Annotated in this window: 51 protein-coding genes (1 of these 51 running past the window's edge); 30 read left to right on the forward strand and 21 right to left on the reverse strand. The window is 58.5% G+C overall.

Annotation, left to right across the window (positions count from 1 at the left end; all coding sequences use genetic code 11):
* Positions 1-493: 493 nt before the first annotated feature.
* Positions 494-1,222 carry a DUF1489 family protein gene (locus tag ACE3PP_RS10815; protein ID WP_374381808.1) on the reverse strand — a complete coding sequence of 243 codons (729 nt, stop codon included), beginning with the start codon at positions 1,220-1,222 and terminating at the stop codon, positions 494-496.
* Positions 1,223-1,279: 57 nt separating this feature from the next.
* On the opposite strand from ACE3PP_RS10815, the gene ACE3PP_RS10820 reads away from it, so the two are divergent.
* Positions 1,280-2,941, forward strand: coding sequence for a DEAD/DEAH box helicase (locus ACE3PP_RS10820; protein ID WP_374381811.1), 1,662 nt, complete (start codon positions 1,280-1,282; stop codon positions 2,939-2,941).
* 3 nt (positions 2,942-2,944) lie between these two features.
* Here ACE3PP_RS10820 and ACE3PP_RS10825 read toward each other — a convergent pair whose 3' ends face one another.
* The 8 genes from ACE3PP_RS10825 to sucC form a co-directional block, all read right to left on the reverse strand.
* A complete protein-coding gene (locus ACE3PP_RS10825; protein ID WP_374381814.1) occupies positions 2,945-4,579 on the reverse strand; it encodes a Na/Pi cotransporter family protein in 1,635 nt (544 codons plus the stop codon).
* Positions 4,580-4,678: 99 nt separating this feature from the next.
* A complete protein-coding gene (locus ACE3PP_RS10830; RefSeq protein WP_374381817.1) occupies positions 4,679-6,388 on the reverse strand; it encodes a putative 2-aminoethylphosphonate ABC transporter permease subunit in 1,710 nt (569 codons plus the stop codon).
* A complete protein-coding gene (locus ACE3PP_RS10835; RefSeq protein WP_374381820.1) occupies positions 6,381-7,475 on the reverse strand; it encodes a putative 2-aminoethylphosphonate ABC transporter ATP-binding protein in 1,095 nt (364 codons plus the stop codon). The genes ACE3PP_RS10830 and ACE3PP_RS10835 overlap by 8 nt, the downstream gene beginning before the upstream one ends.
* Before the next feature lie 92 nt (positions 7,476-7,567).
* Complete coding sequence (locus ACE3PP_RS10840) at positions 7,568-8,629, reverse strand: putative 2-aminoethylphosphonate ABC transporter substrate-binding protein (protein ID WP_374381823.1); 1,062 nt, start codon at positions 8,627-8,629, stop codon at positions 7,568-7,570.
* Between the two features lie 154 nt (positions 8,630-8,783).
* A complete protein-coding gene (locus ACE3PP_RS10845; RefSeq protein WP_374381826.1) occupies positions 8,784-10,289 on the reverse strand; it encodes a leucyl aminopeptidase in 1,506 nt (501 codons plus the stop codon).
* Between the two features lie 98 nt (positions 10,290-10,387).
* The gene (locus ACE3PP_RS10850; protein WP_374381829.1) at positions 10,388-13,483 is read right to left on the reverse strand and encodes a phosphoenolpyruvate carboxylase; all 3,096 of its coding nucleotides are present in this window, start codon (positions 13,481-13,483) and stop codon (positions 10,388-10,390) included.
* A 99-nt stretch (positions 13,484-13,582) separates the two neighbouring features.
* Positions 13,583-14,461: a succinate--CoA ligase subunit alpha gene (sucD, locus tag ACE3PP_RS10855; RefSeq protein WP_374381832.1), complete on the reverse strand. Its 879-nt coding sequence runs from the start codon at positions 14,459-14,461 to the stop codon at positions 13,583-13,585.
* A gap of 3 nt (positions 14,462-14,464) precedes the next feature.
* Positions 14,465-15,652 carry an ADP-forming succinate--CoA ligase subunit beta gene (gene sucC / locus ACE3PP_RS10860; protein WP_374381835.1) on the reverse strand — a complete coding sequence of 396 codons (1,188 nt, stop codon included), beginning with the start codon at positions 15,650-15,652 and terminating at the stop codon, positions 14,465-14,467.
* Between sucC and ACE3PP_RS10865 the strand changes: the two genes are divergently transcribed.
* Positions 15,641-16,156, forward strand: a complete 516-nt coding sequence (locus tag ACE3PP_RS10865; protein WP_374381838.1) for a hypothetical protein — start codon at positions 15,641-15,643, stop codon at positions 16,154-16,156. The genes sucC and ACE3PP_RS10865 overlap by 12 nt on opposite strands.
* A complete protein-coding gene (locus ACE3PP_RS10870) occupies positions 16,146-16,583 on the forward strand; it encodes a CHAP domain-containing protein (protein ID WP_374381841.1) in 438 nt (145 codons plus the stop codon). The genes ACE3PP_RS10865 and ACE3PP_RS10870 overlap by 11 nt, the downstream gene beginning before the upstream one ends.
* Here ACE3PP_RS10870 and ACE3PP_RS10875 read toward each other — a convergent pair.
* Positions 16,554-17,549 carry an NAD-dependent epimerase/dehydratase family protein gene (locus ACE3PP_RS10875; RefSeq protein WP_374381844.1) on the reverse strand — a complete coding sequence of 332 codons (996 nt, stop codon included), beginning with the start codon at positions 17,547-17,549 and terminating at the stop codon, positions 16,554-16,556. The two genes, ACE3PP_RS10870 and ACE3PP_RS10875, sit on opposite strands and share 30 nt — an antisense overlap.
* Between ACE3PP_RS10875 and ACE3PP_RS10880 the strand changes: the two genes are divergently transcribed.
* The 4 genes from ACE3PP_RS10880 to ACE3PP_RS10895 all read left to right on the forward strand — a co-directional run bounded on the left by ACE3PP_RS10880 (position 17,538) and on the right by ACE3PP_RS10895 (position 22,968).
* Complete coding sequence (locus ACE3PP_RS10880; protein ID WP_374381847.1) at positions 17,538-18,230, forward strand: ABC transporter substrate-binding protein; 693 nt, start codon at positions 17,538-17,540, stop codon at positions 18,228-18,230. The genes ACE3PP_RS10875 and ACE3PP_RS10880 overlap by 12 nt on opposite strands.
* Positions 18,231-18,318: 88 nt before the next feature.
* Positions 18,319-18,696, forward strand: a complete 378-nt coding sequence (locus ACE3PP_RS10885; protein ID WP_374381849.1) for a copper resistance protein CopC — start codon at positions 18,319-18,321, stop codon at positions 18,694-18,696.
* Between the two features lie 38 nt (positions 18,697-18,734).
* Entirely contained in the window at positions 18,735-20,387 is a 1,653-nt protein-coding gene (locus ACE3PP_RS10890; protein WP_374381852.1) for a copper resistance D family protein, read from the forward strand.
* Positions 20,388-20,403: 16 nt separating this feature from the next.
* Complete coding sequence (locus tag ACE3PP_RS10895) at positions 20,404-22,968, forward strand: MMPL family transporter (RefSeq protein ID WP_374381854.1); 2,565 nt, start codon at positions 20,404-20,406, stop codon at positions 22,966-22,968.
* Between the two features lie 54 nt (positions 22,969-23,022).
* On the opposite strand, the gene ACE3PP_RS10900 is transcribed toward ACE3PP_RS10895, so the two are convergent.
* Together ACE3PP_RS10900 and dxs are read right to left on the reverse strand one after the other, a co-directional pair.
* The gene (locus tag ACE3PP_RS10900) at positions 23,023-23,652 is read right to left on the reverse strand and encodes an ABC transporter substrate-binding protein (RefSeq protein ID WP_374381857.1); all 630 of its coding nucleotides are present in this window, start codon (positions 23,650-23,652) and stop codon (positions 23,023-23,025) included.
* Positions 23,649-25,562, reverse strand: a complete 1,914-nt coding sequence (gene dxs / locus ACE3PP_RS10905) for a 1-deoxy-D-xylulose-5-phosphate synthase (RefSeq protein ID WP_374381860.1) — start codon at positions 25,560-25,562, stop codon at positions 23,649-23,651. Before dxs ends, ACE3PP_RS10900 begins: the two co-directional genes overlap by 4 nt.
* Before the next feature lie 399 nt (positions 25,563-25,961).
* Here dxs and ispH point away from each other — a divergent pair, with 399 nt between their 5' ends.
* Positions 25,962-26,903 carry a 4-hydroxy-3-methylbut-2-enyl diphosphate reductase gene (ispH, locus tag ACE3PP_RS10910; protein WP_374381863.1) on the forward strand — a complete coding sequence of 314 codons (942 nt, stop codon included), beginning with the start codon at positions 25,962-25,964 and terminating at the stop codon, positions 26,901-26,903.
* 23 nt (positions 26,904-26,926) lie between these two features.
* A complete protein-coding gene (hpnH, locus tag ACE3PP_RS10915; protein ID WP_374381866.1) occupies positions 26,927-28,081 on the forward strand; it encodes an adenosyl-hopene transferase HpnH in 1,155 nt (384 codons plus the stop codon).
* Here hpnH and ACE3PP_RS10920 read toward each other — a convergent pair.
* Both ACE3PP_RS10920 and shc read right to left on the reverse strand, forming a co-directional pair.
* Positions 28,052-28,690 (reverse strand): nucleoside phosphorylase, encoded by a 639-nt coding sequence (locus ACE3PP_RS10920; protein WP_374381869.1) that lies wholly within the window; start codon positions 28,688-28,690, stop codon positions 28,052-28,054. The two genes, hpnH and ACE3PP_RS10920, sit on opposite strands and share 30 nt — an antisense overlap.
* The gene (shc, locus tag ACE3PP_RS10925) at positions 28,690-30,645 is read right to left on the reverse strand and encodes a squalene--hopene cyclase (protein ID WP_374381872.1); all 1,956 of its coding nucleotides are present in this window, start codon (positions 30,643-30,645) and stop codon (positions 28,690-28,692) included. The genes ACE3PP_RS10920 and shc overlap by 1 nt, the downstream gene beginning before the upstream one ends.
* Positions 30,646-30,822: 177 nt before the next feature.
* On the opposite strand from shc, the gene ACE3PP_RS10930 reads away from it, so the two are divergent.
* Complete coding sequence (locus ACE3PP_RS10930; RefSeq protein ID WP_374381874.1) at positions 30,823-32,937, forward strand: ATP-binding protein; 2,115 nt, start codon at positions 30,823-30,825, stop codon at positions 32,935-32,937.
* Positions 32,938-33,000: 63 nt separating this feature from the next.
* On the opposite strand, the gene ACE3PP_RS10935 is transcribed toward ACE3PP_RS10930, so the two are convergent.
* Positions 33,001-34,203, reverse strand: a complete 1,203-nt coding sequence (locus ACE3PP_RS10935) for a class I SAM-dependent methyltransferase (RefSeq protein WP_374381877.1) — start codon at positions 34,201-34,203, stop codon at positions 33,001-33,003.
* 211 nt (positions 34,204-34,414) lie between these two features.
* Between ACE3PP_RS10935 and ACE3PP_RS10940 the strand changes: the two genes are divergently transcribed.
* The 4 genes from ACE3PP_RS10940 (at position 34,415) to ACE3PP_RS10955 (ending at position 39,218) form a co-directional block, all read left to right on the forward strand.
* Positions 34,415-34,948 carry an isochorismatase family protein gene (locus ACE3PP_RS10940; RefSeq protein WP_374381879.1) on the forward strand — a complete coding sequence of 178 codons (534 nt, stop codon included), beginning with the start codon at positions 34,415-34,417 and terminating at the stop codon, positions 34,946-34,948.
* Between the two features lie 136 nt (positions 34,949-35,084).
* Positions 35,085-37,526, forward strand: a complete 2,442-nt coding sequence (locus ACE3PP_RS10945; RefSeq protein WP_374381882.1) for a mechanosensitive ion channel family protein — start codon at positions 35,085-35,087, stop codon at positions 37,524-37,526.
* Between the two features lie 142 nt (positions 37,527-37,668).
* Positions 37,669-38,022: a hypothetical protein gene (locus ACE3PP_RS10950; protein ID WP_374381885.1), complete on the forward strand. Its 354-nt coding sequence runs from the start codon at positions 37,669-37,671 to the stop codon at positions 38,020-38,022.
* 26 nt (positions 38,023-38,048) lie between these two features.
* A complete protein-coding gene (locus ACE3PP_RS10955) occupies positions 38,049-39,218 on the forward strand; it encodes an NAD(P)/FAD-dependent oxidoreductase (protein ID WP_374381887.1) in 1,170 nt (389 codons plus the stop codon).
* 232 nt (positions 39,219-39,450) lie between these two features.
* On the opposite strand, the gene ACE3PP_RS10960 is transcribed toward ACE3PP_RS10955, so the two are convergent.
* From ACE3PP_RS10960 to ACE3PP_RS10975, 4 genes are all read right to left on the reverse strand, one after another.
* A complete protein-coding gene (locus tag ACE3PP_RS10960) occupies positions 39,451-39,882 on the reverse strand; it encodes a hypothetical protein (RefSeq protein ID WP_374381890.1) in 432 nt (143 codons plus the stop codon).
* On the reverse strand, positions 39,870-40,127 hold the full coding sequence (locus ACE3PP_RS10965; protein WP_374381893.1) for a hypothetical protein: 258 nt from the start codon (positions 40,125-40,127) through the stop codon (positions 39,870-39,872). The genes ACE3PP_RS10960 and ACE3PP_RS10965 overlap by 13 nt, the downstream gene beginning before the upstream one ends.
* A 586-nt stretch (positions 40,128-40,713) precedes the next feature.
* Positions 40,714-40,974 carry a hypothetical protein gene (locus ACE3PP_RS10970; RefSeq protein ID WP_374381895.1) on the reverse strand — a complete coding sequence of 87 codons (261 nt, stop codon included), beginning with the start codon at positions 40,972-40,974 and terminating at the stop codon, positions 40,714-40,716.
* Entirely contained in the window at positions 40,967-41,317 is a 351-nt protein-coding gene (locus tag ACE3PP_RS10975; RefSeq protein WP_374381898.1) for a hypothetical protein, read from the reverse strand. Before ACE3PP_RS10975 ends, ACE3PP_RS10970 begins: the two co-directional genes overlap by 8 nt.
* A gap of 1,581 nt (positions 41,318-42,898) precedes the next feature.
* Here ACE3PP_RS10975 and ACE3PP_RS10980 point away from each other — a divergent pair.
* From ACE3PP_RS10980 to ACE3PP_RS10995, 4 genes are all read left to right on the forward strand, one after another.
* Entirely contained in the window at positions 42,899-43,369 is a 471-nt protein-coding gene (locus ACE3PP_RS10980; protein WP_374381901.1) for a GIY-YIG nuclease family protein, read from the forward strand.
* 695 nt (positions 43,370-44,064) lie between these two features.
* Entirely contained in the window at positions 44,065-44,433 is a 369-nt protein-coding gene (locus tag ACE3PP_RS10985; protein ID WP_374381904.1) for a hypothetical protein, read from the forward strand.
* Positions 44,430-44,705: a hypothetical protein gene (locus tag ACE3PP_RS10990; protein ID WP_374381907.1), complete on the forward strand. Its 276-nt coding sequence runs from the start codon at positions 44,430-44,432 to the stop codon at positions 44,703-44,705. The genes ACE3PP_RS10985 and ACE3PP_RS10990 overlap by 4 nt, the downstream gene beginning before the upstream one ends.
* Positions 44,706-44,713: 8 nt before the next feature.
* Positions 44,714-45,136, forward strand: coding sequence for a hypothetical protein (locus tag ACE3PP_RS10995; RefSeq protein WP_374381910.1), 423 nt, complete (start codon positions 44,714-44,716; stop codon positions 45,134-45,136).
* A 413-nt stretch (positions 45,137-45,549) separates the two neighbouring features.
* Here the strand turns inward: ACE3PP_RS10995 and ACE3PP_RS11000 are convergent, their stop codons facing one another.
* Positions 45,550-46,233, reverse strand: a complete 684-nt coding sequence (locus ACE3PP_RS11000) for an AbiV family abortive infection protein (protein WP_374381914.1) — start codon at positions 46,231-46,233, stop codon at positions 45,550-45,552.
* Positions 46,234-46,711: 478 nt separating this feature from the next.
* Positions 46,712-46,942 carry a hypothetical protein gene (locus tag ACE3PP_RS11005; RefSeq protein ID WP_374381917.1) on the reverse strand — a complete coding sequence of 77 codons (231 nt, stop codon included), beginning with the start codon at positions 46,940-46,942 and terminating at the stop codon, positions 46,712-46,714.
* A 252-nt stretch (positions 46,943-47,194) separates the two neighbouring features.
* On the opposite strand from ACE3PP_RS11005, the gene ACE3PP_RS11010 reads away from it, so the two are divergent.
* From ACE3PP_RS11010 to ACE3PP_RS11065, 12 genes are all read left to right on the forward strand, one after another.
* Positions 47,195-48,238 (forward strand): hypothetical protein, encoded by a 1,044-nt coding sequence (locus tag ACE3PP_RS11010; RefSeq protein ID WP_374381920.1) that lies wholly within the window; start codon positions 47,195-47,197, stop codon positions 48,236-48,238.
* 5 nt (positions 48,239-48,243) lie between these two features.
* Complete coding sequence (locus tag ACE3PP_RS11015; RefSeq protein WP_374381923.1) at positions 48,244-48,471, forward strand: hypothetical protein; 228 nt, start codon at positions 48,244-48,246, stop codon at positions 48,469-48,471.
* Positions 48,468-50,063, forward strand: a complete 1,596-nt coding sequence (locus ACE3PP_RS11020; RefSeq protein ID WP_374381925.1) for a portal protein — start codon at positions 48,468-48,470, stop codon at positions 50,061-50,063. Before ACE3PP_RS11015 ends, ACE3PP_RS11020 begins: the two co-directional genes overlap by 4 nt.
* A 39-nt stretch (positions 50,064-50,102) precedes the next feature.
* Positions 50,103-50,345 carry a hypothetical protein gene (locus tag ACE3PP_RS11025; RefSeq protein ID WP_374381928.1) on the forward strand — a complete coding sequence of 81 codons (243 nt, stop codon included), beginning with the start codon at positions 50,103-50,105 and terminating at the stop codon, positions 50,343-50,345.
* 116 nt (positions 50,346-50,461) lie between these two features.
* Positions 50,462-51,238 carry a hypothetical protein gene (locus ACE3PP_RS11030; RefSeq protein ID WP_374381931.1) on the forward strand — a complete coding sequence of 259 codons (777 nt, stop codon included), beginning with the start codon at positions 50,462-50,464 and terminating at the stop codon, positions 51,236-51,238.
* 217 nt (positions 51,239-51,455) lie between these two features.
* The gene (locus tag ACE3PP_RS11035; protein WP_374381934.1) at positions 51,456-52,271 is read left to right on the forward strand and encodes a phage capsid protein; all 816 of its coding nucleotides are present in this window, start codon (positions 51,456-51,458) and stop codon (positions 52,269-52,271) included.
* Positions 52,272-52,318: 47 nt separating this feature from the next.
* On the forward strand, positions 52,319-52,729 hold the full coding sequence (locus tag ACE3PP_RS11040; RefSeq protein WP_374381937.1) for a hypothetical protein: 411 nt from the start codon (positions 52,319-52,321) through the stop codon (positions 52,727-52,729).
* Positions 52,730-52,847: 118 nt separating this feature from the next.
* Complete coding sequence (locus tag ACE3PP_RS11045) at positions 52,848-53,432, forward strand: hypothetical protein (protein WP_374381940.1); 585 nt, start codon at positions 52,848-52,850, stop codon at positions 53,430-53,432.
* The gene (locus ACE3PP_RS11050; protein WP_374381943.1) at positions 53,432-55,819 is read left to right on the forward strand and encodes a hypothetical protein; all 2,388 of its coding nucleotides are present in this window, start codon (positions 53,432-53,434) and stop codon (positions 55,817-55,819) included. Before ACE3PP_RS11045 ends, ACE3PP_RS11050 begins: the two co-directional genes overlap by 1 nt.
* A complete protein-coding gene (locus ACE3PP_RS11055) occupies positions 55,806-56,255 on the forward strand; it encodes a hypothetical protein (protein ID WP_374381945.1) in 450 nt (149 codons plus the stop codon). The genes ACE3PP_RS11050 and ACE3PP_RS11055 overlap by 14 nt, the downstream gene beginning before the upstream one ends.
* Before the next feature lie 6 nt (positions 56,256-56,261).
* Positions 56,262-56,684, forward strand: coding sequence for a hypothetical protein (locus ACE3PP_RS11060; RefSeq protein ID WP_374381948.1), 423 nt, complete (start codon positions 56,262-56,264; stop codon positions 56,682-56,684).
* On the forward strand, positions 56,684-57,671 hold the 5' end (the start) of the coding sequence (locus tag ACE3PP_RS11065) for a hypothetical protein (RefSeq protein WP_374381951.1). The gene runs 1,679 nt beyond the window's last position; the window shows 988 of its 2,667 coding nt (coding positions 1-988); its start codon is at positions 56,684-56,686; its stop codon lies off the right edge, out of view. Before ACE3PP_RS11060 ends, ACE3PP_RS11065 begins: the two co-directional genes overlap by 1 nt.

Below are 57,671 nucleotides of genomic sequence, written 5' to 3' on the forward strand. Positions count from 1 at the left end.
CAACGTTAACCAATTGATCCGTCACAAAACACGTTTCGTCTTACTGCATAGTGAAACCCCAACCACAGACCCAGCAGATCGCTCTGCCAAACCCTAGATCGAAGCTTCGAGAAACACGGAACAGTCTTGCAACTTCATCGCTGCAATCAGGCCCATAGACCCGCCGTCCGCGTATCCCTTCTTCTATTCCACAATGTCAAATAGCTTGGCCCCGCAGTCACACACGGAAACCCACCAGCCAGACTCGGCCGGTGAAGCCGTGCAATATAGCGATGCCGGAGTGGCGTTACAAGTCATCTGAGGCTGTCGCCTCACTTGCTCCGCCAGGATCTCGCCGGGGCTTTTCAGCCGCCGGTTCGAACCGGTAACCGACGAACCAGTCGGCCCCGTTCGGTGGGCGGCTTATAGGCGAGTCGGATCGGGACTTGCAAGCACAAAAATTTCGCGACCCTCAAAAAACTTCAAAACGCCCGCAAAACCGCCGTTTCTGCACTCAGAGCAGCCCCAAAGACCGCAGCTCCTCCCGCAAGGCCTCCGGCAGGTCCTCCTCCGCCACCGCCTGGCTGAGGGCCGAACGCTGATCCGCCAAATCCGGCGGCGCATCGTCAGCCTCTAGATAGCGCCATCCCTGAAAGGCCCGGCGAGGCCGGCTTTCCGTCACGATAACCGTCGGATCGTAGACAATGGCGCAATAGGGCTTGCCGCTCTCATCCTCGACCTCGTCCAGCCGCAAGATTCGGTGCCGCGCGCAGATTCGCCCCCGGATCACCCAATAAAGCGATCCCCCATCCAGAACCTCCTCGGCCCGCCGCGGGTAGGACCTTGTCCAATGCTGATCTTCAAGCGGCTTCTTGCTCGCACGGCGCTTCCGCTGGAGTTCCTCCCGGTAGCGCACCAGCTCGGCGATGCTATCCACCCCGACACAAAGTTTGACCAAATGAACCGTCATTGAGAATCGCGAATCCGAAGCGAACAGAGACCAAAGCCGGCGCCAGGCAAGGCGCAGACCAAACAACATCATTCCGTTGCCGCTCTCGTCAATGCCGCCACCGGCAGCACCCCGACGGCACACGGTATGGTTGAGGACGTTTGACCATAGGTGCGCCACGCCATCCCGAAACACTCGAATTTGAAGGCATTTCCTGGCCGATACTGCCTGCCTGAGATTGACAAAGGCCAGCTTCTCCCTAATAGTCCCGGCCACAAATGCGGCGGTCGCCACGGGAGCCGAGGGCGGCCGTTTTGCTTGTATGATCGGCCCCCTTATTTTCGAGACAAAATGGGTTTTCCCGAACTGGGGCTCAGCCCCGAGCTTCTCCGCGCCGTTTCCGAAGCCGGCTATAGCGAGCCGACGCCGATCCAGGCTCAGGCCATTCCGACCGTGCTGATGGGGCGTGACGTCCTTGGCTGCGCCCAGACGGGTACGGGCAAGACAGCGTCGTTTACGCTGCCGATGATCGACATTCTGGCAAACGGCCGCGCCAAGGCGCGCATGCCGCGATCGCTTATCGTCGAACCGACGCGTGAGCTCGCGGCGCAGGTCGCCCAGAATTTCGAGAAGTACGGCAAGTATCATAATCTGAAGCACGCGCTGATTATCGGCGGCGAAGGCTTTGCCGAACAGGAAGCCAAGCTGATGAGTGGCGTCGACGTGCTCATCGCGACGCCGGGCCGCCTCCTCGATCTCTTCGAGCGCGGCAAGATCCTGTTGATCGACGTGAAGATCCTGGTGATCGACGAAGCTGACCGCATGCTCGACATGGGCTTCATTCCCGATGTCGAGCGCATCGTCAGCCTGCTGCCAAAGATCCGCCAGACGCTGTTCTTCTCGGCCACCATGGCGCCGGAAGTGAAGCGCCTCGCCGATGCGTTCCTGATGAATCCGAAGGAAGTGACCGTATCCGCACCGGCCAGCACGGCAACAACGGTGACGCAAGGATTGATCGTCGTCGACGAGATGGACAAGCGCGAAGCGCTGCGCCGTCTCATTCGTGCGGAAGATGTCGGCAATGCGCTGATCTTCTGCAACCGCAAAGTCGATGTCGACATTCTCTACAAATCGCTGACCAAGCATGGCTTCAAAGCCGTGCGCCTGCATGGCGACATGCCGCAATCGGCGCGTAGCGATACGCTGGAAATGTTCAAGCGCGGCGAAGCTTCGCTCATGGTGTGCAGCGATGTGGCTGCGCGCGGTATCGATATCGCGGGCTTGAGCCACGTCTTCAATTTCGACACGCCGATCCACGCCGAAGATTACGTGCACCGCATCGGCCGCACGGGTCGCGCCGGCCGCGAAGGTCGCGCTTTCACCTTTGCGACGCCCTATGACGGCAAGCATGTCGCGGCGATCGTGAAGCTGATCGGCAAGGAGATTCCGGCCATCACCATTGAGGGTATCGATTCCCTGCCCTTTGAAGAAGGTGACGGTCGTCGTGGCCGCAGCCGCGGCGCCACCCGCGGTCGTGGACGCGACAAGGAGCGCCCGCGCGCGCGCCGCGCTGAACATGCAGACAGCCAAGTGTTGGTACCCGCCGCGGAAGCGCCCTCGCCCACTCCCATTGAATCATCATCCGTGCAGGTCGGCGATGGTCGGTCCCGCCGGCGTCGCCGCAGTGGCCGCAAGGACGAGCCGCAGAAGCCGGCCTCGGCTGAGAGCATCATTGATGCGGCGATTCCGCATCCCAGCGAGCAATTGCATCGCCATGATCTGCTGGAAGCCAGCACGGCACTGCCGGTTGCTCTTGAGGTCACACAGCCGGACGCGCCGAAGCAAATCCTTCCAGTTCAGCCGCATGAAAATAGGCATCAGCGCCGCGCGCACGCCAAGCCGCACCATGAAGAGGAAGCGATGATCGCCGGTCACGGGTTTGGCGATCACCTGCCCGCCTTCTTGCGTCGGCCCGTGCGACTGCCCTCGGGCGAGCGCCGCAACGGCAAGTAGCGTTTAGCGCAGGCGCGTCGGGCTAAGTTCGCCGGCCGCCTCGAGAATGGGTTGCGCCACGATCGCCAAGTGCGAATTGATTCGCTTGAGATCACGCAGGATGTCGAGGTGCAAGGAGCTCGTCTGGATGCTCTCCACACGACCAGAGCTCAGCCGCGAGAGATGATTCTCGGCAGCGACCTTTTCCATTTCGCGGAAGCGCTGCTTTTCCTCAAACAACTGACGCGCCAGTTTGATGTCGCTGGACATGAAGACATTCATCGCCAGTTCCAGATTGTGTGTCAGCCGTTCGTGCAGTTCATCCAGCTCGCGGTTCCCTTCCGGTGAGAATTTCAACTGGTACTTCACCTTTTTGGCGGCAAGCTCCATGAGGTTCTTGTCGACGATGTCCCCGATATGCTCGAGATTGGTAATGAAGGTGATGAGATCGACCACCCGCTTCTGATCATTGGGATCCATCAGCTCGCGACTGACACCAGCCAAATACAGCTTGATTGCTTCGTTCAAGCGATCGATCTGTGTATCGAGATCGCTCACTTGCTTAATGAGTCGACGATCATCTGATCGGAAAGCAGCCAGTGACTGGCGCAGCATCTGGCCGACAAGATCGCCCATGCGCAGTGCCTCGCGCCCGGCATTGGCGAGCGCAATGGTCGGCTGATCGACGGGACCTTGCGAGAGATATCGCGGCTTGCCGGGATCGTCAGTTGCCACCTGGTCCGGCAGCAAGCGCGCCGTTAGCCTAGCCACTGGCCCCGTCAGCCAGATGAAGACAGCGGCCAGCGCAAAGTTGAAGGCGACATGGAAATTGAGTGCCTGACGAGCGGGCGCTGCCTCAATGTCCGCGAGATAGGGCTGCACAACGCCTATTAACGGAACCAGGATGGCTACGCCAATCACCCGGAAGATGAGATTTCCGACCGGCACGCGACGCGCTTCAGGCGGCTCGCTCGCCGTCGCAAGAATTGGCATCACGGCACTGCCGAGATTGGCGCCAAGAATGAGCGCGAAGCCGAGATCGATCGGCACCATGGACTTCGCCATAAAACTGACGATGAGGAGCACGACGGCGAGGCTGGAAGTGGAGAGTATTGTCAACCCTGCCCCGACCAGAACACCGAAAACCGGAGCGTCGCTCATGAGACGCAGAATCTGGGGCAGCAGCGGCGCATCCCGGACTGGCTCAGCTGCCTCCGTGATCAAGTGCAGGCCCAGCAAGGCGATGCCCAGCCCGACGATCGCCCGCCCCAGGTCCTTGACCTTCGAATCTTCAAACTTGTTGAACATGACCCAGCCGATGAGAATCAGCAGCGGCGAGATCCAACCCACTTTGAACGAATAAGCCTGCGCCACCAGGCTTGTGCCCAGATCGGCTCCCAACATGACGGCCAGGGCTCCGCCGGTCGTGACCAAGCCGCGAGAAGCAAAGGAGGAAGAAAGCAATGCGGTGGCAGAGGACGATTGCAGCAGGCAGGTGATGCCGAGCCCGGACAGGAAGGCCGTGAACCGATTATTTGTCGCCTTGCTGAGGCTCTGGCGTAGCTGGGCGCCATAAGCGCGCAGAACGCCCGTACGGACCATGCGCAAACCCCACAACAGCAGGGCAGCCGCACCAAACAGGTTCAGAAGGAAAACCATGCCAATCGCCTCGACTCGGACCATACGCCAATTCGCTGTCACGAAACTGTAACATATGCTCCCCCGGCTAGGCGATGGCGCCTGAGACCGACCGGAAAGTCAGCGCCTGCGCCAAGCCTGCGTGCGGCGCTCCAGCCCGCGGCTGATAAGGCTCTGCGCCCCCTTCATCACGGCGGAGGTGGCGACAATTGTGATGCCCATGGCACAGGCCGTCGCCGTGTTGCCGGCATCGTCCGTGTTGATGGCATTGATCGACATGAGCTTGGTGTCCGCCGAGTACAGAAAGATGACGGCAGATACTGTCGTCATCGCATTGACGAAATAGTAGACGGCAATATCGAGAATGGCCGGGAGGCAGATTGGAACGGTCACACGCCAGAAGGTGCGATAGAGGGGCACCTTCAGCGATGCCGCCACTGATTCGAACTCATTGTCGACCTGCTTCAACGCGGTCACTGCCGTCAAATGGCTGACCGTATAGAAATGGCAAATCGTATTGACCGCCAGGATCGCCAGTGTCCCGTAGATAAAGTTCAGCGGGTTTTCGGGAGAGTTGAAGAAGAAGATGTAGGCCAGGCCGAGGACAATGCCCGGCACCGCAAGTGGAATCATCGCCAGAAAGTGAATGACCATTCGGAGACGTCCGGCCCCCCGTGTCTTCTCGACCAAATAGGCACCGCAAAAGACGATGATCGTGCCGACGACCGCAACAATGGTCGCCAACTTCAAGCTGTTCAGATAGGGGCCCCACCCGTCGGTCCCGATGCGGCCAAAATCATACCATTTCAGCGTGAGACTGAGATTGTACGGCCACAGCTTTACCAACGAGCCGAACAATGCCATGCCGAGTACCAGCAGTAGAAATCCGGCCATTAAGACCGTCGCCACCAAAAAGAGGCGATCGATCCACAGCCGCTCCTTCGGTTGCAGGGGAACCGCCCGCGCTGACAGCAGAGCAACCTGACGACGCTGGACGATGCGATCAGCTAGAAAAGACAACACGGCCGGGGCCAGCAAGATCAGGCCAACGACGGCCCCCATCTGAAAATTGAACTGGCCGATTACCTGCCGATAGACGTCTGTTGCCAGCACATTGTAGGAGCCGCCAATGACCTTCGGCACGCCGAAATCGGTAAAGATCAACGTGAAGACCACAAGGGCGGCACTTACTAGGCCGTAACGGCAGCCGGGCAGCGTGACGGTCAAAAAGATCCTCCACGGCTTGGCACGCAAGGATTCCGCGGCTTCATACAGCCTTGCGTCCGCGACCGACAAAGCGGTCACGAGAATGATCAAGGCATGAGGAAAGGCAAAAAAGACTTCTCCGATGATGATGCCGATCGGACCATAGATCTCGTGACCTAACAGCAGCGACTTGAAGATGCCTTGATTGCCGAACAGATAGACCAGTGCAAGACCAGGCAAAAGCGACGGCGCCAGTAATGGCACCAGACCGATGACACGGAAAAAACTGCGACCAGGCATTCTGGTGCGGGTCAGCGCGTAGGCAAAAAGGAACGCCAAGACCAAGGTTATGAAAGTACCGAGAATGGCAACATAAGCCGTGTTGCCAAGCGACTGCAGCATGGCGGGATCGTCAAAATAGCGCGCGAAATTGGCTACCCCGACGAAGGCGCCATCCTTGTCCTGAACACTTTTGGAAAGGAGTACATAAAGCGGCAAGACAAGGGTTACGCAAAGATACGCGGCAAGCGCCGTCAGGCTCAGCCGCACCAACCAATCCTCGTGCGTTGCTTTGGCGCGAACCTGGCTGGCGACCAACGTGTCAGTTGCGACCATATCAGTCATGAGCCTGTACCGAGCGATTGTTCGCAAAAATGCGCAGCCTGTCGGGTGGCAGGGCCACCATCAGTTCTTGCCCGGGCACCAATCCCAGATCGCGCATCGCGTTGATCGAGAAATCGGCACGCAAAGTGCGGCCGCAAGAAAGATTGAGTTCTGCTCGACAGAACGATCCTAGAAATTCCAGATGGTTGATCCGTGTTCGCACAATATTGTTTTGCTCGTTGCCAAGATTTCGGACCTGAACATCCTCTGGCCGAATGCAAAGCGTCATTTCGCCTCTCGCTTCAACACCCGTCAGACCGTCGATCGCAAGTTCAATATCCCCCAATCGCACGCCAGCAGCCGAGACCCCATCCGTCATAAGGAAGTTCATCTGCCCGACAAAATCGGCGACGAAGGCCGCCTCAGGGTGTCGATAGACATCCGTCGGTGTGCCTATTTGCTCAATGCGACCTTCGTTCATGACCACGATCCGGTCGGCAATCGCCAGCGCCTCTTCCTGGTCGTGTGTCACCATGATGGTGGTAACGCCCAGGCGGCGCTGCAGTTGCTTCAGTTCACTGCGCAGATGCTGGCGCACGCGCGCATCCAGTGCGGACAGCGGCTCGTCGAGCAACAGCAGACCCGGCGACATCGCCAGCGCGCGAGCAAGGGCGACACGTTGCTGTTGTCCGCCGGACAGTTGCGCTGGATATTTTGCCTCCTGACCAGAGAGCCCTACCAATTGCAGCAACTCGCTTACCCGCAGCTTGATCTCGGCGCGCGACCGGCTACCAACCAGACCGTACCCGACATTGTCAGCCACACTGAGATTGGGGAACAAAGCATAAGATTGGAAAACGATGCCAAAATCGCGTTGCGATGGTGGCAGAGATGAAATGTCCTTCCCGTCCTGCACCACTCGACCACTGGTCTGGATATCGAGACCAGCGATCGCGCGCAGCAAGGTGGTCTTGCCGCAACCGGATGGCCCCAGGAAGCAGATGAACTCGCCGGAATAGATGTCGAGCGACACATCGCGCAGGGCCTGGAATTCGCCGAACGTCTTGTTGACGTGCTCGATGCGCAGATATGGCTTTTGCCCGGTCATGCCCGACTCCTGACCTTTGTGGATAAAATGCGAGACGATCCCGCCGCTTCCGCGACGGGATCGCCAGCACGCTCAGTTGACGTCAGTCGCGCTTACTTCGGTGCGTCCTTGGAACCGAAGCTGCGCTGCCATTCGTCCAGAATGGCCTGACGACGATCCGCCATTTCATAGAAATTGTTCGGCGAGATCATCAGCTTTTCTTCGTCGGCCGGATAGTTCGCCGGCAGGGTCGGCGTCACATCCTTGCGCGCGAGAACCTGATAGCTCTCGTTGTAAAGCTTGTTCGCATCCGCACTGGCGGCGAAGTCGGCAAGCTTCTGAGCCGCAGCGAGGTTTTTCGTGCCTTTCATGATGGCCGTCGCTTCCATGTCCCAGCCGATGCCGTCCTTGGGCAGGATCACTTCAACCGGCGCGCCGTCATTGATGAGCTTTACACCCGGATAGGCAAACGAGATGCCGATCGGATACTCGCCAGCCCCCACGGCCTTGCAAGGCTTCGAGCCGGAATGAAGGTAGGTCTTGATGTTCTCATGAAGCTTGGTCATGTAGTCCCAGCCGCCTTTGTCGCCAAAGAGCTGCAGCCAAGCCGAGACCGTGAGAAAGCCGGTGCCCGACGAACCCGGGTTCGGCATGACGATCTGGTCCTTATAGACCGGATTGAGGAGGTCCTTCCACGAGGCCGGCTTCGGCAGGCCGAGCTTTTCCGCTTCAACCTTGTTGTAGCAGATGGCCGACGCCCAGGCGTCCATGCCGACCCAGGTCGGCCAGCCGCTGCGCTTGTCCTTGAAATCGTCCTTAATCTGATCGAAACCCTTCGGGCTGTAGCGCTCGAGCATGCCTTCCTTGTCGAGCACCATCAGGCCGGTCGCGGCGAGCCCCCAGACCACATCGGCCTGGCGGTTTTCTTTCTCGGCCAAAAGGCGCGCGGTGATGACGCCGGTGGAGTCACGCTGCCATTCGATCGTGATGCCCGGATTGGCCTTCTCGAACGCGTCCTTATAGACGGGCAGTTGCTCTTCCTCGAGCGCGGTATAGACCTTCAGCACGACGTCATCGGCCAAAGTCGGTGCCGGGGCGCCGAACAGAGCGGCGGCCGTACCCACGACAGCTGCGCCCAAAAGCGCCAGTTGCCGGCGCGAGATCCAATTTTTCATTCCCCAATCTCCTGGTGTGCGACCGCCGAACGCGGCGCAGGGAAATTGGCGGGGATCTGCGCAAATATGATGATGGATTTGTTACAAGTATAGGTCATAGGGTGCTTTCCCTATGACCTATATAGATAATTTCAATGAACGCGGAAGCCGGCCGTTAGATGGCGTCCTCTGCTTTCGCGACGAATTGCTCCAGCAATTGAACGGCATAACCGGTTCCACCCGCCGGACACGTGGCCCGGTCTTTCGCGGCGAACTCCCGCCCAGCAATGTCGAGATGGGCCCAGGGCCGATCCTCGACAAACTGCTTCAGCAATGCCGCGGCATGCGGCGCGTCGCCGGATTCCGCATCGTCGGCATGATGCTTGATATCGGCGATGCGGGATTCGAGGTGCTCGTCATAGCCCTTGTCGAGCGGCATGCGCCACAGGCGCTCACCGACCGCAACACCCGCTGCCGTCAACTGGTTCGCAAGATCGTCATTGTTGGCAAAGATACCGGCAAAGACCGTCCCCAGCGCCTGCTGGATGGAATAGGTAAGCGTCGCCAGATCGACGATCGACTTCGGCTTGAAGCGCGACGCCGTATAATAGAGGGCGTCGATCAGCACCAGGCGCCCTTCGGCATCGGTGTCGATCATTTCGATGGTCCGGCCGGCAAGGGTCTTCACGATGTCGCCGGGCTTGAACGACGTGCCGGACGGCATGTTCTCGACCAGACCAACGACGCCGACGACATTCACCTTGGCCTTACGTTCCGCTAGCGCCCGGATGAGCCCCACCACGGCGGCACCGCCCGCCATATCGCCCTTCATGTCATACATCGCGCCTGAGCGCTTGATGCACAAGCCGCCGGAATCGAAGCAAACACCCTTGCCCACGAAAGCAAGCGGACCCTCATTCTTCTTCGCCGGCGCGCCCATATATTGCAGCACCAAAAGGCGCGGCGGATTGGCCGAGCCGCGGCCGACCGACAGCAGGGCATTGAGCCCCAGCTTGGCCATCACCTTCTCATCCAGCGCCTCGACCTTCACACCCAGTTTGGCAAGGGCTTTCGCGCGGCTGACGAAGCTTTCGGGATAGAGTTCATTGGGCGGCTCGTTGGTCAGATCGCGCGCCAGATTGACGCCGTTGGCAATCGCCTGCAGGCGGCCCGACACTTTCTGCGCGGCGGCCGGCTTCGTCACCACCAGCGACAGACGGGCGAGTGCCGGCGCCTTGTCCGGCTTCGGCTTGGTCAAGAACCGATCAAAGCGATAGTTGCGGAGACTGGCCCCCAGGGCAATTTCGCCCGCCACCTCCTCCTCGTCGATCTTGCCGCCCTTCACGCCGTCGACAAGCACTGTGGCACCGGCTTCGAACTCGGCCAGCAGGTGCCCGGCCAGGGCGCCGCCGGATTCACGCAGGCTCAAACTGTCGATCTCCTTCGGCAACCCCAGCCCCAAAAGGATGACTCGCCGCGCCTTCGTCCCACCCGGGACGAGGATATCGGCGATCTCCCCCTTCTTCCCCTTGAAGCGGGGCAAGGAAAGGCTTCGCTGCAGCGCACCAGACAAGCTGCGGTCCAGGGCTTCCCCCCGCGCCCCCAGCTTGCCATCCTGCGGAACCAGTACGACCAGCACAGCCGCATCGGAAGCTGGCTTGGCGACGAATTCGATCTTCATGAGTAATCCTCGGAAATCTGGAAAATTGCCGGGGCGAGCATAGCCAAACTCGCCCCATTACGACAATCCACCAGAAAGCTTCCCGAGGGCCTGGGAATTTAGCCGAGGGCGCCAACCGTATGGATGATGCCCGAACTCAGACGCCGCACCATCGTATAGAGGCTCGCGATCGGACCGAAGATGGCCTGATGCTCGCGCTCATAGGTCTGGTGCCAATCGCCGACATAGGTCGCCGCTTCGCCGAAATCGCCCTCGAATTTGACCTGCTCGACCTTCGGAAAGATCAGGTTGAGCTTGCGCATCGCGTCGTCGATCTCAAGGTGAAAGATCTTCGAGACGAGTTGCTGGCGCGTGATGTTGTGCTGGTCCGAGAAATCCGGAATATGCGCGGTCAAGGTGAAGATACGCATGATGAGCGCAATTCTCAGACCGTGCATCAACCGCAGATTCATGCGCGCTTCGTCGCTGATCTTCGCTTGCGGCAAGCCTACGAGCGCCAGCCCCTCGCGCAGGTCCAGCATGTCCCGCTGGAACACCCGATAGATCTTGGCAAGCTTCTCATAGACACGGTCACCTTCCAGGTGCTCGGCGACATGGCGCAACTCGACTGCTGCCACCGGATCCTTGGCCTGATAGGCCCGCGACAGCCACTGACCGGGATCGAACAGATCGACATAGCATTTCAGCGCTTCAAGATCGGTGAACGATAGCGCCCAATCGACCATACCCATCAGGCGCCGGCAGCGTGGCGAGGATTGGTAGAGCCGCTGGAACCGTTCCGGATCGCGGGCAATCGCCTGCCCTACCCCGCCCACGGTGTTCGCCAGCATGCCGAGCTGCTGAAGAATGCCGTTGTGCGGAATGGCGCGCATCTCCTTGGGATGCGTGAGATTGACGCGCTGTGCCAATCCCTCATGCTCGCGCTTCACCGGGCGGGAACCGCTGGTGAAAAGCAGATTGCCGCCGAACGTGTCGAGCAAGGCCGCGTAGGCCGAATCGTTCATCACCTCCTCATTGAAGCGGCGGATGGTGATGAAGAACTCCTTCACATAATCCTCGTCCTGGCGATAGGCCGGATCGGATTCGACGTCGTCGGTCGGAATAGGCAGCATGTATTCCAGAATGCGCGTGACCGAAGCGAGAGCGACATCCGGCGTGATGAAATAGAGATAGCCGTCGCCGCCCTGAAAGCTCGCTTCTTCTTTGACCCGAATACCGGCCTGCGCGAAATTCTGCCGGCTCACCGGAGAGGCGATATATTCGAGACGCGCGCGAAAATCCTCCGGATGGCCGCCACGACCGATGGATTCACCGTGGGTATCGAAAATCACCAACTCGATATCGTCAAAGCCCCTCTGGCGCAGCAACTCGGCAAGCTTGAGGCGCAACCATTCGACCGAGATGGCGGCCACCGTCTGACCAAGATGCCGGCCGGCATCCGAAAAGCCGGTCTGAATGCAAAGTCTTCCGCGCTGCCGGATATAGGCTGCATAGGTTGGATTCTGCAGGCATTCGTCGATGACGCGGATGCCCCGCTCGAAAGCCTTCGTCGTCTCGAACAAGGGCGAGATATCGACTTTGCCGTCCACACCGAACAACTTCGCGAAGTAAAGCGCGGATAGAAGTGTCAGCGGCGTTTCCGTCTCGGCGATGAGGAAGCGAACCGGCACTGTCGCATCGATATACTTCAGCATCTTCGCGACGATCATGAAAAGCCGCTTGGCCGAGGTACGCTCGGCCAGGATCGAGGCAAAATTGATCTGGACCGGTTTCACGCTTTGCAGCAGCTTGCCGATCTTCGCGATATACGAACGCTTGTGCGCGGGGTCGTCGGGTGCCGCTTCCATGTCGATCAGTTTGCGGACCGCATTGTGGATCTGCACCGCATTGAGCCGGACATGAGTATGAGCCAATCCCAGGCCATGATTGGCAAGTTCGGCCCTGAGGACAATCAGCTTGCGCCGCTGTGCGGGCGTTTTCGATAGACCGAGCGCCCGGTCGATCAACTCAAGCAGCTGAACGGAATCGACCAAGCGCAGGTCCCTGCCGTCATGCATCCGCTTGGCGATACGGCGGACCTCCTCTGCCCAGGCAAGCGGCGCCTCCCCTTCCTTTTTGCCCCCCTGGAACACCGCGATCTCGTCCTCGGCTTCCTTGATGGCAAGGGCAAGGCGGCTCTCCAGCAGTTCAAGCAGATGAACGAGATCGACGTTGGCACGCTTCTGGTCGATGCCGGCGCGCAATTCCGCCACTTCCTCGACATAGCGCTGCAACTGCAGGACCTGGATCTTGAGGCGCGTGAAAAGCGTATCGCTCCATTTGATATCTGAGCGGCCATCCAGGTCGTAGCCGACCCAGCTCGCGACCGTCACCAGGCGCGGCGACAATTGCTCCCATTCCTGCGGATAGAATTCGGCAGCGACATCAAGGGCGATCTCATAAGTGCGGCGCAGGGCGCCGTGGATGTTGCCGATCGCCGCCACCGACATCTCATATTCATAGGCGAGGTCCAGCTTCTCCGGCGGGCGATGCTCGACAGCCTTGATGTCGGACTCAATCTTGCGGCGTCGCACCGCGCCCAACTTCTCGCCGCTTGCTGTCCGGCCGACCCCGAGTTCCGCCAGCAGGCGAACCATTTCGTGGGACTGACTGAAGGTCGGATGGCCGGTGATGACAATGCCGAACAATTCCCGCTCGACGGCGGCCCGAAAGGCCTGGAACGAAATTCGCGCTCCTTTCCCCTTGCCGCCACTGGGTCGGCGGGAGCCCGCTGCTAATGCCTGGAAAGCGTCGCGTAGCCGCTGTTCGTTGCGCTTGGGATCGCTTTCGCCCAGATAGGCGTTCAGTCGTGCCGCGCGGTGCTCAAATGCACCGGCCGTCAGTTCCTGGATGAGTGTTTCGATCGCACCAAGGCTCAACTTGCCCTTGTCGAGACGTTTCCCCACCTCGAGCGCCAACAGCTTGACCGAATTGCCGAAGGGGTTGCGCTCTCGCAGGCCGGCAAGATCGCCGAAAACCGCCCTCAGCTCCCGTTCCGTCTTGGCCGCGTCGAACCCGCGTTCCACCGCAAACAAACGCTCAAGCGGCTTCAACCCTGGCTCCAGGTCGCCACGGGCCGGTTTCTGAGCCGACGGTTTAGTGCGCAACGCCGCTACTTCCCCACCACGCGACTTTGCCCGCTGACCCGTGCTCATCAACCCCTCCGATTAGGCCAAAATAGCTGCGCCGAACGAGGTAGCTTAACCCCACCCGACGCAGCGCAAAAGAAATTTTGTGCGGCGCAAAAATGGCGGTTATGCCGCACTAAGCGCCTCCAATGCCGTCCGCCCCAGCTCCGCCGGGGTCGGCGTGATATGTATGCCGGCCGAGCGCAACACGTCGATCTTCTCAGCGGCACTTTCACCACCGCCAGAGACGATGGCCCCGGCATGACCCATACGCCGACCGGCCGGGGCTGCCTTGCCGGCGATGAACCCGACCACCGGCTTCTTGCGCTTTTCCCGTCGCAGGAACTCGGCCGCGTCGATTTCCGGCGTGCCGCCGATTTCGCCGATCATGATGATCGCCTCGGTCGCATCGTCGGCCAGGAACAGTTCCAGGATATCCACGAAACTGGACCCGTTGACGGGGTCGCCCCCAATGCCCACGACCGTGGTCTGCCCCAACCCAACCGCTGTCGTCTGGGTGGCCGCTTCATAGGAGAGGGTGCCGGAGCGGGAAACGATCCCCACCTTGCCCGGCTTGTGCACATAGCCCGGCATGATGCCGATCTTGCACTGCTCCGGCGTGATGACGCCCGGACAGTTCGGTCCGATGACGCGCGATCTGGTGCCTTTCAACTCCTTGCGCACCCGCGCCATGTCATGGACTGGAATGCCATCGGTGATAGCGACGATCGTCTCAATACCGGCGTCGATCGCTTCCATGATCGAATCCATCGCATAGATCGGCGGCACGTAGATGGCGGTCGCGTTGGCGCCTGTCTTTTCGCGCGCTTCATGCACCGTGTTGAAGACCGGCAGGCCGAGATGCGAGCTGCCGCCCTTGCCCGGCGTCACGCCGCCCACCATGTTGGTCCCGTAAGCGATCGCTTGCTCGGAATGGAAGGTGCCCTGGGTCCCGGTAAATCCCTGGCAAATGACCTTGGTGTTCTTGTCGATGAGGATAGCCATGTCTCAAGCCCTCTTGATCAGCGCGACATTGCCGCGGGTTGCGTCGACAATCTTCTGGGCGGCGTCCGACAAAGTCGTGGCCGTGATGATGGGCAGGCCCGATTGTTCGAGAATTTGTCGGCCAAGCTCGACATTCGTTCCCTCCAGTCGCACCACCAACGGTCGATCGAGTCCCACTTCCTTGGCGGCACCGACGATGCCTTCGGCGATGGAATTGCAGCGCATCATGCCGCCAAAGACGTTGACCAGGATTCCGCGCACGCCTGGATCGTTGAAAATAAGCTTGAAGGCGCGCGCCACGCGTTCCTTCGTCGCCGCACCGGCAATATCCATGAAGTTCGCCGGCTGCCCGCCGAAATGCTGGATGATATCCATCGTCGCCATGGCGAGGCCCGCACCGTTCACCATGCAGCCGATGTCGCCATCGAGCTTGACATAATTGAGATCGTGCCGCGCCGCCTCAAGCTCCAGCGGATCGACCTCGTTATCATCGCGCAGGTCCTGGATATCGTTGCGGCGGAACAGGGCGTTGTCGTCGAAGATCATCTTGCAATCGAGCGCCACAAGGCGGCCGACGCCGGTGACCACCAGCGGATTGATTTCGACCATGACGGCATCGAGGCTCCGGAAGGCCTTGTTCACGGCCATCACCAAGCGCACAAACTTGTGGACTTCGCGCTCTTTGAGGCCGAGCTGGAACGCCACTTGGCGTGCCTGGAAGGCTCGCATCGGCGTCGCCGGTTGCATGTCCAGGCGAATGATCTTTTCCGGATGCTTCTCGGCCACTTCCTCGATATCCATGCCGCCTTCGGTCGAGGCAATGAGGCTGACGCCACCCGTCTTGCGATTGATCAGCTGAGCTACATAGAGTTCGCGCGATATATCGCTGGCCTGCTCGATATAGACCTTGCGCACCAGCCGACCTTCCGGGCCGGTCTGATGTGTCACCAGCTTCATCCCAAGCATCTGGTCAGCGGTTGCGACCACTTCCTTGATCGACCGGCACACTTTGACGCCGCCCGCCTTGCCACGGCCGCCGGCATGGATCTGCGCCTTGACGACCCAGGTCGGCCCGTCCAACTCCTCGGCAATCGATTCTGCTTCAATAAGATTGTGCGCGACATCGCCGCGCGGAACCGGAATGCCGAACCGCCTCAGCAGCTGTTTGGCTTGGTATTCATGGATGTTCATGGCCGACTCTCCCCTATCGCCTTGCGCTGGCGCCAGGCCGAGTTCGACCGTGGCGCGAAATCGCGCGATCATTTGTTTGCGGATGTCTTGCTTGCGTTCAGCAGGCCGATTGACCAAGCGATCGGATTTTTCTCCGACCCCCGCATCCGGCATGCGAGCACTCTGGTCGCATGGGGGGATGACGACTACTTGAACGTGCTCTATCGCACTTGTCCGGTCATTCGTCCGGGCGCTTCGAGGCAACCCGAGATCATCTTATCTGCAGCGACCTTTCTCACTGTCCCAGATTCGACTACCATGATTGGGAAAACGTCACGAGTCGCCGACCGGTCGCAAGATGCCTCATTTCCCCTTGAATCGAATTCATCGGCAGCTCGCTTTGACATCGCTGACATGCGTGCTGCTGCTGTTGACCGCTTGTGCAGAAAACCAACCGCCGATCATGGCACCAGCCACAGCGAGCCTCGCGCCGGTGGCCCTGCCGGCCCCTTCCATGAGTTATGACGACCTGCAATGCGTCCCTTACGCGCGCCTCGCTTCGGGCATCAATCTGCGCGGTGACGCCTACACCTGGTGGGACAATGCCGCTGGCGTCTATCAGCGCGGCAGTCAGCCGGTGCCCGGCTCAGTCCTGGTTCTAGCCCAGACCAATCGCCTGCGCAGCGGACATGTCGCTGTCGTGCGGCAGGTTGTCAGTTCGCGCGAGATTCTTGTCGATCATGCCAATTGGGTGCCGGGTACGGTGATCAACAATCAAAGCGTTTACGACGTCTCACCAGCGAATGATTGGACCATGCCGCGCTTCTACAACCTGGAGGCCGGCGTCTATGGCAGCGTCTATCCGGCTTACGGCTTCATCTACAATGCAGCCATCAACGTGACGCCACCGATCGCGGCAACGTCAATCCCCCAGGACGGGACTACGCCGTAGCAACCCGCGCTGCCTGAGATCGACGATCGTGTCGCGCAGCGATTGCTCCAGCGGGCGGCACTGCCAATGCAATTCCTTCTGCGCCTTGCTGCAATCGAATGCCATCGAGGAGCGCGCCAGGCGAACGCCCGTCAGCGGCGCCAGCGGTGGCTTCTTCGTGATATTCGCAAGGCTCTCGCTGACCAAAGCGGAGACATAAGCCAGCCAGTATGGGACACGCCGCTTCGGCATCGGCAACTGCGTCAATCGCTCCAGCATTTCCAGCAGGCGGCCAAGACTCAAATTTTCATGCCCTAAAATGTAACGCTCGCCCACCCGTCCATGCTCGGCCGCCAACAGGTGCCCAAGTGCCGCGTCGCGACCGTCAACAAGATTGAAGTCGCAGTTGAGATAAGCTGGCGTCGTGCCATTAAGGAAGCCAAGGATCATCTTGGTCGGCGGCGTCAGTAGAAAGTCGCCGGGTCCGATCGGCATGGTTGGATTGACGATGACGAGCGGCAACCCATGATCGGCTGCAGCCTTGGCGGCCTCCTCGGCCCTGAATTTCGACCGGCAGTATGGCCCCGGCACGTCTTCGACACCGTGTCGGACATTTTCATCGATCAGCGCATTCTGCGAACTGCGCGGCGCATTGATGTTCTTCAGGATGGATTCCGTTGAGGTGTAGACGAAGCGGGCGACGTTGGCGTTCGCTGCTGCCTCCAGCACTCGGCAGGTGCCTTCGTAGTTCACTTCGTGAAAGGTGTTGGGGTCAGCCGCCCACAAATTGGGATTGGCCGCCAGATGAAACACCCGCGTCACCCCGTTCATGGCCCGCGCCAGCACGGCGCGATCGCGGATTGATCCTTGGCGCAGTTCCACATTGGCGGGGAGCGGTGTCGCCGGCGCCGATGGCCAGTCGCGCAAGTCCAGAATCCGCACCCTTTCGCCGCGGGCACTCAACAGGGACACGAGATGCCGCCCCATGAAGCCGCATCCACCTGTTACCAGGGAAAGCCCGTGCTCGCCAGACTCAACCATTACCATGTACGCTCCGCAATCATGTCTTCGACCTGCATTTTGTCGGCGCTCGCCATTCTCCTCGGCCTCTTCCTGCCGATTTCTGCCGCGCGAGCAGAGATACAGCAAGCTGCCGCAGCAGGCTATATCCGCGCCCTTTTCGACGCCAATATGATGCCAGGGAGCGATACTTCCCGGATTTGCTCGGACGTTGCCGGATTCGGCCGGTTTGCAGCAGGTCATGCATGGCAAAGTCTTGGGCAGGAGGAGCGGCTTCGATTTGCCGGCAAATTCTGTGCACTCGCCAGTGAGGCGGTCGACCGGCTGCGCCGGCGGTGGCCGGGCTTGCACCTGGTGATCGAGGAGGCAAACGAGGGGCCACAGGGCCTCCAGATCGTTTCCAGCCTCGTCCGGCAATCCGACGGCGCCACCTGGCCTGTGGATTGGACCGTCGCCCTGGATGAGGGTCCGGCGCCGCGCTTGGCCGATCTCAAAATCCTCGGTGTTTCACTCGGTATCTTCTTGCGCACTATCGCCCAGTTACGGGCGGGCGCGCCTGCGACGGCGGATCAGCTGATCGGCACTTGGCGCCGGGCGCTTGACCGAGCACTTCCCCCAACGCTCCCCGACGGAGACCTACTGAAATAGCAGGCCCAGGATTGATGACTCCAAGCCGACACTCTGGTATTTAGCGGCGGCACGGGGGAGCCTCTCTGGAAACGGTAACATACTGATCATGTTTAACTATTTCGTCAGGAAGCTGATCCTTTCAGGCTTCTTCCTGTTTTTGACGGTGCTGTCCCTTCCCGGAACGGCCTCCGCCCACGCCATCATCGTTGCCGCCGTCCCTTCTGCCGGCTCGACCGTCTCCGGTCCCGAGGTCGACCTGACCTTTACCTTCAACGTCCGGATCGACCAGGAACGCTCAACCCTGCATCTGACCGCACCAGATGGAAGCATCGCACCCTTGCAGATCCTTCCGTCGGACAACCCCGCAATCCTGTCGGCCCATCTATCGGGACTTAAGGCCGGCAATTACTCAGTCCGCTGGCAAGTCCTTGCCACCGACGGACACATCACCCGCGGCGACGTCGGCTTCACGGTGGCGCCTTGAGCCTCTTAACCAACGGGCTTGGGGCCTAGCCGACTGCCATGACGTTCCTGCTTGATATCTTCGGCTTCCTGACCGTCTTGTTGTCGGGCTTCGTCCGATCCGCGCAGTGCGTTTATGTGGGGTCGGTGGCATTCCTCTTCCTCGCCGCCCTGCCGATCGCCCGCAACGGGAGTGAGGCGAATGCCCGCCTCATCGCGATGACCGGCCGTATCGCCCTCATCTCCCTCGGCGCCATGCTGGCTTTCCTGTCCGTCAATCTTTGGGCGCATACGGCGATCCTCGCCGGCACGACGGACGGCAGCTATATCAACGCGCTCGGCGGCACCTATGCCTCGGCACAGCTGCTGCGCCTTGGCGTCGGTACCGTCGCCTTCCTCCTGCTGCTCAGCCGCCGCGCCACCAACCCGCTCCTCTTGGCCTTGGCGCTCACCGATATTGGCGCCGGTATCGCCACCAGCCACGCGGCGGCCCGCCTCGACAATCAGCTCATCCTGATTGTGACCACGGCCCTGCACCATCTGGGTGCTGCGGTCTGGATCGGCGGCCTGCCGGCCTTCCTCTATGCGCTGGCGACATTGCCCAAAGGCCCAGATCTTGCACGCATCGGCCTGCGCTTTTCGACACTCTCCCTGATTTCGGTGCTGGCGATTGCGGCGTCGGGCATCGTTATGCTGATCTATTATGTCGGCTCGGTAGAGGCGATGTATGGGACCGCCTACGGCATGATGCTTGGGACCAAGTCAGTCCTCTTCTTCACGCTGCTCGGCCTGGGCTTCTTCAATTCGCGCGCCGTTCGCGATTTGGCCGCCGGCAATGGCCGCCACCTGCTGCGCCTCCGGCGCTTCGTCGAGGTCGAAATCGGCATCGGCATTACTGTGCTTTTCGTCGCTGCCTCCATCACCTCCCTTCCGCCGGCGGTGGATCTGACCGAAGGCCGCGCAACGCTGGCCGAAATCGCCGAGCGGCTGACACCGCAATGGCCGGCGCTCAAGAGTCCGGATAAGAGCAGCCTCGCTTTTTATGAGGAACAGCGCGCGGCCGCCGCTACCGACGCCGCCGACGCGTCGAGTGCGCACATGCAGGTCTACGTGCCGGGCTCGGGCGTCCCCCTGCCCCGCAACGCGGAAGATATCGCCTGGTCGGAATACAACCACCATTGGGCGGGTGTCTTCGTCCTGCTGATCGGGATCCTCGCGCTCCTCGAACGGACCGGACGGGCTCCCTGGGCGCGGCACTGGCCGCTCCTCTTCATAGGTCTCGCAGGCTTCCTGTTCATGCGGTCCGAGGCTGAAGGTTGGCCGATTGGCAGCCTGAGCCTTGCCGAAAGTTTGCGCGATCCGGAATTCGTGCAGCACAAGCTCTTCATGGTGCTGATCACCGGCTTTGCCGGTTTCGAGTGGAGCGTGCGCAACGGGGTCCTCAGGCGTGCCTGGGCGAGCTACGTCTTTCCCTTGCTCAGCGCCATCGGTGGCATGATGCTGCTGACGCATTCCCACTCGATCGCCAACGTCAAGGAGCTGCTGCTGATCGAGATGACCCATTTGCCGATCGCCGTGCTGGGTATATGGGCTGCCTGGTCGCGCTGGCTGGAACTACGCCTGGAAGGTCCTGGCCGCGCCGTCTGTGGTTGGTTGTGGCCCAGCTTCTTCTGCCTCGTCGGCCTGTGCCTAGTTCTTTATCGCGAGATTTGATCTGATGATGGAAAGAGTGGTTGGTTCGATCGTTGCGTGGAGCGAGCGCCGGGCCTGGTTACTAGTTCTGTTGTGCCTCCTGCTGACGGCTGGTGCCGGTGCCTTCACCGCGCGCCACCTTGGCATGGATACGGACACCGCCAACATGATTTCGCCGGATCTTTCTTGGCGGAAGGATCTGGCGCATTTCAATTCTCTATTTCCGCAGAACACCGGTCTTCTGGTGGTGATGATCGACGGCAAGACACCGGACGCGGCCGAAGATGCTGCCGCCGCCTTGTTTGCCAAAATCCAGTCACGCCCTGATCTGTTTGCCACGGCGCGCCGCGCCGATGGCGGGCCTTTCTTCGAGAAATATGGCCTCCTGTTCCTGCCGACCGACCAGGTGCAGAAGATTTCCGACGCCGTCATCCAGGCGCAGCCCTTCATCGGGTCCCTCACCCAGGACCCCAGCCTCCGTGGGCTGTTCGACGTTCTGTCGCTGGCGATGGAAGGCGTCATTCAGAAGGCTGCCAGCATCGAGAAGCTTGAGAAGCCGCTGGCCGCGATCTCGGCCACGCTGAGCGATGCGCTCTCGGGCAACAGGCAGGCGATGTCGTGGCAGACCTTGCTGCTCAACCGACCCGTCGAACCACGCGATCTGCGCCGCCTCATCCTGACCCAGCCGAACCGCGATTTCGCCGCCTTGAAGCCCGGTGCCGCCGCGACCGACTTCGTCCGCTCGGCGATCAAGGATCTGGGCCTCACGCCCGACACCGGCGTTACCGTGCGCCTGACCGGACCGGTGGCACTCAACGACGACGAGTTCGCGACCGTGGCCGAAGGCATGGGCTGGGCGCTCGCCATTTCCACCGTCCTCGTCCTCCTCTGGCTGTTCATGGCCCTGCGCTCGGCCAAGCTGATTCTTGCCACCTTCATCACATTGATCGTCGGGCTCATCCTGACCTTTGCCTTCGCGACCATCGCAGTCGGCAAGCTCAACCTGATTTCGGTCGCTTTCGCCGTCATGTTCATCGGCCTCTCGATCGATTTCGGTATCCAGTTCGGCGTCCGCTACGGGCAGGAAAAGCGCGAAGGCGGCCTGACCGGCGCGCTCATCCGCACCGGACAGTCTATGGCGCGGCCGCTGACATTGGCGGCGATCGCCATTGCCGTCGGCTTCGCGGCCTTCATTCCGACCGATTATCGAGGCGTCTCCGAACTCGGCATCATCGCGACGGCCGGCATGGCCATCACGTTGATCCTCAACCTCACCTTGCTGCCGGCACTTCTTGCCTTGATGAAGCCCGGCATCCTCGGTGGCGAAATGGGGTTTGCCTGGGGTCGCGCGGCCGATGCTTGGCTGATCCGGCACCGCAAAATGCTGCTGGCCGGCTGGGGCATCATGGCCGTCATCGGCCTGGCCTTGTCGCCGCAGCTCCAATTCGATTTCCATCCGCTTCACCTCAAGGACCCGAAGGTCGAATCGATGGCGGCGATCCTCGATCTGATGAAGGATCCGATACGCTCCCCCTACGCAATTGAGATCGTCGTCCCCGATGTTGCGGCCGCGGACGCCCTCAAGGAAAAGCTCTCCAAGTTGCGCGAGGTCTACGCGGTCATTTCCGCCTCCAGCTTCGTGCCGAAGGACCAGGAAGACAAACTCGCCATCCTTCAGGACCTTCAATTGCTGATGGGCGTCACGCTGGAGCCCGTCTCGGTGCGCCCCGCGCCGACCGTCGACGAGATCCGGGCATCTCTCAAGAATTGCGCCGCCAAGCTGCGCGAGGCATTGCCTTCTTCCGACAAGGCGCAGCAATTGGCGCGCCTGCTCGACCAAGCGGCTGCGGCCGATCCGGCAATTTATCCCGAATTGCAGCGCATGCTGGTCGATGGTCTGATGCCGCGTATCAAAATGCTGGCCTCTGCCCTCACCGCCGAAGAAGTGACGCTCGATACGCTGCCGGACGAAATCAAATCGCAATGGGTCGCGGCCGATGGCGAAATGCGACTGACCGTGATGCCCAAGGGCGACAGCAACGACAGCGCTGTTCTGACCAATTTCGTCAATGCAGTGCGCAGTGTCGCGCCGGAAGCCACCGGCCCCGCCGTGCAGATTTACGAGTCCGGCCGCGCCGTCACCAAAGCCTTCCAGATGGCAAGCCTGACGGCGGTCATCGCCATCGCGGTTCTGCTGTTTGCCATCCTGCGCCGACCGCGGGACGTCGCTTACGTTCTTCTGCCCCTCATCATGACGGCTTTGGGAACGATCATCGTCTGCGTCGCCTTCGGCCTGAAGCTGGACTTCGCGAACATCATTGCCTTGCCGCTTCTGCTCGGCATCGGCGTCGCCTTCGACATCTACTTCGTGGTCAACTGGCGCCGCGGCATCGAACATCCGCTTTCGACCAGCACGGCCCGCGCCGTGCTGTTCAGCGCTTTGACGACCGGCTCGTCCTTTGGCAGTTTGGCGCTATCGAGCCATCCCGGCACGGCGCGCATGGGCATGCTGCTCTTGATCTCGTTGACCATGCTGTTGGTCGTGATCTTCGCTTTCATGCCGGTTCTCATGGGGCAGCCACCCAAAGCCGCCCAGAAATGAAAACGGGCGCTCCCAGCCGGGAGCGCCCGCGATTTCCGACCGCTGTTGATCCGATCAGGCTTCTTTCTTCAGATCCTCGATCTTCTGCTCCAGCGACTTGATCAATGCGTCTGGACCGCCGTCGACCACCGTCTTGGCGAAATCAGAGCGCATCTGCGCCATCTGCGAGATCGAACCGGAAAGATAGATGTCGATCACGCGCCAAACATCTTTGTTGTAGCGGAACAGATAGTTGAGCTCGACCGCCTCGCCGTTCGAACGGAAGAGCTTGCTCTCGACCAGAGTCCGGCCGTCACCAGCAGGCTTCGCTTCGCCCACTTCGAACTTCTGGTTCTTGAATGATTTGAACCGTGCGGCGTAGGTCGTGACCATATACTTGTTGAACGTCACCAGGACGGCGCCCTTTTTGTCGCCCGTCATCTTGGTCCATTCCGGCCCGACCGAGATCTTGCACATGGTCGCGACGTCGAACGTATTGTTCAGGACCGGCTCGATCTTCTGATAGCGACCATCGAAGCCCAGTTCGGCACCGTGCTGCATGCAATCCAGCAGCGTGGCATAGAAGGCCTTGATCAAGTCGATCGGCTCGGCCGCCGCCTGGGCGAAGGCCATATCCGGCCGCAACAGAGTCGCTACGCCGATCACGGCCAGCGCCTCGCGACGCGAGAATTTCGACATGTTCATGCCCGCGCGCTCGCCTCTGCAACACCGAGGGCGGTCAGCGCCTCGGTCACAATGTGACGTGCATTGAGGCAGGCGACATCGTACTGCTTCTGCGGCGCATCATGGTCGATGCAGATATCCGGCAATGTCATCGGTCTGATCTTCAGTCCTTTATCAAGCGCACCGCTCTTGGCCAGGAACTGTAGGACATGCGCCGCAAAGCCGCCAATGGAGCCTTCCTCGATCGTGATCAACACTTCGTGTTCACGCGCCAGGCGCTTCACCAGATCCTCGTCGAGCGGCTTGCAGAAGCGGGCGTCGGCAACCGTGCAGCTCAATCCCTTGGCACCGAGTTCATCGGCAGCCTTCAGCACCTCGACCATGCGCGTGCCGTAATTGAGGATGGCGATTTTGGTACCTTCGCGGACGATGCGGCCCTTGCCGATGGGCAGCACTTCACCACGTGCCGGCAGATCGAGGCCGATCCCCTCGCCACGCGGATAGCGGAATGCGCTGGGTCGGTCGTCGATGGCGGTGGCCGTTGCCACCATGTGCATCAGCTCCACTTCATCAGAGGGCGCCATCAGCACGAAGTTGGGCAAGCAGCCCAGATAAGCGATGTCGTAATTGCCGGCATGCGTTTGGCCGTCCGCGCCCACCAACCCGGCGCGGTCGATAGCAAACCGCACCGGCAGGCTCTGGATGGCGACATCGTGCACGACCTGATCGTAGCCGCGCTGCAGGAAGGTCGAATAAATCGTGCAGAACGGCTTCATGCCTTCCGTCGCCATACCGGCGCAGAAGGTAACCGCGTGCTGCTCGGCAATGCCGACGTCAAAGGTGCGATCCGGGAATTCCTTGCCGAAGGCGTCGAGGCCCGTCCCGGACGGCATCGCCGCCGTCACCGCCACGACCTTCTCGTCGGACTTTGCTTCGGCAATGAGGGCCTTGGCGAAGACACCGGTATAGCTCGGCGCCTTGGGGGCAGATTTCTGCTGCACGCCGGTCGCCACGTCGAACTTCACGACGCCATGATAGCGGTCAGCCGAATTTTCGGCCGGGGCATAACCCTTGCCCTTTTGCGTCACGACATGGACCAGCACCGGACCGGGCTCGTCGGACTTGGCGAGGTTCTGCAACACCGGCAGCAGGTGATCGATATTGTGTCCGTCGATCGGCCCCACATAGTAGAAGCCCAGTTCTTCGAACAAGGTACCGCCGCCGGAAATGATACCGCGTGCATATTCCTCGGCCCGGGCCGCCATCTTCTGCAGACGGTCGGGCAGGATGCGCAGCGTGTCCTTGGCGAAATGGCGCAGCGACCGGAACGAGGTCGAAGAGAGCGAGCGCGACAGATAGGCCGACAGCGCGCCCACGGGCGGGGCGATCGACATGTTGTTGTCGTTAAGGACGACGATCAGCTTTGTATCGCGCGACCCGGCATTGTTCATGGCTTCATAGGCCATGCCGGCCGACATGGAGCCGTCGCCGATGACGGCAATGCAGGCACGCTTGCGGCCCTGCATCTCACTGCCGACGGCCATGCCGAGAGCGGCCGAAATCGAGGTCGAGGAATGGGCTGTGCCGAACGGGTCGTATTCCGATTCCGACCGTTTCACGAAGCCGGACAATCCCCCGCCCTGGCGCAGCGTGCGAATCCGATCGCGTCGACCCGTCAGGATCTTGTGCGGATAGGCTTGATGTCCTACATCCCAGATCAGCCGATCGTAAGGTGTGTCGAATACATAGTGGATCGCGACGGTCAGCTCGACAACACCGAGTCCGGCGCCCAGATGGCCACCCGTAACCGAGACGGCATCGATCGTCTCCTGGCGCAGTTCGTCCGCCAATTGGCGCAGATCCGAGGGGTCGAGCTGGCGCAATTGCGCCGGCGTGACGACACGGTCGAGCAAGGGGGTTTTGCTGGTCAAGAGCGATGCCTTTTACACATTGTTGACGCGCCACGAGACGGCAATCAGTAAACACCCAACGCCGGGATCGTGACCATTCATGCTTCAGCGAATCCGGGTGCTTATAGGCAAAACACCGGCAAAGTGCCACCCCTTTCCCGGGGGTATTTCCTTGGCTCCGCAGTAAAACCCCCGAAATGGTTGACCAAATCGTTCGATTATTGCTCGGGAACCCGTGACTATGCTGATGTTAACCATGCCCATCCGGATTTGCAGTGGTCAAACAAGGCAATTCTGTGTAAACGGTGCGATTAGTTCCGGCTTATTGCAGCGGCGAATGTGCGTTGCGTTCCGGCGCCAAGACTGAGCGCCAAGCTAGGATATTTGTCGGATTTTGTTGAGTAGAGTGGATCGACTGGCATGCGGGTAGTTTTGGCTCAGCCGCGCGGGTTTTGCGCCGGCGTTGAACGCGCGATCGAAATCGTCGAGCGCGCCCTTGAGCGTTTCGGCCCGCCGGTCTATGTGCGGCACGAGATCGTGCACAACCGGCATGTCGTCGAGGGACTGCGCGCCAAGGGCGCCGTCTTCGTCGAGGAACTCGATGAAATCCCCGAAGGCCGCTATGCCATCTTCAGCGCCCACGGCGTTTCCAAGTCGGTGGTGCAGGCTGCCCAGGATCGTGGCCTCAACGTCATCGATGCGACCTGCCCGCTTGTCTCCAAGGTTCATACCGAGGGCACGCGTTACGCGGACCAGGGACGCCAAGTCATCCTTATCGGCCATGCCGGGCATCCGGAAGTCGAAGGGACGATGGGTCAGGTGCCCGGTGGCGTCCTCCTCATCTCCACGGTCGAGGACGTGGCGACCCTTGAGGTCCGCGATGCCTCGAAGCTCGCCTACATCACCCAGACCACACTGTCGGTAGACGACACCAGGGCCGTGATCGAGGCGCTCAAGGATCGCTTCCCGGAGATTGTCGGCCCCAATACCAAGGACATCTGCTACGCAACGCAGAACCGTCAGCAGGCGGTGCGCCAGCTCGCCGAGCAGGTCGATCTGGTCCTCGTAATTGGTGCACCGAACTCATCGAATTCGAACCGCCTCAAGGAACTTGCCAAGGAACTCGGTATTCGGAGCCATCTCATAGAGGATGCCTCGCAGCTGAAGCCGGAATGGCTCGCCGATGTCAGTTCCGTCGGTGTGACCGCCGGTGCGTCGGCACCTGATATCCTGGTCCAGGACCTTGTCGCCCGCCTGCAGGAGATCAAGGACGTGCAGGTCGAATTGATGGTCGGCGTCGAAGAGAATGTCCGCTTTCGCTTGCCGCCCGAACTGGCCGATCAGTCGGCTGCGGCCCAGTAAGAAAAAGAAGAAGGAGATCACCCTTGTCCGTTCCGTTGCGCCAAGCCATCCGCGTGGGCTCGTATGTGGTCAAGCAGCACCTGCTCGGCCGCAAGCGTTATCCCCTGGTGCTCATGCTGGAACCGTTGTTCCGCTGCAACCTCGCCTGCGCCGGCTGCGGCAAGATCGATTATCCGGCCGACATCCTGAACAAGCGCATCTCGGTCGCTGAGGCGCTCGAGGCCGCCAATGAGTGCGGTGCGCCGGTCGTTTCCATCGCCGGCGGTGAGCCACTGCTGCACAAGGAACTGCCCGAGATCGTCGACCGCCTGATCAACGAGCAGAAGCGCTCGGTCTATCTCTGCACCAACGCTCTTCTTCTCGAGAAGAAGATGGACCTCTACAAGCCCTCGCCCTACTTCACCTGGTCGGTCCATCTCGACGGGTCGAAGGACGAACACGACAAGTCCGTCTGCCAGGAAGGCGTCTACGTGCAAGCTGTGGACGCGATCAAGAAGGCAAAGGCCGCCGGCTTCAACGTCAACATCAACTGCACTTTCTTCGACGGCACCAACCCGGACCGCGCCGCCGCCTTCTTCGATGACGTGATGGCGATGGGCGTTGACGGCATAACCGTCTCGCCGGGCTATGCCTATGAGCGTGCACCCGACCAGCAGCACTTCCTCAATCGCAAGAAGACCAAGGAACTGTTCCGCGCGATCTTCCGCAAGGGTGATGGCGGCCGCCGCTGGCAGTTCAGCCAGTCGACCCTGTTCCTCGACTTCCTCGCCGGCAACCAGGCCTATCACTGCACGCCGTGGGCCAATCCCACGCGCAATGTCTTCGGCTGGCAGCGCCCCTGCTACCTGCTCGGCGAAGGCTATGCCCGCAGCTTCAAGGAGCTGATGGAAACCACCGACTGGGATAAGTACGGCGTCGGCAACTATGAAAAGTGCGCCGATTGCATGGTCCATTCCGGCTTTGAGGGCAGCGCCGTCAAGGACACCATCCGCAATCCGCTGAAGGCGCTGAAGGTCGTCCGCAAGGGCATCGAAACCGAAGCGCCGATGGTGCCCGACATCTCGCTCGAAAAGCAGCGCCCGGCCGAATACGTTTTCTCAAGCCATGTCGAAAAGGCGATGGCCGAGATCCACGAGGAAAAGGAACGCCTAAAGCAGTCCCGCGCGGCTGCGGAGTAAGGCGTTCATCGCGGTCCGCGACCTGAGCGCGACGCGGATCAGCCCCGGCAATTGCCAGGGCTTCTTCAGGAGAGACAGAAGGACGGCACCGATCGCGGGCCGTCCTTCTTCATTGAGGCCGACCAAAGCCGCCTCAGGCAACTCATCATCGACCGTATCGGCGACGGCACGGATGACGACGAACGGCAGGCCGCGCGCGGCAGCCACGTCCGCCACATGATGGCTTTCCATATCGACCGCGATGGCACCGGTCTGCTGAAAAAGCGTGCTCTTCTCCACCCGGCCGGCAGCGACCGAACGGCCGGCAACCAGCCCGCCGCGCGCGCTAAATTTCGCGGCAATCGCGTCCCGCTGTGTGGCATCGCACGCGATGACACGGCCGTCCGGCATCTGCACACCGTCGGCCAGGATGAGATCGCCGGGCTTCAGCGTTGGATCGAGCGCGCCGGCAATGCCGAAGCTCACCAAGGTTGTGACGCCGCCCTCGGCAAGCGCCAGCGTCTTGCGCCGCGTCGCCTCGGCGTGACCGCCACCGGAAATGACCGCAAAGCCGAGGCCGTCCAGCAGCCTCGCTTCCGACACCATTCCGGTGACAATCCCCAGCTTCATCACATGCCGTACATGACGTGCTGGGAATTGCCCTGCTTCAAATTGCGGTAGCGCGCCATCGCCCAGATCGGGAAGAAGGATTTGTAACCATGATAGCGCAGGTAGAAGACACGCGGGAAACCGACGGCGGTATATTCCTGCTCGTCCCAGGTGCCGTCCTGCTTCTGCGTATCGGTGAGATAGGCCATGCCGCGCTTGACCGCATCGCTCTCCACCTCGCCCGCCGCCATCAAGCCAAGGACCGCCCACGCCGTCTGCGACGGAGTCGATTCCGGCCCCTCACCACGCGGCTTGTCGGCCCAGTAGCTGTCGCCGCTTTCGCCCCAGCCGCCATCGGTGCGCTGCTTGCGTTCCAGGAACTCAACCGCCTTGCGCATCGCCGGATGATCGGCAGGGATACCGATTGCGTTCAAGGCGCACAGTACCGACCAGGTGCCGTAGATATAGTTGGTGCCCCAGCGGCCGAACCAGGCCCCGTCCGCTTCCTGCTCGCGCAGCAGATAGTCGACGGCCGCCTTCACCTTGGGATGGTCGATCTTGTAGCCGAGCTGCGCCAGCATCGAGAGGCAGCGCGCCGAGACGTCGGCCGTCGGCGGATCAAGGAGCGCCCCGTGATCGGCAAAGGGAATGTGGTTGAGATAATAATATTCATTGTCGGCGTCGAAGGCACCCCAGCCGCCATTCTTGCTCTGCAGGCCGAAAATCCATTCGACGGCGCGGTCGATCGATTCCTTGTAGTGGGCATGGTCCAGGCGATCCATCGCCATCACCACCACCGCCGTATCGTCGACATCCGGATAATGCGGGTTGTTGTACTGGAAGGCCCAGCCGCCCGGGCGGACGCCCGGTGCCGCCGCAGCCCAGTCGCCCACCACGTCGAGGATCTGCCGGTCCTTTAGCCAGTCGGTGGCCGCCGTCACGCGCTCGGCCGCCGCACCGCCCACTTCGAGCAGCGCATGCGAGGCGAGCCCCGTGTCCCAGACCGGCGACAGGCAGGGCTGGCAATAGGCCTCGTCTTCCTTGAGGACCATCAGCTTCTCAATCGACTGCTTGGCGATGACGAAGTTGGGATCGTCCTTGGGAAAGCCCAGCACGTCGAACATCATCACGGAGTTCGCCATCGCCGGATAAATGGCGCCGAGCCCGTCTTCGCCGTTCAGGCGCTCGATGGTCCAGGCGACCGCCTTGTCGATCGCGCGCTGCCGGAGCCCCTTGGGGAAGAAGCCATCGACCCGCTGCAGAATGCGGTCGACGACGCGGAAAAAGACAGCCCAGGGACCCTTGCGGTCCATATTGTACCAGTTCGTCACCTCTTCGGGCGGCACCAGGAAAAGTTCCTGCACGTCGACCTTCTTCGGATTGCGCGCCTTTGGCTGCTGCGACATGAGGACGAGCAGCGGCACGATCACGGTCCGCGACCAATAGCTCACCTTGTCGAGATGGAACGGGAACCAGCGCGGCAGATGCATGATCTCGACCGGCATCTTCGGCACGCCGCGCCACGGAATCTGGCCGAACAGCGCCAGCTGGATCAGCGTGAAGACATTGCTCTTCTGCGCGCCGCCGAAATCCAGGATCGCTTTGCGCGCCTTCTGCATATAGGGCGCGTTGATATCCTCGCCGCAGCATTTCAGCGCGTAATAGGCCTTGACCGAAGCCGAGATGTTGAAGGCGCCGCCGTGATAGAGCGGCCAGCCGCCATGATCGCCCTGGATGTTCTTCAGATAGGCGACGATCTTCGTCTCGGTCGCGGTATCGATCTCATTGAGGAAATGCTTCAGCAGAACGTATTCGGCGGGAATCGTCGCGTCGGCTTCCAGTTCGAACGCCCAATGGCCGTCGGGCCGCTGCAGCTGCAGCAGCGCCTCGGCACCTTTCTCGATTCCAAGCTCCAATCGTCCGGCCAATGCGGAAACGTCCGTCTCCGCCTGGGCAGCGAGGGTTCGACTGCTCATTCTTTTGAATCACTCTAATATTTTCCGATGACAGGGCTGGAGAATGCTCGACTTTCCCCCTGTTTTCAACCCTTTAACTGAAAACCAGCCAGATGCGACCGAGTGCCTAAGGCCAACAATTTCAATGCTTTATTAATGCTCATCCGGCATCTTGGCCGCTTCCGGCGGCGGGATCTGATGTTCACTCGTTCAAAACAATGGTTGGCGGCAAGGCTGTCGCGACAGCTTCTGGCGGCATTGGCGATCAGCGTGTTCCTGATCGGCGCGCCGGCCGGCCTGCTGCTCTACTTCTTCAGCGAGCGCTGGGCGATCGAAGATGCCAAGCGCATCATCGTCAGCGTGCAGGAAGGCAAGGAACGGGAAATCGAGCAGGCTCTCGCCACCGCGGACCCGAGCCTCCTGAAGCTCACCGCCTTCATCGAGACAGCCATGCAGGCACCGCCCAGCCCGAGCGACAGCGACGCATTGCGCAAGCTGGTCGTGCCCTTTCCCGACGGTTCCTGGCGGTCCGACCCAGCGCATTTCGATGGTCGCCTTCATGCTGGCATCTATATCGACCCAAATACCGAACGCACGCCGTTCACCGACGCCTTCCACGCCCGCCTGCAGCCTATTGTCGACCTGTACGGTGCCGGCACGGTGCCGCGCTTCGATACGCTGTGGGTGCTGACCCGCTGGCATTCCAGCATCGTCCTGATGCCACGGGTTCCCACTTATGTCTGGGACGCAACGCCCGACGACGATTACAACGAAACCGACTGGATCAAGGGTGCCGACCCCGCCGTCAATCCCACCCGCGCGCTTTACTGGACCAAGCCCACCTACGACACGGTGGCACGCTCCTGGATGGTCAGCGCCGTTCGCCCCCTTGATATCAACGGCGCGTGGATCGGTACGATCGGCCATGATTTCTTCCTCGCCGGCCTGTTCGAGCGACTGTCCGGGGACCAGACCTTTGCCGGCGCCGAGGATTTCCTGGTAGACGCCAATGGCGACTATATGCTGGCCGGGCGCTGGCAGAATGCCATCGAAAGCGCGGCCTTCGGCAATGCCGACAAGACAAGAATCGATGGCCTTCTCGCGCCGATCTGGAAGAAGCTTGGCCCAATCTCGGATGCAAAGGCCGTCTCCGCCACATTCGACGGCCAGCCGGTCCTCGCCTCGGTCGCCAAGATCGCGGGGCCCGACTGGACCTTGCTGCATGTCGTGCCGCAGGAAAGCATTGCCGGCCGCCTCTCGGATGCCTTTCTCGGCTCAGCCATCGTCACCCTGCTTGCCTTCCTTCTGGTTGCCGCCGCAATCCACGGCCTGATGCAACGGCGCGTCGTGGAACCGCTGCGTTATATGGCGGATACCGTGCAGCATTTCGAAAGCGGCGACGATAACAGCCGTATCCGCATGCCGCGCAGCGATGAGATCGGGCGCCTGGCCGCCGCCTTCAACATCATGGCGGAAAAGATGGGCAAGTCCCGGCGCAAGCTTGAAAAAGCGCGTGCCGAATTGGAAAGCCGCAACAGGGAACTGCAGCGCGCCAACCGCACCAAATCCAATGTGCTCGCCAACATGAGCCATGAATTCCGCACGCCGCTCAACGCGATCCTCGGCTTTTCCGATATCCTTCAGATGCAGCTATACGGACAGCTCGGCGACGCCCGCTACGTCGAATATGTTGGCCACATCCACAGCAGCGGCAAGCATCTCCTGGAACTGATCAACGACATCCTCGATCTCACCAAGATCGAGGAAGAGAAGATGGAACTGAAGTTCGAGGATTACGACGTCCTGCCGTTGATCGACGGCTGCCTCGCGATGGTGCGACCCGCCGCCAACACGCAAGGCGTGACGCTCAACGGCCCGATCGACCAAACCCCGGTCACGATCAATTGCGACCGACGCGCCGTCAATCAGATGCTGCTGAATCTGCTCAGCAACGCCATCAGGCACACGCCCGCCAAAGGCTCGGTCAGCGTCACCTTGGAAAGATTGCCGGAAGGTGGTGCGGCCCTCATCGTCACCGATACAGGGTCAGGCATCCCGGACAAGCTCCTGCCGCTGCTCTTTTCGCCCTTCGGCATCCGCTCGGCCCAGACGGCGGAGCAAAATCCGTCCCAGCGCGGCGGAACCGGCCTTGGCCTCTCGATCACCCGTGGCCTCATCCATCTCCACGGCGGTGAGGTCAAACTCGAGACGAAGGTCGGCAAGGGCACGCAGATGACCCTGATCTTCCCGCCGGAACGCGTGCGAACCCCGATGCCGGAAACGACTCGCCCGCTGGCCACCGCCTCCATTTGAGCGCGTCTCGTCCGGCCAGATTCTGAGAGTCAATGCCGGCGAGCCTGTGCCGGCGGGTCGATATCAGCGCTGCAATTTCAGATGCACCACGTCGATGGAGCCCGCCTTGAAGCCGGCCTCGCAATAGGCAAGGTAATAGGTCCACATGCGGCGGAAGCGCTCGTCAAAGCCCAGCGGCTGGATCTTCGGCCAAGCGTCGAGAAAGGTGTGCCGCCACTCGCGCAAGGTCCGCGCATATGAGCCGGCAAAACCTTCCTCTCCCGCAAAGTGGAGGCCGCTATCGCCGGCCAGATTGCGCAGCACCGAGCTGGTCGGCAGCATCCCGCCGGGAAAGATATAGCGCTGGATGAAGTCGGCGTTGCGCCGGTAGTTCTCGAACCTTTCCTCGGCGATGGTGATGATCTGCAGCACCGCCGTGCCGCCCTGGTTGAGCCTTTCCCGCAGCACATCGAAATAGCGCCGCCAATGCGCCTCGCCCACCGCCTCGAACATCTCGATCGAGACGATGCTGTCGAACTTGCCGGGACAGTCGCGGTAATCCTGCAGCCGCAGATCGACGCGCTCGCCGAGCCCCTGCCGCGCCATCCGTGCCTGCGCAAAGGCCAACTGTTCCTTGGAAAGTGTCAGGCCCGTGACGTTGCAGCCGAATTCCTTGGCCGCCACTTCGGCAAAGCCGCCCCAGCCGCAACCGATCTCCAGCACATGCTTGCCCGGCGCCAGTTCGGCCAGTTCCGCCACCCGGCGGTACTTGTCCGCCTGCGCCGCTTCCAGACCGTTGGCCCCGCGCTCGAAATAAGCTGATGAATAGGTCATGGTGGGGTCGAGCCATTGCCCGTAAAAGGCGTTCCCCAGATCGTAATGATAGGCGATGTTGCGCTTGGCACCGGCCTTCGAGTTCGGGCGCATCAAATGCATCAGCCGGTGCCACGCCTTGACCAGCTTCTTGCCGGAAAGGGCTGCTTCCATCGCCTGCTCGTTGCGGGCCGCGAGTTCGATGAGGCCGGTCAGGTCCGGACTGTCCACCTCGCCCGCCATATAGGCTTCGGCAAAGCCGATATCGCCGCCACGGATCAGCCGCTGGATACCGCGAACGTCGCGAATCTCAAGCTCGGCCTCCGGTCCCGGCTCGGTACCTTCGACGGCATGCCGTCGACCATCAGGAAAGAGCACAGCCAGCCTGCCGACTTTCAGCTGGTTCAGCGTGTGGCTGAAAACGCTCTCCCACAACCCAGAAATCAGTCGATGACCTCGTTCTGCCCCGGTCATTATCGCCCCCCGACGTGTCCAATTTTCTCTGGTCGCGTACTCCCTCATCCCGGGGAAAGTATCGGCCGATCCGGGCCATTTGTGAAGCGACTGGCCGTCGCGGCCGCCTTCCCGGATTTCTCAATGGATTCCAGGGCGATAAGGCTATGCCCACCTCGACCCGCACCTTGTCGGCGTGGCACACTGAAAGCTCTCAGGGAAGGTTTCCGATATGCCGCTCCTCCAGGCCGCCGATTCAATTCTGCTGTGCGTCGACTTCCAAACGCGCCTCATGCCGGCAATCCATGATGCCGATACCCTTATCGGCAACGCCCAGCGCCTGCGCCGCGGCGCTGAATTGCTGGACGTCCCCCTTCTCTTTACCGAGCAGAATCCCAAAGGCCTCGGCGGCACGGTCGCGGATCTTGCGCCGGATCCCAGCCGCACCTTCGTCAAGATGAGCTTCAACGCCTGCCGGGGCACCGATCTCCTCGCCCGGCTTCCCGCTGGCAAAACCGTGCTGGTGACGGGTGCCGAGGCACATGTCTGTGTCCTGCAGACTGTCTTTGGTCTGTTGGCCGCCGGCCGCCGCGTTTTCGTTGCAATCGATGCCATCGGTTCGCGTCGCCCGGAAAGCCGGGCTGCGGCCATCGACCGCATGATGAAAGAAGGGGCCGGGATGGTCACCACGGAAATGGTGCTTTTCGAATGGTTGGAAAGCGCGGAACATCCCCGCTTCAAGGATGTTATAGCTCTGGTGAAATAGGAACGATCCGACAGGATAGCGCCCCATTTTTGCCATCATCCGGCGTCAATTCTGCGCCGACCCCAAGATCAGGTTCTGGACATCGCGACCGGGACCGTTAGTCTTGGGCCGATTTTATCTGGTACAGGCTTGCCATATGCGGTTTCGCCGCTTTCTCCCCCGTCTCCTCACGCTCATCGTCCCAGCTCTCTTTTGCTTGGCGCTGCTGCATGCCGGCAATTCTGCCTTGGCGCAAAACAACCAGGCGCCCAATCCTCTGGCCGACGTGGCCGAGCGCTTGGTCGAATGGGACAAGACACTGAAGAAGACCGAGGCCGCCTTGCAGGAGGAGGCGCTGGCCCCGGCCGAAATCGATGCCGCCACCAAGGATCTCGGCGCCGTGATCGCGGGCGCCCAAGCCTTGCGCACGGCCAGCCAGCAGGCGGCTCAATCCGTCGCCACCGAATTGCAGAGCCTCGGCCCGCCGCCGGCCGAAGGCGCGCCGCCCGAGGATGAAAAGGTCGCCGACACCCGTGCCTCTCTGACCAAGCGTCAGGCTGAACTCGACGGTTATGTCAGTCAGGCCCAGCTCACCACCGTTCGCGCGCAAAATCTCGTGGCAGCACTTGGCGTCCACGAACAGGGCCAGCGGACCGCCTTCATGCTGAAGCGCCTGCCCTCGCCGCTCAAACCCTCCGTCTGGCTCGCAGCCTGGGACCAGATGCTCATCGCCGTTGACGATTCCCTCACGGCGCCGCAGCGCTGGTGGCGCGCCATCGCTGCCGAGAATTTGGAAGGCATCGTCCTCATCGGTGGGGCGCTGCTGATCATCGTCTCGCTCGGCATCGCCTGGCAGATCCACCTTTTCCTGCGCCGCCGCTGGGGGCCTAATCCGACGATCGAGGAACCGAGCCATGCGCGCCGCATCCTGGCCGCCGCCTCTATGGCCGTCTCGGATATCTTGCTGCCCTGCATCTTCCTCGGCGCGCTCGGCTTGCTCGTCGGTTGGATCGTGCCGATCAAGAGCGACTTCTTCTCGCTCCTCGTCCGGGGCGCCACGCTCAACCTCATCGTCTTCCTGCTGGTGTCCGGCCTTGCCCGCGCAACCCTGTCGCCACACGCACCGACCTGGCGCGTCATTCCGGTAACGCCGCAGGGTGCGCTGCAGATCGCCAACAAGGTGACATTGCTCGCGATCATGGTGGCGATTTTCAACATGGTCTATCTGATGGGCACCAAGGATGGGCCCATCGCGCCGGATTCCTTTACCGCCTGCAATACCTTCCTCCGCGACGTCGTCATCTGCGTCATCGCCCTCTCGCTGTTGAAGCGCGAATATTGGGCGGCACCCGATGCGCGCCTTGCCGGCATCATGGGGTCCGTGCGGCGGTTGCTTATCTTCGTCGCCTGCGTCTCTCCGCTCATTTCGCTGGCCGGCTTCTCTTATCTCTCCGAGACAATCCTTATTGCCGTCACCGCGACCCTGGTCGTGGTCGGCATAGCTTGGCTGCTGCGATCGGCTCTGCTCGAAGGCCTGGCGCACATTCTCGGTGCCGAAGTGACCGATGAAGGCGCGGCCGCCGAACCGGGCAAGGCCCATGCGCTCCGCCTCAGCTTCTGGGCGCGCCTCCTCGTCGAAACGGTACTGTGGCTGCCGGCGCTCTATCTGCTGCTGCTTTTCTACGGTCTCTCGCCGGCGCTGCTCAATCTCATCATCAACCGCGCCGTCGGCGGTGTGCAGGTAGGTCAGGTCAACCTGTCGCTCAGTGACATCGTCCTGGCCCTCTTCGTGCTGGTGGCCGGTCTCTTCATTGTTGGTCGCGTCAAACGCTGGCTTGGCGATCATGTCATGCCGCGCTCCCGCTTCGACGTCGGCCTGCAGAATTCCGTGACAGCCGGCTTCGGCTATGTCGGCAGCATCATCGTCATCACACTCGCCGTGGTGACACTGGGCATCGATCTCTCCAGCATTGCCATCATCGCCGGTGCGCTGTCCGTCGGTGTCGGTTTCGGCTTGAAGACGGTTGTGGAGAATTTCGTCGCCGGCATCCTCATTCTCATCGAACGGCCGATCAAAGTTGGCGATTGGATCGTCGTTGGCGGCACCGAAGGGACCGTGAAACGTATTTCGGTGCGTTCGACCGAAATTGAAACCTTCGACAATGCCAGCGTCATCTTTCCCAACTCCGAACTCATCGCCAATGCGGTCGTGAACTGGACCCTGCGCGACCGCATTGTCCGCATCGTCATTCCCATGCGCGTGGTTCCGGGTTCCGATACCAAGCTGGTGCGCGAACTGCTCCTCGACTGCGCGCGACAGCAGCGGCGCATCTGTTCAGAGCCGGCGCCGACCGTTCTCTTCAAGCGCTTCGTCGATATCGGTCTGGAGTTCGAACTGCGTTGCTTTGTGATCGACACGGCCTATGTCAACCAGGTGACGTCGGATCTCAATTTCGCTATCGACAATGCGTTCCGGGCTCACGACATCGACATGGCACACACGGCGAGCTTCATTCGGCCCAAGCCGGAGGCGCCCGCGCCCGTAACCGAGCCAGTCAATCAACCCAAACCTTCAGGGCCGATTGCCCGCGAAGAATAAGGCTTTCCGCCCGGTCCGCGTGACGCTGGTCACAGATATATCTGCAATTTGAGGGACTTTCGAACCAATCCTCGCACCCTGCCGACTGACAGTCATCGAGGCCGCATTGTCGCGGTCCGCGCTTAGGACGGAGGATTTTTCCATGCGCAAGTTCAACCTTCTCGCGGTTGTCGCCTTCAGCACTTTGGCGGCTGCCTGCGCCCAAACCGGTCAGTCGACCGCGAATGCCTCATTCTGTGACGAGCTTTCGCAGGAAGCCTTCATGCAGGCCGTCAATGAGGGAAAGTGCGATCTCGACATCACCACGGCCGCCGGTTCATCGGACCCGTCCAAATCGCACAGCACTGGCGACAGCGATCACGGCGGCGATGGCGGTGGCGGTGGTGAGGATGGCGGCGATCCTGGCAAGGATCCGGGCAACGATCCGGGCAATCCCGGCACTGGACCTGATCCAGATCGTGGCACCGATACCCATGCGAGCAGTGATGCCCTCTGACGGGAATGCTTGACCGACATTGAGCAATGACGGATGGCGGCGGCACTGCTAGTGTCGCCGCCATGCTCGATTTTCTGGTTATCGGTGCCGGTCTTGTCGGCCTTGCCATCGCCCGCCGCCTCGCGCGGTCCGGGCGTGAAGTCGTCATCATCGACAGCGGTCCCGCCATCGGGACTGAGACCAGTTCCCGCAACAGCGAAGTCATCCATGCCGGCATCTACTACCCGACCGGCAGTTTGAAGGCGCAGCTCTGCGTCACCGGCCGCAAGGCGCTCTACCGCTATTGTGCGGCGCGCGGCGTTCCCCATCGGCAGTGCGGCAAGCTGCTCGTCGCGACCGACGAGGCGCAGCGCCCAGCGCTTCAGGCGCTCGCCAACAAGGCGCTCGCCAATGGTGTCGACGATCTGCAAATACTTTCAGTGGGTGCAGCCCGGGCGATGGAGCCGGAACTCCAGTGCGTCGCGGCCTTGCACTCACCCTCAACGGGCATCGTCGACAGCCATCAATTGATGCTGGCCTATCTGGGTGATGCCGAGAATGCCGGCGCATCGCTGGCCTTGCGGACGCCGCTGGAACGCGGCCGTTGGCGGGGCGATCATTGGCAGATCGGCGTCGGTGGCGACAATCCGGACGACCTCGCGGCCCGCCATGTGATCAATGCTGCCGGCCTCTATGCCAGCGACGTTTCCCGCGCACTTGGCCTCTCACCGGACCGCGTCCCGGCGACCCATTATGCCAAGGGCAATTACTTCGTGCTTCAGGGCGGCAAGCCACCCTTCAGCCGTCTCGTCTATCCGGTACCCGAGCCGGGCGGCCTTGGGGTCCATGTCACGGTCGATCTTGCCGGGCGCGTGCGCTTCGGCCCCGATGTCGAATGGCTCGACCGCATCGACTATGCACAAGACCCCGCGCGCGCGGCCAAATTCTATCCGGCGATCCGACGCTATTACCCGGCACTTGCCGACGATGCCCTCGTCCCCGCCTATACCGGCATCCGCCCCAAGCTCTCGCGCGACGCGCGTGTCGACAGCGACTTCCTCATCCAAGGCCCCGGCGAACACGGTGCCGAGGGCCTCGTCGCCCTCTACGGCATCGAATCCCCCGGCCTTACCTCAAGCCTGGCCATCGCCGAACGCGTCGGCTCGCTGCTGGGCATTGAGGCAACGACCGAGGACGCGGAACTCTTCCACGGCTAGCGGCTACGGTAGATTGAATTGCCTGGAAGGGGGATGGTGCCCAGAGCCGGAATCGAACCAGCGACACTGTGATTTTCAGTAGATGCACACGCTGGATTACTAAGCAAAAGCGGCTATGATTCGTGACTGTGCTAGGCACTGTGCTACGACGCTGTGTCACGATCAGGGCAAAAAGAAAGGGGCCAGACGCTTGTCTGACCCCCTTCGATAGACCCTCAGAGAGGGCGCGAGCTTACTTCTTTTTCGTCGTCTTGGGAGCGGCTTTCGGGGCGCGTGACGGCGCTTGAGCGTCGGCAGCGACACGAGCTAGCGCAGCGTCAAGGGCCGCGTCGAAGTCGCCAGCCTTCGTCTTGCTGATCAAGAGATCAATCGTCTTGCTCAACGCCTTGGGCGACTCACAGACGATAGCGTTTGACTTCCCATCAAGCAGCACAGGCTTGCGCCCGATCATGGGACAGAAGTAGACGCCCTTCTCAGTCTCGTCCCACAGCTTCTTGACGGGGACTTTCTCTTTGCCCCGTAGCCACTTCGCGTCAACGTTGGTGATGCGCTCTTTCTGCGCAGTCAGCATTTCAATGAAGCGATTGCGCTTCTTTGTGATCTTGTTGAGCGAGTTATCGGCTTTGGTCGAGAATTCGTAGGTAGCGAACTTCAGTTCAGACATAGCTGTTTTCCCTTTTCGACAATGTATTGGACGCAGTGCAGCAAGCGGATCATCTGGGCGACGTCCTTTGCTTCTGCTGCTGCGCGGACAAATTCAGTCTCAATCAAGATCAGCGGTGTCCCGCTGTTCGCGATCAAGTCGTCTAGCTCGGCAGTCGTTCTGCCGTAGCGTTCACGTTGCTCTGCTTCTGTCATCGATACCCTTTCTAGTGGTGTTTCTCGTAACACCAACTCGTCATAGGGCATGTCCTGGGAAGTCCAAAGGGAAAAGCCCCACACATCGGAGGGGCTTTTTCAAACGTCTAAAGTGAGGGTAGTTCTGTAGGGTCAGCCTATACGGTACTTGATTGCAATGGTCCCGTTTGAGTCTCCGGTCGCTGTGTAGCAGCGCAGCCGGTACAAGACGCCGGCACTTCCCCCGCGTAGGACGTGTTCTGTATCTGCGCTGAATACGTCAATGCATCCTGGTGCTGGTGGACACTTGCGGTATGTCACGCCCCCGTCGAATGAGCGCTCAAAGCCTACGCTTCCTGGCCCCGCAAAGCCCCATACGCTGTAATCAACTTCCCCGTTGTAGACGTACCAGTCAGAGACTTGACCAGCTGCGGTAAAAGTCCCCTGCACTACGGGTTGTCTCCCTGACGGTGCTGGAACAAGAGTCACTTCCTTTGCATTGCCGCCAAGGGTGATCTTTCTTTCTTCTTCTATGGACATTCATTACTTCTTCAAATGGTGTTGGCCGCGCTGCCCTCGTTTGATCGCGCTAACGTAGCTAGGCGATATCCCGAACTGTGCAGCAATTATGTTGTTCGGACGCTTGTCGCGGAAGATCCTATTGAAGTCCCTCGGGGAGAGTTTCTTTAGCTGGGCTTCCGCTAGGGCTTTCTTCGCCCCTGGTCTCTTGTAGTGGTTCAGTGCCGACAGGCTCATTCTCAATCGGCTGGCTGGCGTCAGTTTCTTCATTCGTGTTCGCTCTTAGTAGGTTCTCTGGATTGGGTGTCAGTGCGATAGCTTCGGCAGACACTCCCAGCACGATCGGTTGCATCAATCGATCAATGCCCAGGCGAGGTGTTGCTTTGATATCTCTAGCCATTGCTGTCTCCTGTTAGTGTTTCAATGCAGTCATCAACACCGTCTAGGATGCTCCACAGCGTTTCTGTCGTGCTGACTTCGCGCTTCGTCTTGCTACCTGCGGGACGACCTGCCCCGCGCTTGTCCTCGTTGTCGGCGTCGTTCAACGGCGCTTTGATGCTCATGTGTATGTAGAGGTTGTGCTGAAACCAGGAATACTGACTTGCGGTCAGTTTCTTTCCATCAAGGATGTGTTGCACGATCCCATCAGCCATGATCGCGCCCTTGGTGTTGTGATTGCGGGCAAAATATGTCGCAAGCTGTCGCCCGTATCTGATCTTGTCGTCCTTCGTTAGTCTTTGCATCGTCGTGTCTCCCTTTTCTTATCGGACGGTCGTTTGTGTTGCCGTCAGTATATTTATTGGAAACCAGATTTTCAGATGACCAAAGAAAAGCCCCGCCGAAAGGAGAACGGCGGGGCGCATGGACGATGCAACACGTTAGAGAGGACCGTTGCATCTGGGACGGGAGAATTTGAAAGACCGTCCCATGTCGGAAGGAATCTCACAAACTCCGACGCTTGTATTTATACGGCTCGTGTTGATCCGCGGGGACTTTCCACAGATAGCCCGTGAGCGCAGACGCGCTTTCTGCTATACATATTGTCACGACTTCAACCGTCGAGGGGAGCGCGACATTCGTTCAAAAACACGCGCTCCCCGTCTCCTATAGAACAATGAACACGAAACAGAATTACATTCTCGACCATTCAACGTTGAACGCTAACACAGGCTGTCGCCACTGGAAGAATGCAATCGCGAGACGCGACTTTCTTTTCAAGTTTGACGTAAAGGAACACTGGCTAGACTTTCACTGCTACATGACAGCGCATTGTGAATGGCCAGATAACGCTTCGAAGTTCCGCCGCACTTGTCACGATCCAACGTGCATTAGCGGCAAGCACTTAAAGCCATACGTTCCGAAGGTACCACAGGTCAAAGAACAAGTACCTGTTGAGCGACGTATTCCCAAGTTCCGGTCGTTTCGACGGTCGAAGAAATAATTGTGGACAAACCTCAGTCGCTGAAAGATCGCGTCTAAATATGAATGTGCTACTGGCAAACAGCACAGACTTTCGACATTGACTCAATCAGTACAGTTTTACCAAGCGTGTCGAAAGCGCACCCAACCCCGGAAGTTTGCCAAAACTTTTCCGGGGTTTCTTTTTGTGCTTCATATCGCGAATGGTAGCGGCCCGCCAAATGTGCCGATGCAAGGTTGACAACTGTATCTGACCCTCTGCGAAAGACGTAGTAGCGACTACGCAACTCAGGCTTAAAGATCGTGTATCGAAACCGGCAACCCCGCGAGTAGCGAAGCGCTCTAGTGTCATTCAATGTCCGCGCTGCGGTTGACATGCCTGAGGATAAAAAACGGGCGGCTGCGGGTCGTTTCAAAACATTGTAGATCACCAAAGGATGGCTGGGGCTTCCAGACCATCAGCTATGTGAATTGTCGCTTGAATTGGCAACACATGGTCGCGCTAGTTACACAGTGTCTAAAACGGTACCGCTAACCGCCGTTCCTTCAATTGAAGTTGCACTAATTCAAGTATGTCTGACGACATTGTTGCTCCTGGACGAGCGACATATATCCAGCCGACGACCACGGTTGAAGAAACAATCACCACCATTGATACCAAGATACTTGGCCATTCGATTGCAAGCCGTCGACGCGTAGCGGAGACGCTTGCAATCGAGCGAAGCTAACCTACTGTTGATGACCGTGAGCTAGAGTCATTGACGCTAGGGAGCTCCTCCGCTTCGCGTCGTCGCGCTTCGCCAGTTGGTGGTTCTTGATTGTCAATTGGAATCAAACATGACTCACCTTAACACCCCCTACCCTACCCTGGGTCACAACCACTTTATCAACAACCTTGGAGCTAAATGACGCCAAAGTACTTCTACACTGTCTACAAGACTACCAATCTCCTTACCGGTCATATCTACATTGGCATTCATGTAACCCAGTATCCTTTTGACGAATATCTTGGATCAGGCAAGCGTCTCAAGGAGGCCATTGAGCAATACGGTCGTCAACATTTCTCCAAGGAAGTTCTATTCATCTATGACAATCCAGATGACATGCACGACAAAGAGGAAGAACTGGTTGATGAAAAGTTCCTTCGTCGCAAGCTGATCTACAACCTAAGTCTTGGAGGTGGCAATCGTTACACAAGACTCCCTTGGGAGCCACCGCTACCAGCAGGCACTAGGTCCATCGAGGACGAGCTATCACCTAGACGACTCTTAACACTACCAACCCTCGCCCCAGCTGGTGACCAGCTTGAAAACATCAAACGGATCGAGCGACAACACAGGCTAGTCATGTTCGCTCGGGGCCAAGATTCTAAATAGGTGTTCACACTCAAGGACACCTCCAATGACTCAAGTAGAACCTAGACTCCGCTTGCGGCGACTGCTGTTGGCATCAATCACAATGGACGGCCACGGTCACTGGCTATGGGATGGTCGTCATACACCACAAGGGAAACCTATCGTTGCCATTGATGGCAAGTGGTACTCCGTACAACAATTGATACGACTGGCCTTTAGCGTAGTTCCAACGCCACTTGATCACCACCTAGTTCCAACATGTCCAAACAAGTCCTGCTGTTCACCAGGACACTTGATGATGGTTCCAATCAAATATGGTCATGACCTAGTTCGACGTGCTGTCAAGCGTGCATGGGGCACAAAGCGGTCCGTCACGCTTGACGATCTTGAATACGCCGAACAACACCCAGCGAAGCCATACAAGCCTAGAGGTCGCCGGACCTCTAAATCACAGGATGACTAAATATATGTACAAACGACACGACACACGACAACGAATACAGGAGACGAATGACAAACAATCGAGGCCGCCGACCTGGCGCAACCAACCTTTCCAATCGACCAAATCAAGACGGCATCACGCCTGCCGAACTTGATCACGCGCTTTGCACGCTCGCGAAGATCGCTTTCGCCGACGCAGCAGACCCACGCGTAGCCGCATTTCTACAATACTTGGCGAAGTATCGCCGCACCACTTTCAACGACTAAGGAGAACTATGACAACCACTGGAACCAAATACGATCAAGCGCTACAGGCCAACAAGGCAGCATATGAACGCGCAATCAAGATACTTGGTAGCGATGCCGTCTCAGAACTGTTGAACGTCGCACGCTTAGACCGTGACACGCAAATTCTTGAGTGCTTCGCAAACCAACAAGCCAAGACAGAACCCGTCAATGAATGCAGCACTCGTCCAGCAGAGACAGTTGCAGCGAAGCCAGATCACGTCACACAAGATCAGCTAGAGGACGCAATCGACGTGATCTTACGCGCGTTAGATGAGCGTGGACTTAGAGCAACCGCCCGCGCACAGTTCGAATATGTTATCGGCCTGTTGCTCCATAAACGCTTCATCAACCTATGACCTCCACCACCATCACAACCCCAGCCGATCTAACGAAAGCGGAAGCTGCCCTTGTTGCATTGAATGTTCAATACACCATCGGCAGCGATGCCCTGACATTCTCAGTGCGCAGCGCATCACCGATCGACAAGACAAGCCTAGAACGCATCGCTGATCTATTGCTAGTCGGGCGTGGCGCATCATGCAAACGAGTTGCGCTGATCGTCTTGGGCACTTCAAACAACAAAATCAGTCACAGCGTCAAAGCAGCGCTGTTGCTCACACAGAACTAAGGAGAGATATGACCGACAAATACCAAGCGATCAATGAAGCGCTAACGCAAGACCTATGGTTGGTAAGCCGCGAGTCTCGCATCGTGCCTTGGCAGAAGCCACGAGCGATTGAGAGTCGCCCATTCTTCATTGTAGAGTCAGAAGTTGGATTGGAGGCCGATCCTGCACCACAGCATTGGATGGTCGCCTATCCACTCTCGACTTCAAGTAGCGTGGAAACGCTTGCACATGATGACCGCGCATCAAACCACGCACGTCAATGTATGTTGCGCCCGATCTACAACAAGATTGTTGACCAGCTAGACACCGATATCAAAGACCTTTCTTTCGGAGCTGGTGGCAACATCTTTGTCCGTGCTTTCATTCATGTTGATAGCAACGGCAGTGAATTCCTCGCAGTTTCAGCGCATCTGGGCAGTCCAGTGATATGAAGCTGCCCTACCCACTTCGCGCAACGAAGATCAGTATCAGCTTCAATCCGTTCGGCTTCTGGCCCGTTCCTCAGTTTGTCCACAAACGCAATCTGACAGAACGTGCTAGAGCGGATGGTGAAACAATCTGGTGGGTCCGCTGGCTATGGCTTCAAGTGAGCTACGGACGGTGGGTATGAGCTTCTTCAAGTCCCTAATCGACGTTGTGAGCGATGCAGCTACTATCGTCACAGCACCTGTTGAAGTCGCACTTGATCTAACAGCGGTAGTGACGAAGCCGCTAGCAGATGGTGCAAGAGTAATGACACAGACAGTCAAAGACGTAACAGAGCGCGAGTGAGCAACCCGCGTTCTGGACTTCTTTCCAAATTCCAGCCCGTTCTTGACGCCCTGATTCCGCATAGAACTCAAAGCTATTTTTTGTTCGACTTGCCTTTGACCATCCTTTCTTTCACCTCAGGCCGATCATAGAGAGACTTCATAGAAGCAGCTACCAACATGGCACGATCCATATCTTCCAATGCCTTCAGCGCTCGCCTACAAGATGTTTCAATGTTTCGAAAGTCACCAAGCTGAACATTGAATTTCTTCTCTGCATCCGAGTAGAGCATCATGTGCTTTATGTCTTGCCATAGGCCGTATAGCGCAAGCGCACTCAATCGCTGATGTTGATTGTCTGTCACACCTTTCATGATGTTCTCAATCACAGGATCAGGATCAGTATCATTGCGGTTAGGACCATCATACTTGACTCTAAAGGCGCGAACGACCTCTTGAAGTGATCCGCCTTCCGCACCAATGGCCTTTGCATTGTTCATTAGAGCGTCAACAAAGACTTCACCCATGACAAGATAGGCGAACGCCTTTTGCTTGGGACCATGAGTCCGCAGCGCCTTGTCCAGCTCTATGTCTGTGAACTCCTTAGCGAGTTCTACAAGGATGACCTTGCCGACTTCCTCAGCAGCAATGACAGCAATGAAGTATGCAGTCGGTAAGCGCCCGCCATGAGCGAGATAGCACGCATCGTCAAGCAGTCGCCGCGCGTTCGCTAGCCATAGCGCCTTGTCACTTGCGGGATCAACACCTGCACTCGTCACGCTCTGCACCTCAGAGTTAGTCATTCAAAGACGACCGAGACAGCAACGAATTGCCAAGCCTCACTCGCATGAAAGCACTTACAAGCACCTATGACCTCGGTCTTATCGCGTTCGCCTTCGTTCTTTCCTGTGCGCAGAACAGTCATTATGTAAAATCGCCCCACACCCCGGCATGTAGAACCAGCGACTCCCCGCATGTTTCTGCATAGCTCGACGTTACGCATCGATCCAGCGTAACAGGTACCCAGCAATATCAAGCACATGACGAGGCGCAAACTTTTCCTGCGTAACGTCGCGACATGTGACCAAATGCATGTGCCCAGAAAAATCGGCGGGGGCCCTGATATCTACTCAGTGCCTCGGATATTTCCCCAGAAAAATCCAAAGACCCCTTCTCTACTCAATAGCGCTTCAATCGCCCTACAGCGGCCCATAGGCCCCGCTAGCGCTCTCAAGCTGTCTCTGATCACTTCTCACGCTAGCTAGCTTCTAACTGCGGCTCAATGATGATGATACGAGGCTTGCCATATGCTTGCGGCAAATGCGTCACCTTCGCTGGCTGCGCGAGCGCGTCAAGCAGTTCGCTATTCACGTTAGCAGTCTCTAACGCAATGCGGCGCCATTCGTCACGCTCGGCTTCAGCCTCACTTACTCGACGTTCAAGCTGGTCGATCCGGATCTTCAACGCCTTGGTCTTGTTAACGGGCATCGCTTCACTCCTGTAGCTGGTGAAGTCGAGTCTACTCACAGCTTCGAGTCGCGTCGTCCTGTGCATAACGTGAATAAGGTCAATAAAGGAACGATCACATTTCTACGTCTATTGATTGATCTTCTAGCTACGCAATCGTCCCTAGACGCTACTTGACCACCCCTGGTCGCACCCTACGCTATAACGTGGCAGTGCGTCTGCCCGCTCGGGGCGCTGTGCGTCGAGTGATACCCTCATTACGGGATATTCAACATGACACGCTTTCAGAAGATCACGATTGCTGCGCTCGCTGCCCTCATGGTCGCGACCGCGTCTGTGGCGCTCCACGAAACGATAAATATCTCCAACACTCAAACTATTGGAGAAGATATGGCAGCAGGCGGCGGCGGCTCTAAGAAGGGCAGCAACGGAACTAAAGACAACAGCAAAGATACGAGTAAGGCCGATGGCCTAGGTTCTGGCAAAGATACAAGCAGCGCCCCTGGTGGTGGACTTGGCCGTTCACGTGGCGGTTTGACAGGCAATAGCGATACCGCAAAAGCGAACCGCGACAAGACTGGTGCGAAAGACCCAACTGCGAAAGACCGAGATACGTCTGGTGCGCAGGGTGGTGGGCTTGGTCGTACCCGTGGTGGTCTGACAGGCGATAGCGAGACAGCAAAGAAGAACCGCGAAAAGGTGGGTGTCGGTGATCCTTCGAAAGGAGGTGACGGCCTAGGCAAAGCGAAGCCTGGTGAAACAAACGTCCTCGACGGGATCTTGGGCTATGACACGCTAGACGAGCGCAGACAAGCATATCAGAACAATCCACACCGTCCAGGCTACGATACAAAGACAATGGGCGTTCCCATTGCGCAATTGGGAATCACTCCTGGCGACCTATTGGCTGGTCAGAACGTCGGCATGTCACCAGCTGCGTCGGCTGCGGTAAATGGCGTTGCGTCGATTGCAAGCGGCATCGGACCGGCACTTGCGGCGACACGCGGCATTCAAGCTGTAACTGGCATGACTGGCGGTGAGTCAGTCGGTGGCTTCGGTGACGGCAAGCTAGGCGGCAAGAACGACACGCGTGACGGCAAGAAGAACGACCTTGCCTCTGCGATCTTGGGCGCACAGCGCGATCCTGAACCAGAGACAGCTACCAGCACTGCGAACAACAGCAGCACGGCGCCAACGGCTGACAACTTTGTTGACGGTGAGATCGATCCTGAAACGGGCTTGCCAAAGAAGAAAGTGAAGTCGAATGGACTTCCCTTCACATACAACCTACCAATCAACGACCTATTCGCGGCGTAACAATCATGTGCAGCAAGAAAATCTTTGGAGGTGGCAGCGTCAAGAAAGCTGACGACGCCAAGACGCTTCAAGCTCAACAAGCAGCAGCAGAAGCGAAAGCAGCAGAAGCAGAACGCGCACGTTTAGCAGCAATGCGAGGTCGCGCGTCTCTATCGCTAGCAGAGAACGCAGGCGACCCAGATGTATTGGGAAGCGGCGTAACGATCACAGGGTCACTATCTGGAGTTAAATGACACCACTAACATTCGAGCGCGTCCACAAGCTACTAGAGAAGGCGAAGGCCCTTAGAGCGCCCCACGAAGCCGAGATCAAAGAAGCGTATCAGTACACGCTTCCAGAACGCGAATTCAACAAGACACCCGACGCCCCTGCTGATCGCGTGCAAATCTATGACAGCACAGCGGTTACATCCGTCCAGAACCTAGTGACAAACTCACTTCGCTTGCTGATCCCACAAGCGCAGCCATGGTGTTCGATCATCTGGCGCAATGACGGCATCAAGAAACAGTTTGGCGTCAAGTATGCGTCTCGCTTGAAGTCGAACAACGCAAAGCTGTTCAAGCACTTTTCAGACAGCAACTTTCACCTAGCAACTGGCGAATCTTTGAGCGACGGCATCGTTGCCGGCACGTTCGCAATCCAGATCATGGACGAGATCGGACAGCCATTGTCGTACTTGGCCGTTCCGATCGATCAGCTATTCGTCCTTGAGAACGACAAGGGCCTAGTCGATACGGTGTTCCGTCTACATCGAATGAAGCCATCGGATATCATTCGTCGCTTCTCAAACACTGCGCCGCAGGAGGTTCTAGAAGCCGCAGAGAACATGAGCGACAAGACATATCAGATTGTCGAGGCAGTCATTCCATGTGGCTGTGACGAGTTCAATTATTCGGTCTGGATCAAAGACAGCAAGACGAAGCTGCTTGATACCAAGACGCCGCTATCACCTTTCATCGTCGCTCGTTGGACAAAGCTAACGGGCAACGTCTGGGGTAGCTCCCCTGTCCGCTCGGCGCTTGGCCCTATTCGTATGGTCAATGCGATTGCTGAGGACGTTATCACATATGGCGACTTCCAGGCCAAGGGTCTGTGGCAGACACAAGACACAACGCTTGACACCGACACGACACGCAAGGCGATGATCCCTGGCAGCATCGTTGCTGCACAAGAGGAACTGAAACAGGTTCCAATGTCGGCAAACTTCCGTCTGACATTCGAAATGGCCGCGCAGTATCAAGCGCAGATCAAGCGCTTGCTCCATGACACACAGCCACCAAGCGACAAGGTGACAGCATACGCGACCGAGGAAGCGATTGCCTGGTTGCGCGCTGAATTCCTAAACAGCATCGGTGAAGCTGCATTGCGCTTGTCGATGGAGTTCCTAACGCCACTCGCTCAACAGGTCTACACGCGTCTTTGCTTGCGTGGTGAGATCACAGTCATGTCCGCAGAGGAAGCGGCGACAGAGACACAGGGCGGCGCACAGTCGCAACGTGACTTGATGACTGTTGACGTGAACGCAGCCGTTGCGCGCGTTCTCAAGGTGCAGGAAGCGCAGTCGAACCTAAACGCATTCAAGCAAGGTGTGCAGGCGTTCGGTTCAGAAGCGGTTGCTGCAATCATCGATATCGATGCGCTAGCTCGCGACACGCTGTCTAACCTTGGCCTTGATGGCAGCTACTTCCGTAGTGAAGCCGACGCCAAGAAGATTCGCGAAGATGATGCAGCACGCAAGCAACAAGCGATGCTCGCTGAGTCATTGGCAAAGGGAAGTGTTGACCCTACTGCGCTGGCGTCATTGCTACCACAAGGCACCGGCTAAATACGTCTACACGACACCTAACACGGACCACGACAACGAATGACGATTGATCAGAACAACCGCCGAGGCGTCTACCGCTCGGTGTTCAAGGATACGGAACACGGGGAAGCAGTCCTTCAAGATATTGAGGACCACATTCTCCGTACCATCCGCCTAGACAGCCGCGAGATTTCCGGCAAGCCAAACCCCAACTACATGAACCCGAATTCAGCACTAGCGCAAGCACTCATGCTTACGGTGGTTGATCGCATTCGCGGCATCATCAATGACAACGCACACTAAGGACCAACATGCACCTAGACCTAGTACAAGAGTCGACAACGACCGATACCACCACAGATACGACTACGACCGACACAACCACCACTGACACGTCAGAGACGACCAGCGCGAACTTGATGGATGACGTTGCCGATACCACGACAACGACCACCACAGAAGCAGGCAAGACCTATGTCAACGGCAAGTATAATTCGCCAGAAGCGCTTGAAAAGGCATACAACGACCTGTTCAAGGTTCACTCTGCCAAAGAGATCGCGGACGATGTTTTGCGCGAGAAGGCCATTGAGCGCGGTTTGTTTGAAGCTGTCCCAGAGAACTACGGGGACATTGCTAAGACGTTCACCGACGCTGGCTTTGCCTTTGAAGGGGAAGTTGATGCTGAGGAAGTCGCTGGCTATCAGACAATATTCAAGGAAGCTGGCTTATCCCAGAAGGGATTTGAAACCCTACTGACGAAGTTCTTTGCGCCTTGGGTTGCTGCCAATCAGAAGCACATGGTTGAAACCTACAAGATCGGCATCACTGACGCCGAGGCAGCGACCATGAAAGCGACCCTAAAGACCCAATGGGGTGAGAACGCAGACGCCGAGCGCGTCGAGATCGCCAAATGGGCGAAAGCGAACTTGAACCCTAATCTGTTCAACAAGCCGCTCAACCAGACTGTTGAGGGTATGTCCCTACTCCGCGACCTGTACCGTCAGAAGAAAGGCGTCACAGCGATCAACGGCGGCCAAGCAGAGAACTTGTCCGAAGATAGTCTTGAACTCGACAAGCAGCTAGACGCCCTAATGGCGTCAGACGCATATCAGCGCAAGACGCACCCACAGTACGGAGCAGCACAGGCAAAGGCCGATGCTCTATTGCGTCAGCTAGAAGCGATCAAACGTCGCTAACGTCAGATCCATTCCACAATGCACAAGGGCGCCTTCGAGCGCCCTTCTTGCTGTCCACAATCTCAAAAACTGTCGCGGTCTAAATATCAGCACGAACCAATAAACGAGCCGCAACGCGCGGCTGATTAGCGACACCTCGCAAGAGCCGCAACGTCAGCCCCAGCCAAACGACACCTCGTCCGGTCGATCAACTTTTCAACCCAACGAGGAAACAACAATGGCACAGATTGATGCAATTTTTGAACAGAAGTGGAGCAAAGAAGCCCACATTGCGTTCACCCAGACAGAATCAAAGTTGAAGGACGCCGCACGCGTCGTCAACGATCCAGCTCGTACCTACAACTGGAACAAGTTTACACAGCAAAGCGCTAACGAGAACCCATCTCGTCACCAGCCTTTGACGATCACCGCAGCAGACGCAACGACAGTCCCAGCGACCGTCACGTCTATCTACAGCCGTCACGCAATTGACGACTTGGACAAGGCACAGACCAGCTTCGACTACCGCAACGACCTAAGCAAGATGGCTGCAATCGCCGTCTGGCAGAAGTTCGATGACAAGTTCATCGCAGCGCTAGAAGCTTCGTCCGCAGCGACAATCACCCTGCCTACGGCAAACGTGTTCAACTACAACGGCGCTCTTGAAACAATGAACGCCCTTGACTTGAACGACGTTCCAACAATGGGCCGCTTCGCTCTTTTGAGCCCTGGCGCATTCAAGGACATTCTTGCCGACACAACGGCTGTCAACAGCTTCAACTACGCCAACAACGCAGTTAAGACTGGTCAGCTAGAAGGCATCGCAGGCTTTGATCGCATGATCAAGTCCACACGTCTAGCAGTTCCATCTGCTGGTCAGCGCACTTGCTGGTTCTGGAAGAAGGAAGCCTTCGGCATCCACTACTCCAGCGAATTCAACATCAAGGTTGAGCGCTCCGTTGAAACCAACGGGTGGTACTTCACCGCAACCGTACAAGCATCGTTCGCCGTCATCGACGTAACGGGCGTAGTCAAGGCAGCCGTCACCGATTAATCGGGGCGGCTTCCAATAGGCAATTTCGAAAGAGAGATATTCCAAACATGGCAAACATTACAGCAAACCGCAGAGACAACTTTAAGGGTGGCGTCACTAAGACAGAAGTCATCACATTCGACGTGACGGCATCGGCTTCCGATACCATCGAAGTTCTATCTCTACCACGCAACACCGTCATCGTTGACATTAAGGTCCTTGTAAAGGGTACCGCATCCTCGACGTTGTCCCTTGGTGACGCGGGATCAGCAACACGTTACATGAGCGCTGTATCAACAGCGTCAGATGGTACGTTCCTACCGAACGTCGCAACGGCACAAACCGCAGGCGTCATTTCAGCGGGTCTAGGCTACCGTTACACGGCAGCGGGCAAGTTGATTGCTACAATCGCGGGTGCGAGCGTAAGCGGCAAGACTTACACCTTCGTGGTTGAGTACATGCAAGACGCAAACACCTAAGTCCGTTTTAGACGCCTAAAACAAGCAAGCCCCGCCATCGCGCGGGGCTTTTGCGTTCCGGCAGCTTGGGCATCCCCTTTCGATAAATACTCCTCAGAACCCGTAACCACTGAGGATCATGTCAACTCAATTCCAGATCATTTCGGCCGCGATGTTGGCCATCGATGGCAACGCCGTCCAGAGCTACACAGACGGATCACGAGAAGCCGCCGTTGCCGAAGCCACGTATGACACACTCAAAAAGACGTTCCTGTCGTCAAGCAATTGGAACTGTGTCGTCGGCTTTTGGCAGCTATCGCGCGAAGTCGCAGCACCAGACAACAAGCTTTGGAGCTACCAGTTTCTGCCGCCACCAGAGTGGCTTTCATACATCGATATCGTTGACGCTAACGGGCGCTCACTCGACTACGCATCCGAAGGCGGAAAGATTCTATGCAACAGCGACACCGTTGTTGCGAAGTACCGCAAGAACCTAAGCGAAGGCGACTTCCCTGCTTGGCTTGAACTCGCATTCATTTACTTCCTAGCGGTCCATTGGGCCAATCCAATCAGCGGTGACGAGAATGTTCTAGCCGTCGCGCTCGGTCACGCGGACAGAACGTCAAAGATCGCGAAGCTAGAAGATGGGCGCAACAACCCACCATTCGTTCTGATCCAGGGTGCGAACTCGCCTTGGCTTGCTGCCCATAGAGGTAGCCGCTAATGCCAATCGTCCCTGTTCAAAGCGTCAGCTTCGATGCTGGCGAGCTTGGCCCATACATGTACGGGCGCACCGACACGGGCAAGTTTGGCAAAGGGCTGCAAATCTGTGAGAACTTCATTCCCCTTCCACAAGGTCCCCTACTACGCCGCAAGGGCTTCGAATTCGTCGCTGACCTGACAAGCGATATGCCAACGGGCGACGTTCGCTTGACGATGTTTGATTTCCAGAACGTGCAACAGCTTGAACTTGTGTTCACCGATTTGAAGATGAAAGTGTTCCTCAACAAGGCGCTACAGGCAACAGTCGTCACACCTTGGACAGCTTCACAAGTCGCATCGCTTCGTTTCGCTCAATCGGGTGACTCATTGATCGCTGTTCACAAAGACGTCCCAGTCCAGCTGATCCAGATTCGTGGTAGCGCTTTGAATTGGACAGTGACGCCGTATAGCTTCACGACCCTTCCACAATTTCGTTTCAACACGACACAGACTTTGACGCCTAGCGCTGTCACGGCTGGCGGCAACATCACCATTACTCTATCGGGGACAGTAGGCTACTGGACGGCTGGTCACTTCACGTCAAACGTCATTGTCACCGTCAATGGTGGCACAAGCCAGATCACGTCACCAAAGCAAGACGCTACAGGCGGCACTGCCCTAGCGAGCGCAGGTACAGCAGCAAACGCGTTCGACGCAAACGCTGGCACAATCTGCCTTGGTGGCGCTTCGGGCTGGATTGGCTACAACTACGGGTCCGCGAAGATGACTCGTGTTGTCGCGCTCAAAATGAACACGACAGGCACCTATGCTTTCAGCTTTGAGACTGGCACAGATGACACGTTCTCTACCCCTACTGTCGTTGGCACAGTCCCAGCAGCCACCCTTACAGCTGGTCAGTGGACCTATATCGACGTTCCGTACCATACCGCAGCGCAGCGCTTCCGCGTCCGTTGCACAAATGGATCAGCGATGGACGTTCAAGACGCCATCTTTAACTTGGGTCTTGTCGCGAACTCGACCAACGGCGGCACAGCGCTATCAAGCACTAACGCAGACCCAGCTTGGAAAGAGCAGGCATTCGGTGAACACAAAGGCTACCCCCGCTCGGTGACGTTCCTTGCGAACCGTCTTGTGTTCGGTGGCACCCGCGACGAAGCAGCCGTTGTGTTTGGGTCCAAAGATGGCGGTATCAATGACTTTGGCTACTCCGCTGGTCCTTCGCCTCTGACGAAGGATATTGTTGCCACTGACGGCTTCTCATTCAAGATTGCGTCGGATCAAAACATCATCATCCGCGATATGCGCTCGTCTCGTAACGGTGTCGCAATCTTCACGTCATCCGGCGAATACGAAATGTCAGGCAACGGCGAAGCGATCAGTCCGCTAAACGTCAACATCTTGAAGCAAACAGCGAACGGTATCCTTCAGAACATCCCAATTGAGGAAGTGGATGGGTCGCTTGTATTCATCGACCGATCGGCAAAGACAACGCGTAGCTTCTCCTACAGCTTCGCTCGCGACCAGTACCTTGCAGACAGCTTGACGCTGACCGCGCATCACTTGTTCAAACAGGAAGACAAGCCAACTGGTATGACGTTGTTGAAGAACTACAGCGACACGCAGTCCAATCTGCTCTTCATTCCACGTCAATCGGGCGACATTGCTGTTGCGACGATTGACGACAAGAACGAAGTGCTTGGCTGGTCCCGTTTCGTCGCGGGTAGCGATGGCAAGTTCATTGCTGTGTCAGTCGCAGAGACAACACACATTACAGCTTATGGACCGATTCCAACGCTGTACGCGGTCATCAAGATCACGATCATGGGCAACGTCAAATACTACCTCTGCGCTATGACCGAGGAACAGGTATTCATGGACTGCTTCTTCTTAGGGAGCGTTCCAGGCGGCGCCCAGGCATGGATGGGACTATCCGCTCTTGCTGGCGAGCAAATTCAAATCATCGGCGACGGTGTCGTACTTGCCGAGGAAATCGTTAGCAACACAGGAACATTCTTCACTGAAACGTCTGTCGTGGATGTGGCAGTAGGTGTTGGCTACACGAGCTACGCATTGACGCTGCCTCTTGCCGTTGAGGTGTATCGAGGCGTCTTGAAAGGCAGCAAGATCGCATTGAAGAAAGCGGTTATTGAAGTTAGCCGAGCCTTTATGCTTACCGTCAACAACTACGCTCAATCGTTTCGTAACTTCGCCACTGAGCTTCTTGACAGCCCTCTTTCATCGTTCACTGGACAAAAGGAAGTCAAGATTAACAACATTGGTGACGGTCATCAATCGTCACCCGTTGTTCAATTGGTTGTTGATCAGCCCGTCTCCTGTTGCATCGTGGGTATGACCATTTTCTGTAAGGTTCCCCGTGGCGCAAAGTGACCTTTCGATAGTGCCGCTGGAATTCCACGATGCTCTAAATATCTTCAAGAGATTGCGGCAAGGTGACGTGCTAGAGGCGCGCTATTCTGGCTTCACCACTGATCGCTTGCCCGAGTGCTGCACAAAGACGAGCTACGCATTGAAGATCGACAACGATCCCGTTGCGATGTTTGGTACCCATGAATTCACCGAGCATGTCAGCGTGTGGTTCTATGCCACCGATCGCCTGATTGAAACGGGAACAGTGTTCACGCGTGTTGCTCGTCAATTCTTGCAAGACGCAGCAGACGAATACGCCGACAAGGATTTGATCGTATTTGTCTGGGTTGGGGCAGACGACAATATACGATGGCTAGAGCGTCTGGGCTTCGAGTACAGCGGCTTTGATTTCGTGACGCCTGACACTCTCTTTCACATTCTACAGTTCAAAGGATAACGCATCTTGTGCAACGCATATGTTTCCACAGCCATTCAAGTAGCAGGCACAGCGCTACAGGCAACACAGTCAATCAGAAACGCGAACTATCAAGCTGCGCAGATAAAAGAGGACGCGAAGGCCGAAGAAGCCGCAGCCGTTCTCCGCGAAGATGACCGCAGCCGTCGCATGAAAGCATTGCTAGCAGACAACCTGTCTCGCTACTCCGCATCTGGTGTTGACAATTCAGTCGGCACACCAAGCGACGTGTCAGCAGACACAGCAAGCGCATTCGCGCGCGAGTCCTTCATGGACAATTACAACACAGACCGCAGCGTCAGAACATCGAAGCTACAGGCGAAGAACACCAAACGCAGCGGAACCAACATGGCGGTTAGCTCCCTATTCGACTTGGGTAGCTCCGTCGCTCAACAGGAATGGGAAGACTGATGGCAACAATTCGCCAGTACACACCTAACGACTTTCAAGCAACATCACAGCCAATCGTTGAAGCGCCAACAGCTATCGATTTCTCTCCCATTGTCCAGCTCGGCCAAGCATTGCGCCAGAAGCAACAGAAGGAAGAATACGACGCTGGCGTCATCGAAGGCCAGAACGCACAGGTAGCAGCCGGCGACAAGACGCTTGTCACAAAAGATGCTGACGGCTTCTTTGACAGTTTCTCTGCCAAGGGTTTCCAGAAGGGTGCCGAAGCTGCGTTCTCACTCAAGAAACAAGCAGGCTTGAAAGCAAAGACCATCGAGCTAGAGACGAAGTACCAGTATGACCCTGAAGGCTTCACAAAGGCATTCGACGCATACAAGGAAGAATACCTAACGGGCCTTCCAGCGGAACACAGCGCCGATATCTTCTTGGCTGCTGACGATCTATCTCTAGGCGCAAAGTCGCGCATTGATCAGAACGTCATCCAGAAGGGGCGCGAAGATCAGCAGTTCACCCTTGCACAAAAGGCAAGCGAGATCGCGGGCCGTATCCAGATCGAAGTAGAACGTGACGGAATGGTCAGCCCAGAGACACAGGCCGCTATGGGTGCTTTGCAAGACAGCATGGACAGCGCAGAAATGTCCAACGCGTTCAAGCTATCGACACAGGACGCATGGAAGGCTGCGACGATCCAGAGCAACGCGATCCATGCCTATAAGAACGCGACCGATAAGGGCAGTGTTGAAAGCGCCATCTTGAACGGAACAGGCGAATGGGAAGGCGTATCCTTTGAAGATCGTCAGAAAGCATTGCAGGGTATCGCCGTATTCAGTCGCAAAGAAGACGCCAACACGACCGCGCGCAACAAGGTGCTGGGCCGCGAGATCGATGCAGCGCTAGACGTTAGCAAGTCAGGCAATCAACCACAGAACACAGAGGCATTGATTCAGCGTGCCGTTGACTCCGGTGACATTGATCTAATCGACAAGGCAC

Origin of the sequence: Dongia sp. (assembly GCF_041910485.1) — a bacterium.
Classification (GTDB): domain Bacteria; phylum Pseudomonadota; class Alphaproteobacteria; order Dongiales; family Dongiaceae; genus Dongia.

Coding starts and splice junctions, on each gene's coding strand:
- ACE3PP_RS10900 (WP_374381857.1), bottom strand. CDS start 23,652: ATGAACATGTCGAAATTCTCGCGTCGCGAGGCGCTGGCCGTGATCGGC.
- ACE3PP_RS10830 (WP_374381817.1), bottom strand. CDS start 6,388: ATGACTGATATGGTCGCAACTGACACGTTGGTCGCCAGCCAGGTTCGC.
- ACE3PP_RS10885 (WP_374381849.1), top strand. CDS start 18,319: ATGTTTAACTATTTCGTCAGGAAGCTGATCCTTTCAGGCTTCTTCCTG.
- ACE3PP_RS10840 (WP_374381823.1), bottom strand. CDS start 8,629: ATGAAAAATTGGATCTCGCGCCGGCAACTGGCGCTTTTGGGCGCAGCT.
- ACE3PP_RS10820 (WP_374381811.1), top strand. CDS start 1,280: ATGGGTTTTCCCGAACTGGGGCTCAGCCCCGAGCTTCTCCGCGCCGTT.
- ACE3PP_RS10990 (WP_374381907.1), top strand. CDS start 44,430: ATGACCTCCACCACCATCACAACCCCAGCCGATCTAACGAAAGCGGAA.
- ACE3PP_RS10995 (WP_374381910.1), top strand. CDS start 44,714: ATGACCGACAAATACCAAGCGATCAATGAAGCGCTAACGCAAGACCTA.
- ACE3PP_RS11045 (WP_374381940.1), top strand. CDS start 52,848: ATGTCAACTCAATTCCAGATCATTTCGGCCGCGATGTTGGCCATCGAT.
- ACE3PP_RS10985 (WP_374381904.1), top strand. CDS start 44,065: ATGACAACCACTGGAACCAAATACGATCAAGCGCTACAGGCCAACAAG.
- ACE3PP_RS11005 (WP_374381917.1), bottom strand. CDS start 46,942: ATGCCCGTTAACAAGACCAAGGCGTTGAAGATCCGGATCGACCAGCTT.
- ACE3PP_RS10850 (WP_374381829.1), bottom strand. CDS start 13,483: ATGAGCACGGGTCAGCGGGCAAAGTCGCGTGGTGGGGAAGTAGCGGCG.
- sucD (WP_374381832.1), bottom strand. CDS start 14,461: ATGGCTATCCTCATCGACAAGAACACCAAGGTCATTTGCCAGGGATTT.
- ACE3PP_RS10880 (WP_374381847.1), top strand. CDS start 17,538: ATGCCGCCCCATGAAGCCGCATCCACCTGTTACCAGGGAAAGCCCGTG.
- ACE3PP_RS10945 (WP_374381882.1), top strand. CDS start 35,085: ATGCGGTTTCGCCGCTTTCTCCCCCGTCTCCTCACGCTCATCGTCCCA.
- sucC (WP_374381835.1), bottom strand. CDS start 15,652: ATGAACATCCATGAATACCAAGCCAAACAGCTGCTGAGGCGGTTCGGC.
- ACE3PP_RS11025 (WP_374381928.1), top strand. CDS start 50,103: ATGACGATTGATCAGAACAACCGCCGAGGCGTCTACCGCTCGGTGTTC.
- ACE3PP_RS11015 (WP_374381923.1), top strand. CDS start 48,244: ATGTGCAGCAAGAAAATCTTTGGAGGTGGCAGCGTCAAGAAAGCTGAC.
- ACE3PP_RS10940 (WP_374381879.1), top strand. CDS start 34,415: ATGCCGCTCCTCCAGGCCGCCGATTCAATTCTGCTGTGCGTCGACTTC.
- ACE3PP_RS10825 (WP_374381814.1), bottom strand. CDS start 4,579: ATGGTTTTCCTTCTGAACCTGTTTGGTGCGGCTGCCCTGCTGTTGTGG.
- ACE3PP_RS10920 (WP_374381869.1), bottom strand. CDS start 28,690: ATGAAGCTGGGGATTGTCACCGGAATGGTGTCGGAAGCGAGGCTGCTG.
- ACE3PP_RS10955 (WP_374381887.1), top strand. CDS start 38,049: ATGACGGATGGCGGCGGCACTGCTAGTGTCGCCGCCATGCTCGATTTT.
- ACE3PP_RS10845 (WP_374381826.1), bottom strand. CDS start 10,289: ATGAAGATCGAATTCGTCGCCAAGCCAGCTTCCGATGCGGCTGTGCTG.
- ACE3PP_RS10935 (WP_374381877.1), bottom strand. CDS start 34,203: ATGACCGGGGCAGAACGAGGTCATCGACTGATTTCTGGGTTGTGGGAG.
- ACE3PP_RS10980 (WP_374381901.1), top strand. CDS start 42,899: ATGACGCCAAAGTACTTCTACACTGTCTACAAGACTACCAATCTCCTT.
- shc (WP_374381872.1), bottom strand. CDS start 30,645: ATGAGCAGTCGAACCCTCGCTGCCCAGGCGGAGACGGACGTTTCCGCA.
- ACE3PP_RS11050 (WP_374381943.1), top strand. CDS start 53,432: ATGCCAATCGTCCCTGTTCAAAGCGTCAGCTTCGATGCTGGCGAGCTT.
- ACE3PP_RS11010 (WP_374381920.1), top strand. CDS start 47,195: ATGACACGCTTTCAGAAGATCACGATTGCTGCGCTCGCTGCCCTCATG.
- ispH (WP_374381863.1), top strand. CDS start 25,962: ATGCGGGTAGTTTTGGCTCAGCCGCGCGGGTTTTGCGCCGGCGTTGAA.
- ACE3PP_RS10835 (WP_374381820.1), bottom strand. CDS start 7,475: ATGACCGGGCAAAAGCCATATCTGCGCATCGAGCACGTCAACAAGACG.
- ACE3PP_RS10930 (WP_374381874.1), top strand. CDS start 30,823: ATGTTCACTCGTTCAAAACAATGGTTGGCGGCAAGGCTGTCGCGACAG.
- ACE3PP_RS11040 (WP_374381937.1), top strand. CDS start 52,319: ATGGCAAACATTACAGCAAACCGCAGAGACAACTTTAAGGGTGGCGTC.
- ACE3PP_RS11030 (WP_374381931.1), top strand. CDS start 50,462: ATGGATGACGTTGCCGATACCACGACAACGACCACCACAGAAGCAGGC.
- ACE3PP_RS11035 (WP_374381934.1), top strand. CDS start 51,456: ATGGCACAGATTGATGCAATTTTTGAACAGAAGTGGAGCAAAGAAGCC.
- ACE3PP_RS10960 (WP_374381890.1), bottom strand. CDS start 39,882: ATGTCTGAACTGAAGTTCGCTACCTACGAATTCTCGACCAAAGCCGAT.
- ACE3PP_RS10970 (WP_374381895.1), bottom strand. CDS start 40,974: ATGGCTAGAGATATCAAAGCAACACCTCGCCTGGGCATTGATCGATTG.
- ACE3PP_RS11020 (WP_374381925.1), top strand. CDS start 48,468: ATGACACCACTAACATTCGAGCGCGTCCACAAGCTACTAGAGAAGGCG.
- ACE3PP_RS10890 (WP_374381852.1), top strand. CDS start 18,735: ATGACGTTCCTGCTTGATATCTTCGGCTTCCTGACCGTCTTGTTGTCG.
- ACE3PP_RS10875 (WP_374381844.1), bottom strand. CDS start 17,549: ATGGGGCGGCATCTCGTGTCCCTGTTGAGTGCCCGCGGCGAAAGGGTG.
- ACE3PP_RS10865 (WP_374381838.1), top strand. CDS start 15,641: ATGGATGTTCATGGCCGACTCTCCCCTATCGCCTTGCGCTGGCGCCAG.
- ACE3PP_RS10870 (WP_374381841.1), top strand. CDS start 16,146: ATGAGTTATGACGACCTGCAATGCGTCCCTTACGCGCGCCTCGCTTCG.
- ACE3PP_RS10950 (WP_374381885.1), top strand. CDS start 37,669: ATGCGCAAGTTCAACCTTCTCGCGGTTGTCGCCTTCAGCACTTTGGCG.
- ACE3PP_RS10975 (WP_374381898.1), bottom strand. CDS start 41,317: ATGCAAAGACTAACGAAGGACGACAAGATCAGATACGGGCGACAGCTT.
- ACE3PP_RS10965 (WP_374381893.1), bottom strand. CDS start 40,127: ATGCCCTATGACGAGTTGGTGTTACGAGAAACACCACTAGAAAGGGTA.